Source organism: Pseudodesulfovibrio hydrargyri, from assembly GCF_001874525.1.
Taxonomy (GTDB): Bacteria; Desulfobacterota; Desulfovibrionia; order Desulfovibrionales; family Desulfovibrionaceae; genus Pseudodesulfovibrio; species Pseudodesulfovibrio hydrargyri.
Genome location: NZ_LKAQ01000004.1, coordinates 559,531 through 615,596, shown reverse-complemented (window position 1 = coordinate 615,596; position 56,066 = coordinate 559,531). Strand labels below are relative to the sequence as shown.

Below are 56,066 nucleotides of genomic sequence, written 5' to 3'. Positions count from 1 at the left end.
CCGCCGCCGGGCTGGCCGTGGCCCCCAAAAAGGCGCTGGCCTCCGAGGGACACGCCCCGGTCAAGCCCAACTCAACGGCCATCCATGCCGAGCATTGGGCCATGGTCATCGACACCACCAAGCTGCACACGGCCGAGGCCATCGACAAGCTGGCCGGGGTCTGCCACCACATCCACAACGTGCCCCACATCGAGGGCAAGCAGGAAGTGAAGTGGCTGTGGCACGACACCTACGCGCACACCTTCCCGGAGCAGGAGAACCCGCACCTGGCCGAAGAGGTCCACGAGCGTGTCTTCCCGCTGCTGTGCAACCACTGCGAGAACCCGCCGTGCGTGCGCGTCTGCCCGACCAAGGCGACCTTCCAGCGCCCGGACGGCATCGTGGCCATGGACTACCACCGCTGCATCGGCTGCCGCTACTGCATGGCCGGCTGTCCCTACGGCTCCCGGTCGTTCAACTGGGGCGAGCCCCGGCTGGGCCTGGATCTGGAGAAGCTGAACCCCGAGTTCCCCACCCGCATGCGCGGCGTCGTCGAGAAGTGCAACTTCTGCGTCGAGCGCCTGGCCGTGGGCAAGGAGCCCGCCTGCGTGGAGGCCTCCGAGGGCGCCATGCACTTCGGCGACCTGAAGGACCCGGATTCCGAAGTCCGCAAGGTGCTTCGCGAGAAGTTCACCATTCGTCGTAAACCCTCGGCAGGCACTGAGCCCAGTGTTTACTACATCATTTAGGAGGAATCGGAATGCTTGAATTAGCTCTGAAAGGCTCCAAGAGATACTACGGCTGGATTGCGTTCCTCCTGGTTCTCATCGCCATAGGCTTCGCGGCCTACGTCAACCAGCTCACGGTCGGCCTGAAGACCACCGGCATGAGCCGCGACGTATCCTGGGGATTCTACATCTCCCAGCTGACCTACCTGGTCGGCCTGGCCGCCTCGGGCGTCATGATCGTGCTGCCCAACTACTTCCACTCCTACAAGACCAACAAGCACATGGTCATCTTCGGCGAGTTCATGGCCATCGCGGCCTGCGTCATGTGCCTGCTCTTCGTCATCGTCGACATCGGGCAGCCGCAGCGCATGATGAACATGGTCTTCCATCCGACCCCGAACTCCATCCTGTTCTGGGACATGATCGTCATCAACGGCTACCTGTTCCTGAACCTGCTCTGCGGCTGGACCTGCCTGCAGGCGGATCGGCAGCACCTGCCCCATCCCAAGTGGGTCAAGCCGTTCATCTACACGTCCATCATCTGGGCCTTCTCCATCCACACCGTGACCGCGTTCCTGTACCAGGGACTGCCCGGCCGCCACTACTGGCTGACCGCCATCCTGGCCGCCCGCTTCCTGGCCTCGGCGTTCTGCGCCGGACCGGCCATCCTGGTCCTGGTGCTGTTGGTCACCGAGAAGGTCACCACCTTCAAGATGCCCAAGAACGCGCTTTCCACGCTGGTCAAGATCATCATGTACGCCATGTGCATCAACATGTTCTTCTTCCTGCTGGAAGTGTTCACGGCCTTCTACTCCAACATCCCCGGCCACATGCATCCGCTGCTCTACCTCTTTGAGCACGCGAGCACCGGCCTGGTGACCCTGATGTGGACCTTTGTCGTGTTCGCGGCGATCTCCATCACCCTGTTGGTGACCCCGCGCCTGCGCAACAACCTCAAGCTGCTGCCCTGGACCCTGGCCATGCTGATCATCGCCACTTGGCTGGACAAGGGCCTCGGTCTGCTCATCGGCGGCTTCAACCCCACGCCGTTCGACACCATCACGCCGTACTGGCCGACCGGCAAGGAACTGCTGGTCTCGATGATGATCTACTCCATCGGCGCCTTGATCGTGACCGTGCTGTTCAAGATCGCCACGGAGGTCAAGGAGGAAGTGGGCCACTCCCAGAAGCTGCCCTGCGGCTGCTCCTCCGAGGACACCTGTGTCTGTTCCTCCGAGGACGACTGCGGTTGCGTATCCGAAGAAGCCGCTGCCGAGGCTTAAACCGGCACAGCCTGGCCACGTAACGTCACCTCGCTAGGCATCAAGGCTGAGACAGGGCCGCTCCGGAAACGGGGCGGCCCCTTTTTTCGTCGCCGGATTCGTTCTGCCCCAAGCCGCACCGGGCCGCATTCCGCGAAAATTTCTCCCAGGCTTCAAAATCAGGGCCGATGTGCGTTCAAACGTAGTGCAGGAACATGCAAGGTGAGTCCGTGTTGCGCCAATGTCACGGCCATGGCATAGTGCGTTTCCTTTTTCAGCGGCAAAGTGGAGAAATCGCGGCGGCGGCAACGCCGGATACTCTATAGAAGACGAGGCGAATATGAACATCGGACAGTACACGTTTGAGGAATTCAAGCAAAAGGCCAGGGAATTTCACGGCTATCCGGCTCCCGGCCTGCTCATCGGCGGATACATGGTGGAGGCGGCCAAGGCGAGGTTGCCCGAGGGCACCCTGTTCGAGGCCCTGGTCGAGTCCGGCAAATGCCTGCCCGACGCGGTCCAGCTTCTGACCCTGTGCTCCACGGGCAACAACTGGATGAAGGTCAAGCTGCTGGGGCGCTACGCCGTGTCCCTGTACGACAAATTCACCGGCCAGGGGGTCCGCGTGGCCATCGACCAGGAGAAGCTGGCCAAATGGCCCGAGATCCGCGCCTGGTTTATGAAGGAAAAGCCCAAGGCCGAGCAGGACACCGACCAGCTCTTCAGGGAGATCGAGGAGGCCGGGGACACCATCTGCTCCATCCGGCCCGTGACCGTGTCCAAGAAATACCTCGGCCACGGCCACATGACCTCCATCGACGTCTGCCCGGTCTGCGGCGAGGCGTACCCCGGCTCGGACGGCTCCATCTGCCGCGGCTGTCAGGGCGAGGCCCCGTACGAGTCCATGGAGGGCGTGCTGTGCGCCGATGACGCTCCGGACCTCAAGATTGTGCCCGTGGAACAGGCCGTGGGCAAGCAGGCGGTCCACGACATGACCGGCATCGAGCCCGGCGAGTCCAAGGGCCCGATCACCAAGGCGGGCGACGTCTTCGACATCGGCGACGTCTGCCGGCTGCAGCGCATCGGCAAGTTCAACGTCTACGACGGCGAGGCCGTGCCCGGCGACGAGTGGGTCCACGAGAACGACGCGGTCAAGGCGTTCGCAAAGCGCATGGCCGGGCCGGGCATCACCTACGACCCGAACCCGGAAGAGGGCAAGATCAACTTCTTCGCCGAGTATCCGGGCATGCTGTCCATCGACCTGGACGCGCTCTCCCGCTTCAATCTTTCCCCGGACGTCATGCTGGCCACCCGCCACGACGGTTCGCTCATGCCCGAGGGCAAGGGCGTGGCCGGGACCCGGGCCATTCCCCTGTACATCTCCCGCGACCGGTTCAGCCGCGCCCTGACCGCGCTGGGCGAAGGCCCGGTCCTGTCCGTGCTGCCGCTTGCGCCCGCCAAGGTGGGCATCCTGGTCACCGGCACCGAGGTTTTCCAGGGGATCATCGAGGACAAGTTCATCCCGATCGTCTCGTCCAAGGTCATCAGGCTCGGCTGCACCGTGCACATGACCGACATCGTGCCCGACGACCGCGAGGCCATTACCAAGGCGGCCACGGCCATGCTCGACGGCGGCTGCGAGGTGGTCATCACCACGGCGGGCATGTCCGTGGACCCGGACGACGTCACCCGCGCCGCCCTGGTGGACGCGGGCCTGCACGGCGACCTCTACGGCGTGCCCATGCTCCCCGGCACCATGACCCTGGTGGGCAAGCTTGGCGGCGCCGCCATCATCGGCGTCCCGGCCTGCGCCCTGTTCTACAAGACCACGGCCTTCGACGTGGTCCTGCCGCGCATTCTGGCCGGACAGGAACTGCGCCGCAAGGACCTGGCCCGTCTGGGCGAGGGCGGCTTCTGCATGAATTGCAAGTCCTGTTCCTTCCCCAAATGCCCCTTTGGTAAGTAGGGAGCGCGGCGGGCGGCTCGCGATAGCGGGCCATCTTCACATTTTTCCCTGGGGCTTTCATCCTCACGTAGACGGCTACGCTGCGGTGAAAGCCCCAGGAAGAAAATGCACATCTGCCCCACTCTTCCAAGCCTTGTGCGGGCGCGGGAGGGCGGTTCGGGAAGAAGATACTTGCGCACAGCGCTGCGCGGGGGGCGGGAGCCGCTGTCGGGCGGCTTTGCCGCCCGAGTCACTCCCGGTAGGGCGCTTGGAAGTGAATGTTGGGACACCCCTGGCGCGGGTGTCCTTTTTTTATTGGAGTGGAGCCGTGTCGGCTGTCAACGAATTCGCTTGTCCGCCGGGAGGAAGCCGCAGTTTGCGGCCGCCTCCATGGCCTCGGGCGAGCGCAGGGCGTCCAGGGCGGCGCGGGCATCGCCCGTGGCGCGGGCAACGGCGCCGTAGAGGGGGCGCACGGACAGTTCGGGGGGCAGGTCCAGAATGGACAGGCCGGGGCAGCGGGCGGTCACGTCCACGGCCGTGGTCCGGTAGCCGAGGAAGAGGTCCACTTTGCCCGTCTGGAAGAGGTCCACGACCGGCGAGCCCGAGGCTTCGGACGGCAAGTCGCCGCCGACTAGGGCGCGGGCGCGGTCCCGGAGCATGTCCCGGCTGCCCGGGCGGATGGTCTCGGCCCGGTCGAAGACCGCGAGCGCGTAATCCCCGCCCGGGTCCGCGCCCGGAGTGGACGTCCCCAGTCGGCTGTCCGGGTCGAGCATGGCACGCAGGGCGTCGCCCTCGGCCAGAATCTCCTCGCGACCGAACAGGCAGAGCCGGTTTTCGAGCAGGGGCACGGCCTCGCCGTAGTCGGCAAACCGGGCCACGGCCCGCGCGTGGGCCATGCTCGCGGACAGGAACAGCTCGGGGCGCAGCCCGTCCTCGATGCGCCCGCGCAGCAGCCCGGCCGGGCCGAAGCGCACGTCCAGGGTCAGCCCGACGGACTTTGCCATGGCGGGCAGGGCCTTGCGCAGGCTTCCCGCGGCGAGCACGGTCAGGTTCACGGTTCCTCCCGGCGGACCGTGCACACGGTCCTGCCGTTGTCCAGCCGGTGGATGTCCACGCCCAGGCCGTAGAGCGACGACAGGGACTCCGGAGACAGGACCGTTTCAGTGGAGCCCACGGCCTGAAGCCGTCCACGCGCCAGCAGGGCGGTCTGGTCGGATATCTCGAAGGCGTGGTCCGGGAAATGGGTGGTCATGATCACGGTCAGCCCCCGGTCGGCCAGGGAGCGGATCAGGGCCAGGGTGCGCGCCTGGTTGCCGAAGTCCAGGTGGGAGGTGGGCTCGTCCAGGAGCAGGATGTCCGCGCCCTGTGCCAGGGATCGGGCAAAGAGGATGAGCTGCCGCTCGCCGCCGCTGGTCTCGCTGTAGGACACGTTTTCCAGGTGGCTGATGCCCATGGTCTCCATGGCTCCCCGGGCCGCGTCGAAGTCCCTCCGGTTCGGCGAGGCGAATGCGCCCAGGTGCGGGGTCCGGCCCATGACCACCACGTCCAGGGCGCGGTAGGTGAAGACCGGAGTGTGGGTCTGCGGGACCATGGCGATGGCCTGCGCGGTTCTGCGGCGGCTTAGGGCGGCGAGGTCTTGGTCGCCCGCCAGGACTCGTCCCGTGCGCGGTGGCACCAGCCCGGCCAGGCAGCGCAGCAGAGTGGATTTGCCCGTGCCGTTGGGCCCGAGAATGGACAGCACCCGGCCGGGCCGGGCGGCCAGGTCGACGTCCGCCCAGACCGCGTCGCGGCCCGGATAGGCGAAACTCAGCCCCTCGGCGCGCAGGGTCATGCCCATCCCGTCCTCCCCCTGCCGAGCAGCACGGCGAAAAACGGCGCGCCCACGGACGCGGTCAGGATGCCCAGCGGGATCTCGGTGGCCGTCAGGTTGCGGGCCAGCCCGTCGATGAGCACCAGATAGCACGCCCCGAGCGCCAGGCTGGCCGGGATGAGCCTGCGGTAGTCCGGGCCGACCAGCATGCGCGCCAGGTGCGGGACCACCAGCCCGACCCAGCCGATGATGCCGCTGACCGAGACCGCGCTGGCGGTCACCACGGTCACGGCCACGATCACGCCCAGCCGCAGGCGGCCCGCCTCCACGCCCAGGGTCCTTGCCTCCTCGTCGCCCAGGGACAGGACGTTGAGCTGCCAGCGGACCAGCAACAGGCCGAGCACGCACACGCCCATGGGCAGGCACACGGTCAGCAGCCGGTCCATGGTCATGGAGGACAGGGAGCCCATCAGCCAGTAGACGATGACCGGCAGCTTGTCGTCCGGGTCGGCCACATACTTGACCAGGGAGAGCAGGGACTGGAAGAACGCGCCGACCACCACTCCGGCCAGGATGATGATCATGGGCCCGGACGAGCGGTACAGTCGGCTCATGATCCAGGCCGAGGTCACGGCGAGCATGCCGAAGAAAAAGGCCGAGCCCTGGATGAGCCAGGGCGAGTTCCACAGCAGGATGCCGAGGGCCGCGCCGAAACCGGCGCCCGAGGCCACGCCCAGAATATACGGCGAGACCAGCGGGTTGCGGAACAGCCCCTGGAAGGCCGCGCCCGCCACGGACAGACCGCCGCCGATGAGCATGGCCGCCAGTACGCGCGGCAGGCGCACCTGCATGACCACGGTCTCGAGCACGCCCGGCCAGTCGCGCTCGACCGGCAGCCCGGCCGCGTGTCCCAGGATGCGCAGGACCTCACTTATGCCCACGGGATACCGGCCCCAGGCGAGCCCTATGCAGAATACAGCGGCCACGCCCGCCCACGGAGCAAGACTGCCGAGGGTCGGGCGCGACCGCGGGGGGTAGGGGCTATTCGAAGGCAATGCCGTAGAATTCCTGGTAATAGGACTCGACCATGGCATCCAGGTCGACGTCCTTGAACTTCTCGGGATAGAGGGTCTTGGCCATCCACAGTTCGCCCAGGGCCATGGATTCGGGCAGGGCGTGGCCCCACGGCTTGACGTATTCGGGGGTGACATACAGCCGTCCGTTTCTGATGGCCGAGACCTGCTGCCAGGCCGGGTCGTTGCGCAGGCCGTCGGCGGCGGAGCGGTGCCGCCACTGGATGAAGACCACCTCGGGGTCCCAGCGCAGCACGTCCTCCATGGTCACTTCCTTGAAGCCCGTGACCTCCTTGGCGACCACGTTGACGCCGCCCGCGCGCTCCATGATCACGCTGGTGTACTTGCCCGCGCCGTAGGTGTGCAGGTTGTTGCGGGCCATGTAGCACTTGACCCGCTCACTCTCGGGGATGTCGCCCAGATGCGACTTGAGGACCTTCTGGTTGGCCTCGACCACCTGCATGAGCCGCTCTGCCCGCGCCTGCTTGTTGCAGATCTCGCCCAGGAGCAGCACGGCGTCCTTGAGCCCCTTGTCATAGGCCGCTTGGGCGTCGGCCAGGTCCGGGTTGAGCTTGGCGGCCTCCTCACTGGCCGCGTCGAACAGGGAAACGCCGACCACCGGGATGTTCGCGTCGCTGATCTGCTGGATCATCTCCTTGGGCGCGTAGTGGGTGACGATGACCAGGTCGGGATGGACGGCCAGCAGGGCCTCCATGTTCACGGTATCGAGCCCGCCCGGAGTGGGCAGGGAATTGATGTCGGCCATGGTCTTGGCCGCGCCGGGCAGATACTTCTCCCACTTTTCGAGGATGCCGACGACCTTGTCCTGTGCCCCGAGCTGGATCATGACGTCCAGGGACTGGTGCTGCAGGACCACCACCCGGTCGACCGTGTCCGGAATGGTCACGGTCCGGCCCAACTGGTCGGTGACCGTGCGCTGGGCAAGGGCGGAGGAGCACAGCAACATCAGGAGCAGGCTGGCGAGCAGCGACAATTGCAGGAATTTTTTCATCGGGAAATACCTCTCACGGGCTTGGTGTTGTCCGGGATAGCCTGATGCGCGTGCCGTGTAAGGGCGCGCGCCCGGCTGTGGCGACTAATTACGGATCATAACAGTCCGGTTTTTTTTCTGTAAAGAAAAACCTGGAAAGTCACGCATTGGGTATAATGCGTGACTTTTGTGAAGGGAAATGGGTGGTGCCGGTGCGTAAAAAAAAGGGTGCGACCCGCCCGCAAGAGCGATGGGAAGGAAGGGCGTTCGGGGCCCTAGACGTATTTCGGGTAGTCCGTGCACAGCAGGTGCAGCGGGGCTTCGTCCTCGTCGATCTCGGGGAATCGGGCCTGGGGTTCATGGAACCGGTTGTCGGCGTTGTCGTCGTTCACGGACGAGACCTCGCCCACCAGGACCTTGCCCTTGCCCGGCTCGCCGTAGAACCTGTGGTACATGCCCTGTTCCAGGAAGATGGACTCGCCGGGCGTAAGCACCACCGTGCCGCCGGGCTGGACGATGCGCGTGAACCCGTCCACGGACACGGCCAGGGGCTCCTTGGCCAATTCCTCGGCGGGCGTGGACCCGTACAGCTCGATGACCAGGTTGCCGCCGCCCCGGTTGATGATGTCCTCGGTCTTGGACCAGTGGAAATGCATGGGGCAGATCTGGTTTTCGCGGACGATCATGATCTTTTCCGCATACTTCTTGGGATGGCCCGTGGCCAGGTTGCCGTTGCGGATGGTGAACAGGATCAGCCCGCGCCGGTCGAACTCGCCCGCTCCGTAGTCGGTCAGATCCCAGCCGAGCTGGTTGCGGACCACCTCGGATTCGCCCTTGCCCTTCCATTGTTCCGGGGACCAGAAGGCCCACGGCGGCAAGGCGAACTTGAAGGAGGCGAAAAATTCCTTGGCATCCTGGATGAGGGCGTTGATCTCGCTGCGTTTCATGAAATCTATCTAGGTGAGCCGGGTACCGGCGTCAAGAAGAAGCGGGTGCGGCTGGACTTCCACCCCGGGCGCGGGCTACACCCCCTCCATGTCCCACACCATCATTACATACGACGACGCCCGCCACCGCGACCGGGTCATGGCCCTGTGGCGCGAGATATTCGGCTACCCGTCCGCCTACAACGACCCCGCCTTCGCCATTGACCGCAAGATCGCGGTGGACGATCTGTTCTGGGTGGCCGAGGCGGACGAGGCGGTTTTCGGCACGGTCATGGCCGGATACGACGGTCACCGGGGCTGGATATATTCCATGGCCGTGGCCCCGGACCAGCGCGGAAAAGGGCTGGGCTCCCGTCTCCTGGATCACGCGATTGAAGCCCTCAAAAGGCGCGGGTGCGTCAAGGTCAACCTCCAGATCCTCGAATCCAACGAGGCGGTGCGCCGCTTCTACGAGGCCAACGGCTTTACCGTCGAGCCCCGCCTGAGCATGGGCAGGGTCCTGGACTAGTCTCCTTTCTTCAATTTTCGTGAGGGTCGAACCGGTCCTCCTCCGTCCACGGCCCGAAGTGAGCCGATCCCGGAGGAAATGTAAAAAACTTTTGGCCCGTGTTCCGTCCCGATACTCCGGGTTTCTCCACATTCCCGCCGGAAAAGGGCCGCCTTTTGCCGTATCGGAACCACTCTGCCCCACTATTTGTACAGGATGACGGACCGGGCAAAGGACATCCGGTTCCCGGCGGGTGTTTTTCCATCGGATCGGCCCCTTCCCCTGTGGAAAAAAAAGTGGCATTCGGCACCAGCCGGGTATATAGGGAAAACCTGCTCTGCTGTAATGACCGCAACACGGGACGGCCTGAGCCGACCGGGAAACGAGCGAGGAAGATGAAATGGGCCTTTTTAGCAGCAAAAACACCAAGGAAAGTTCCGAATTGAACGCCTTTCTGGGCGTTGGCACCGAATATAAGGGCAAACTCGATTTCGTCGGCACGGTCCGCATCGACGGCCGGTTCGAAGGCGAAATCTCCACCGAAGGCGTGCTCATTCTCGGGCGCAAGGCCCGCATCGAAGGGTCCGTGCGCGTGGGCCAGCTGAATTCCTGCGGCGAAATCCTCGGCGAAGTGCACGTCAGGGAAAAGGCCGTCTTCGAAAAGACCAGCGTGCTCAAGGGCAGCCTTGACACGAAGGTGCTTGTGGTGGAAAACGGCGCCGTGGTTGAAGGAACCATCATCATGACCCAGGGGGCGGCCGTCGAGGCCAAGCCCAAGGTCGTGTCCGCGAATTTCGGCGGCGGCGCTCCCAAGCCGGTCGCCAGGGAAATTGAAATCGCCAAGACCGGCTCCGACGATAGCGGGGCCTAACGGAGGTTCACCATGTTTGAAGTGGTTATCGAAGACAACGGTAGAGAATACGTCGCCTTTACCGCCGAGGACAAGCGCGAGGCCGAACTGCTCCTGCAGCGCCACGTCCGCTCCCTCACCGACGGCCTGGCCTACATCCGCGAGGCCAAATCCGAAGCGAAAAAGAAGTAACCGGCCCGACCCGGTTGCCCCGAGACCAGCCCCCGCCGCGCCGCGCCGGGGGCTGGTCTTGGTTGTGCCGCCGGCCTCCGGCGACCGGGGGAAGGGGAGAAGGGAACCCTTTGAGAAAAGGGTTCCCTTCTCCCCTTCCCCCGTACCCCCATCCCCTCATCCTTCCTAAACTTTTTGTGCCGCTTCGCGGAGCGGGATGGTCGTATGCGTACGTGACGCCGTTTCGCCGGGAGGTCTTGGCCCTCAAGGTTTACTGTCTTGGGGATATGTGAGATGGTCCGCACGAAGTTCGCACGGGGGTTTTATCCATGGAAAAGATCATATTGGTGCATGTGACGGGCGGCGACCGGCCCGGGCTGACCGCCGAACTGTCCGGCGTCCTGGCAGGCTACGACGTGGACGTGCTCGACATCGGGCAGGTGGTCATCCACAACTTCCTGACGCTCGGCATCCTCATCCGGCTGCCCGCCAACTCCCAGCCCGTGCTCAAGGACCTGCTCTTCAAGGCCCACGAACTCGGCGTGACCATGCGCCTGCACCCCCTGGACGAGGATCAGTACAGCTCCTGGGTGGGCGAGGCGCACAAGCCGCGCTACATAATCACCTTGCTGGCCCGCTCGGTCTCCTCCTCCCAGATAGCGGCCATCACCAAGGTCGTGTCCGAGGCCGGGCTGAACATCGATACCATCTACCGGTTGTCCGGGCGCGTGCCGCTGGACTGCAACGACTACGAATGCTCGCGCGGCTGCGTCGAATTCACCGTGCGCGGCACCCCCAGGGACGTGGCTGGGCTGCGCGCCCAGTTTCTGGAAATCTCCTCCAGGATGATGGTCGACATCGGCTTCCAGGAAGACAACATCTTCCGCCGCAACCGCCGCCTGGTGGCGTTCGACATGGACTCCACCCTGATCCAGGCCGAGGTCATCGACGAACTGGCCAAGGAGGCGGGCGTGGGCGAACAGGTGGCCGCCATCACCGAATCCGCCATGCGCGGCGAACTCGATTTCAAGCAGTCCCTGCGCAAACGCCTTTCCCTGCTCGAAGGACTCGACGAGTCCGTGCTCAAGAAGGTCGCCGACCGGCTGCCCATGTCCGAGGGCGCGGAAAAACTCATCTCCAACCTCAAGAACGTGGGCTACAAGATCGCCATCCTGTCCGGTGGGTTCACCTATTTCGGAGAAATCCTGCGCAAACGCTACGGCATCGACTACGTCTATGCCAACGAGCTTGAAATAGTGGACGGCAAACTCACCGGCAAGGCCGTGGGCGATATCGTGGACGCCCAGAAAAAGGCCGAACTGCTCCAGTCCATCGCCGACCAGGAACGCATCTCCCTGCAACAGGTCATCGCCGTGGGCGACGGGGCCAACGACCTGCCCATGCTCAACCTCGCGGGGCTGGGCATCGCCTTCCACGCCAAACCCAAAGTCAAACAAGGCGCCCGGCAGGCCATCTCCACGCTGGGCCTCGACGCCATCCTCTTCCTCCTCGGCATGCGCTCCCGCGACGTGGTGTAGCGCGCGGCGGAAGGAAGAACCGGGGGGAAGGGGAGAGAGGGAACCCTTTGAGAAAAGGGTTCCCTCTCTCCCCTTCCCCCCGAGCCCCCCATCCCCTCTCTCCTTTCTAAACTTTTTGTGCCGCTGCGCGGGTGTGCGAGCGCGGTGTGACGTGCGTTTATCGTAGTTATTGGCGCGGCTTTTCGCGTGTGCGCCTCCGCGAAGCGGCGACAAAAAGTTTTGGAGGGTCCAGGGCAGCGCCCCGGCCGCCGGAGGCATCTTCACACAAGAGGGCGTTGTCTAAACCGGGGTGGGCTGGTAAGGAACGGGGCAGATTCATTTTCTTATCTTTTTTTGAGGAGGGCCCATGTTCGAGAGCGGCAAGCCGTACACCCTGGATTCCGTGGTGCGGATGGTCCTGGGGGCCGGATTTTTCATCGGCATGGTCTGGCTGCTGGGCTATCTGTCGGGCGTGCTGGTGCCGTTCGTGGCGGCCCTGCTGGTGACCTATCTGCTCAATCCCCTGACCTGTTTCATCGAGAAGCGGGTGGGCAATCGCGGCGTGGCCGTGTTGCTGACCATGTTGTTGCTGCTCGTGGCCGTGGCCGGGGTCGTCCTGCTGGTGGTGCCCATGGTGGTCGGCGAGTTCGCGCACATGGGCGAAGTCCTGTCGCGGCTGATCACGAACACCGAGTTCGCGGACAAGGTGGCGGCCCATCTGCCGCCGGACATCTGGCAGTGGCTGCGCGACACCGTGCAGTCGCCCGAGGTCAGGGATCTGTTCACGGCCCAGGGAGCGCTCAATGCGGCCAAGGGGGTGCTCGGCAACCTGGTCCCGGGCATCCGGGGCGTGGCCGTGGGCGCGATCAACGCGGCGGCCGGGCTGTTCGGGGTATTCGTCATCGTCCTGTACGTCATCTTTCTGCTGGCCGATTTCGGGCGCATCAAGGCCGGGTGGCAGGACTACCTGCCCGCGCAGTACCGCGAGGGCGTGACCGGGTTCCTGGATGAGTTCGAGAAGACCATGGGGCTGTATTTCCGGGGGCAGATCATCGTCTGCCTGATAGTGGGTGTGCTCATGGCCATCGGTTTCATGCTCATCGGGCTGCCGCTCGGCCTGGTCCTGGGGCTGCTCATCGGGATATTGAACATCGCGCCGTACCTGGGCGTGGCCGGAGTGGTTCCGGTCCTGCTCCTGGCCGGGCTCGACTCGCTGGAGGCGGGCGAGTCCTTGTGGGTGGGGATCGGCCTGGCCGTGGCGGTCATGGCCGTGGTCCAGGTCATCCAGGACGCGGTCCTGGTCCCGAAAATCCAGGGCGAGAGCCTGGGGTTGTCCCCGTGGCTCATCCTCCTGTCCCTGTCGGTCTGGGGCAAGCTGCTCGGCTTCCTCGGCCTGCTCATCGCCCTGCCCATGACCTGCCTGTGCCTGTCCTACTACCGCCGCCTGCTGGCCAAGAAGGCGGCCGCACTCCCGCCTGACCCGGTAGCGGAAACGGACTGATCGCAACGATAGAATGCAAAACGCCCCGACTCCACCAAGGACCGGGGGCGTTTTGCATGTGTGCGGCCGAAATTCAATCGCGCAGCGAAACAGACCGCGCCGAAGGCGCCAAATGGGATGCAAGGGTGCGAACCCTATCGCTGCTGTCGCTATCTCTAAGGCTCGATGATTCGCCTAAGAGCTAGGGCTGCCCGCCGACAAATCCGCAGGACAGCGGATTTGGACCGCGCCTGATAAGGCGCGACCCCGAAGGGGTGAGCCCAGGTCGGGGCGAATCAAGGCGAAATCACCCGACTACCGCCGCGAAGCGGCCTCCTTACTACGCTCTCTTCAAAGCGGCGGTCACTATCCCCGCGCCGATCAAGGTCGTCCCGCCTATCCGGTTGACGATTTTCATGGAGGCCGGGTTGGCCACGATGCGGCGGGCCTTGGCCGCGAGCAGGGCGTAGAACAGGGCCGACGCCATGCTCAGGATCTGGACGGTGATCTCGAGGATGAGCAGTTGCGGCAGCTGGGGGCGGTCCTGGGTGATGAACTGGGGCAGGAAGGCGCACAGGAAGACGATGGCCTTGGGGTTGGTGGCCGTGACCAGACAGGCGTTGAGCAGGTGGGTCCGGCCGCTGGCCGGGCGCGCCGGGCTCGGTCCGGGGTTCGTTTCGGGAGCGGCCCGCCACGCCTTGACGCCGAGGTAGACGAGATAGGCCGCGCCGACCCATTTGAAGGCGGTGAACAGCTCGGCGGAGGCGGCCAGGAGGACGCCCAGCCCGGCCAGGGAGGCAATGGCGGCCACGGCGTTGCCCAGGCCCACACCCAGCGCCAGGGGCACGGCGGCGCGCCGTCCCTGGGCCAGCGAGCTGCCCACGACCATCATTACGGTGGGCCCGGGAATGAGCAGCACCACCACGGTGGCGGTCAGAAAGACCAGATAGGTATCGAGATCCATGCGCGCTCCGGTTGAGAAAGGGAAAATCGAACCGCGATTGGACAGGCAAGCCGCCGGATTGTCAAGCCGGGCGCGTCCTCATCCCATGTCTTCTCCCCATGGCCCGAACAGAGGCTTGGGAGAGTGGGCCGGCTGTGCATTTTTCGAGGGGCCGTTATCGCAAGCCGGCGTCTTATGCCTGCTCGAACGGTAGTACGAAGGAGAATTCGTTCCCTTCTTCGGTGGGAGCGTAGGAGACGCGGCCGTTGTGCAGCTCGACCACCTGGCGGACGAAGTAGAGGCCCCGGCCGGTGCCCGCCTTGTGGGCGACGTTGTCGGCGCGGAAGCCGGGCTTGAATACGTCCATGGGCTCGTCCAGGTCCAGGGGGACGCCCGAGGAGGTCACCCACACGCGGATGCCGGGCCTGCCCGGCCCGAAGAAGTCGGCCATGACCTTCCAGCCGTAGGTCACGCACTTCTCCTCTCCGCCCTCCCCGTCGGGCGCGGGCTCGGTGTACTTGAGGGCGTTGGACAGGAGGTTGTCCAGGACCTGGGATATGAGGCCCCGGTCCAGGACCAGGCGGATGACCTGGTTCTCGGTGCATTCGCCGATCAGGATGAGCTGGATGCCGTTTTCCTCGAACCGGTGGCGGAACCGCTCCACGACCGGGGCGACCACCGCGGTGGGCAGGTTCACGTCCCGCTTTTCGAGCACGTAGCGGCCCTCCTCGAAGTGCCGCCGCCTGAGCAGGGTCTCCAGGAACATGGAGGTGGACTCGTAGTGGGAGTATATCTCCTGGTACTGGGCCTCGATGCCCCCGGCGATCTCGGCCAGCCGGTTGCCCTCTCCCACGAGTTCCGGGGTCGCGTCCTCGTTGACCTTGGCCAGGATGGATGAGGTGGACAGATGCAGTTGTTCGATCTTGCGCCTGAGCCGGTTGAAATAGAGCTTGTAGTACATGTTGGGGACGATGACGTTGTGCCCGATGTCCTGGACCATGGACTTGATGAAGGCGATGTGCTCCCGGTTGCGGGCGCGGATGATCCGGTGGTGGAGCTGGTAGCCCACGCGGTTGACGTATTTTTCGAGGAAGAGCCGGGCATGGCCCGGCAGGCCGGAGCAGGGGTGCATGACGAAGCTGCCCAGGACGTTGTGGGGCGGTTCGAAGGAGAGCATGTCGTTGTAGTCCGGGTTGCCCCGGATGGGGATGTGCATGTACTCGCCCCGGATGGTCAGCCGTTCGTTCATGAACTCGCTCCACGGCAGGGTGGTGTCCTTGTCGCATTTGCCCGTGGAGCAGGCGGCCAGGGAGAAGGTCTCCTCGTCCTCGAGGATGTACATGACCGATTCCAGGCCGAACAGGGCCTGCGGGATGGCCATGCAGACCGTGTAGAACATCTCGCGCCCGCGCAGCTCCTGGGAGAGCTCGAAGAAGATGTTCAGGGCCAGGAGCTGCCGTCGGGAGAAGTCGTACCCGTCGTAGTCCAGGAACTTGGCCTCGATGCGCTCGACGATGAAGGCCATGCGCTCGTCGTCGGTCAGGTCGAGCAGGCTGTCGTTCGAGAGATCGTGGTCCTTGTCGAGGTCGTTCATGTGCGCACGTCCGGGCCGTTTGTAGGATGGCGATTTGGCATATACATACGCCGTCGGACCGATTCTGACAAGGAAATGCCCGAATCGGCTTGGTGGTTGCGGGACGGCAGGAAAGGCGAAAGGGCCGCTTGCGCGGCCCTTTCAGAGGTTAGAGGTCTGCTTTTGAGGAGGGGTTTTGAGGTTAGAAACTGCTTTTCAAGGGAGGTATGGTATATGCTAAAAGGCCCGGTCCTTGCGCCGTTTCACCCGGACGGGATGGGGGGATGACGTCCGGACGGGCACGGGGACCCTGGCCGTAAAGCCGAAATCTTCCCCGTCTTCCCGGACGCCGTGGTCGGCGTCCGGGTCGGTGAGGAGGGGCCGCCGCAACAACACGGCGACCAGGATGATGAGAGTGACGGTAACTGCATCAATCATGACTTGCTTTAAGCACAGGGTGTGCCAAAGAACAGAAATCAATTATTACAGTAAGTTAATAGTTCGTTGCATGTTCAACATTTGTGCAATGTGACGTCTATTGCACATATTTTTGTGCACAGTTGCACAAGTCGAGGGGGGGGGTCAGTTCATGGCCAGGGCGTAGACCGCGCCCACCAGGGCGATGGTCAGGCTGCGCGAGACTTGGTTGTAGAGAATGAGCTTGAAGGCCATGCGCGGCCGGAAGATGCCCGCGTAGTAGGGGAACTGGTGGCGAAAGGCGCGCACCGGGGAGGAGAGCACGTTGCCGAGCATGAGCGCCAGGATGACCTGCACCTGGGTCAGGCTGGTGTCGGCGATGAGCGCGCTGGCCACGGCCAGCCCGGCGGTGAACTCGGCGGCCATGTGGAAGGCCACGATGGACAGGGCCTCGGGCGGCAGGAAGGTGAACAGCGGCACACCGCCCGCCATGGCCGACTGGATCCAGGCGAACAGGCCGAGCTGCTTGAGCACGAAGAACAGGGTGTAGACGGGGCAGGTCACGTAGAGGATCTTGGGCAGCCTCTTTATGAACCGTTTCCAGGCCAGTCTGAGGGCTCGGCCCAGGTTGGCCGCGAGCCTGCGCCGGACGATGAGGATGACCGGGCCGGGCCGCCGCTTGAGCCGTCGCCAGGTGATCCGCACCCTGGGCCTGTCCCCTTCCATCTCGGCCAAACGGCAGGGCAGGCATCCGGGCGGCAGGGGCGGGAGCAGGAATTTGCCCGCGAAGACGATGCCCATGGTCCGCAGGACGGAGGCCAGGGCGGTCAGTCCCACGTAGGTGTAGGCCGCCGAGCCGATGAACGGGCTGGCGATGAAGAAGATGGTCGGCAGGTGCAGGAAATAGGTGGGCAGGGAATTGAACAGGTTGGACAGGACCAGCTCCCGGTCCGACAGCTCGCCCTTTTCGTGGGCCTCGGCCAGCATGGTGTTGGCCGTCAGCCCGGAGAAGAAGGCCATGGTGAAGCTGGCCGCCGAGATGTCCTTGAGCCGGGCGCGCCGGGCCAGGGGATCGGCCAGCTTGGCCGCGTATCGGGTCCAGCGCAGGGACTCGATGAGGATGCCGACCATCAGGGCCACGGAGATGAAGAAGGTCAGCCTGATGAGCGGCCAGAACAGGCCGTTCCAGAGGACCGGCCAGGAGAGGTCGAGATGCATCTACTTCTTCTTGGGTTTGACCTTGATCCTGCGGACCTGGGCCAGCTCGGCTTCGGGCATGTAGAAGGTGTTCTTGTCGCCCGGGAAGGTGGTCTTGCGCACCTCGGCGCAGTAGAGCTCCACGGCCTGGCGCGAGGCCTCGCCCAGTTCGGCGAAGCGGCGCACGAACTTGGGCGTGAAGCGGTCGAACAGGCCGAGGGCGTCGTGGTAGACCAGGACCTGGCCGTCGGTCACGTTGCCCGCGCCGATGCCGATGGTCGGGATATTCACGGCCTCGGTGATGAGCTGGGCGGTCTCCACCGGGATGGCCTCCAGGACCACGGAAAACGCGCCCGCCTCCTCCACGGCCTGGGCATCCTCGATGAGCTGGCGGGTGGCCTCGGCGGATTTGCCCTGGGCCTTGAACCCGCCGAACTTGGCCACGTGCTGCGGGGTCAGCCCCAGGTGGGCCATGACCGGCACGCCGGCCTCGGCCAGGGCGGTGATCTGCGGGACCACGGGCCGGCCGCCCTCGAGCTTGACCGCCCTGGCCCCGCCCTCGCTCATGAGCCGGTGGGCTGTATCCAGGGCGCGGTCCACGGTGGCGAAGGACATGAACGGCATGTCGCTCACGAGCAGGGCGCGCTTGACGCCCTGAGCCGTGGCCCTGGTGTGGTGGACCATCTCGTCCACGGTCACGGACAGGGTGTCCGGACGGCCGAGCACGACCATGGCTAACGAGTCGCCCACCAGGACGAGGTCCACGCCCGCCCGGTCCGCGATGAGCCCGGACGAGTAGTCGTAGGCGGTCAGGCAGCAGATCTTGCCGCCTCCCTTCATGGCCTGGATGTCGGGCGCGGTGACGGGCTTGGCCTGGGACTCCGGGGTGGTCTTGTTGGTAGTGGTCATGGCCCGGAGAGTAGGGCCGTGGGCGGGCCCAAGTCAAGGATTCTTGCTCCGGGGCGGGATAGCGGCGCGAACGAGGTGAAAAAAAGGGCCGTCCGGCATGCGGACGGCCCTCTTGTGCGTTTCGGCGTCGACCGAAACCCGGTGCGCCCTACATGGGGGCGAGGTTCTGCAGAACCCAGATGACGCGGCCCACGGTGCGGTCGTTCATCTCTTCGGCCGGAATGGTCAGGTCGGAGTACTGGTCGTTGTCCGCCTTGAGCAGGAAGGTGTCTCCCTGGTGGAAGACCCGGCGGATGGTCAGACCCTGGTGCGGGAAGTGGACCGCGCACAGGTCGCCGTCCGGGTGCTCGCTCTGGTCGCGGTCGATGCCGACGAAGGCGCCGCGCGTGATGACCGGGTCCATGCTCGCGGAGTCGACCTTGACCACCAGCAGCTTGGGCCGGCAGAAGGACTCGGGCACGGACAGCTCTTCGATGGACTTGGGCTCCCACTGGGCGGCGTCCTTGTCCGCGCCGGCCATGGTGGAGACCGGCACGAGGCGGCCGCGCGAGTTCATGCGGCCGTAAGGGGCCGGGGTCTCGCGCAACAGGGTGTCGGCCGGGACCTTGGCCTTGTCGGCGTTGATATACACGGGCTCCACGCCTTCGGACAGCCAGTCCGGGTCCAGGCCGTGGCTGCGGTACAGTTTCAAGAACCAGTCAGCGGGGATAGAGCATCTGCGCTTGGCGTCCGAAATACTCGATTGACGGACATCGAGCACCTCGGCCAGTTGGACCTGGGTGCGGGCTCCGGTCGCCTTTTTGATGCGTTCAAGTGCTTCCTCGAACCACTTGAGCTGCGCTTCGTCACATCTCCGTTTCTTCTTGGGCATAGTCGCTCCTTAACGAGTGATGGCGGCATATCGGGGACCAGTCCTCATAATCGGAATATTGAAATCCCTGTATGTGCGCCATTATATTTTTCAAGGGGGGATACTCCCCCGAACCGAACGACGGAATCCGTCGTTTTTTCAATGCCGGGAAAATCTCCTGGCGACTTTGGGAGAATCTCCCGATAATGTCAATGATATCGTTTAAGGTTTTTTTTAGCAAAAGAAAAAGGATGTGGCCCTTATGTGACCACATCCTCATTCGAGGTACGGGCGTTTTTCTACTGAAGGTGTTTCAGGAAGGGACTCTTTGGCGTCAGTATGAACCGGGTATTCTTCTCGAAACCGCTCTTATAGGCGTCCAGGCTCCGGGTGAAATCGTAGAACTCGGGACTTTGCCCCAGAGATTCGGCGTAGACCTTCGTGGCCTGGGCGTCGCCCTCGCCTCGGATGATCTCGGCCTGCTTGCGCGCGTCGGCCAGAATGATGGCCCGCTCCTTGTCGGCATTGGCCTTGATCTTGGCCGAGGCCTCCTGGCCTTCGGAACGGTACTGCTTGGCCTGGCGTTCGCGCTCGGCCTTCATGCGTCCGTAGATGGACCGGGCGTTCTCGGCGGGCAGGTCCGTGCGCTTGATGCGCACGTCGATGACCTCGATGCCGTAGGGCAGGAGCAGTTCCTTGGAGCGCGAGGTGACCGCGTCCATGATCTCCTGGCGCTTGTGCGAGACCACCTCGATCAGGGTGTAGCGGCCCAGGGCCACCCGCAGCTGCGAGCGGACGATGTCGTCCAGCCGGGCGCGCGCGCCCTGGATGGTGCGCACCTTGGTGTAGAAGGTCAGGGGGTCGGTGATCCGCCACTTGGTGTAGGAGTCCACGTTCATGTACTTCTTGTCCGTGGTGGTGATCTCCTCGGGCTTGGCGTCGAAGTCCAGGATGCGGGCGTCGAAGAAGACCACGTTCTGGATCAGGGGCAGCTTGAAGTGCAGGCCCGGTCCGAGCTGGCCGGTCACCGGGCGGCCGAGCTGGATGACGATGGCCTGCTGGGTCTGGTCCACGGTGAAGGCCGCGGAGGTCAGGACAAAGGCGCCCAGGATGATGAGCACGCTTATGATGATGGTCGTTTTTTTCATGTCATGTCCCCCTTAGTTCGCTTCCTTGGGAGCGGCCCGGCGGAGCTGCTTGTCCAGGGGGAGGTAGGGCACGGATTGCTTCAGGGCGTCGTCGGACATGATCAGCTTCTCCGCGTCGGGATTGGAAAGGATGGACTCCATGGTCTCCAGGTAGAGGCGCTCGCGGGTGATGTCCTTGGCCTTGTCGTACTCCTTGAGCACGGCCAGGAACCGGGCGGCGTCGCCCTCGGCCCCGCGAATCTTGGTCTCCTTGTAGGCCTGGGCCGCGTTGGTGATCTGGGCCGCCTCGCCGCGCGCCTTGGGCAGGATGTCGCGCTGGTAGGCCTCGGCCTCGTTGATGTAGCGGCTCTTGTCCTCGCGGGCGCTCGCCACGTCCTTGAAGGCCTCGATGACCTCGTCCGGCGGATGCACGTTCTGCATCTGCACGGCCACCACGGACAGCCCGCTGTGGTAGTTGTCCAGGATGCGCTGCATCAGTTCGCGGGTCTGGACCTGGATCTCCTGCTTGCCGGTGGTCAGGGCGTCGTCGATCTTGCCGTTGCCGATGACTTCGCGCATGGCCGCCTCGCCCGCGTGGGCCAGGGTCTGTTCCGGGTCGTTGACGTTGAACAGATAGTTCTCGGCGTCCTTGATCATGTACTGGACGATGAACTGGACCGAGACGATGTTCTCGTCCCCGGTGAGCATCAGGGATTCCTCCTTGACCTCGCGGCTGACCCCCTGCTGGAAGCTCTGGGTGACGGGTCTGCCCACGGACCGGAAGCCGAATTCCACGCGCCGGATCTGGGTCACCTTGGGGGTGAGCGCGCTTTCCACCGGATAGGGAATGTGGTAGTTCGGACCCGCCGTGGTGATGCGGTTGAACTTGCCGAACTGCTTGACCACGCCGACCTCGTCGGGCTCGACGATGTAGAACCCGCTGGCGATCCAGAGGAGGACGAGGAGAGGAATGACGAGCTTCCAGCCGGGCAGCTTGAACTTCTTCAGTTTCTCGAGCTGGTCCTGGAAATCGTCGAAGCCCGGCGGCTTGCCGCCGGGGCGCCCCTGTTGCTGCTTTTGTAATTTGTCCCAATCCCAATTCATAATGAACAGAAGTAGGCATATTGCCGGGACAGGTCAAGAAAAGCCGGAGGAAAAACCATGAACGCGACCGCATTGGGCATAATTCGGAGGCGGCAGGCATGGCCGGGATCGATTCCTGACCGGTCTCTTCCGGCGGCTGCGGTCCCGCGTCCTGCGCCGCGAGGTGGAGGTGGTCGGCCGGTGCAACCGCTGCGGCGGCTGTTGCCGGTCCATCAATCTGCTGGGCCGGGGGCGCTGGCTGCGCCGCGCGGCCCGGTACGAAAGGATGGTGGCCGAGGCCCCGGAGTTCGCCCGCTTCCGCCCGGCCGGGCGCGGCGACCAGGGGTTTCTGCTCTTCGACTGCGCCCTGCTCGGGGACGACCATCTGTGCACCGCCCACGACACCCGGCCCGCTTTATGTAGAAATTATCCGTCCAAGTCGTTATATTACAGGGGCGGCCGTCTTCCGGACGACTGCGGCTACGCCTTCAGGGCCGCGACCTTCCGCGACGTGCTGTTCGGCCGCAAGCCGCGCAAACCCGCCGATTTCTCCGCCGTCCTGCGGCGGGAAATCCAACAGGACAAAGACACGCAGACATGAAAAAGCTCATATTCATCCTCATCGCCGCGCTCCTGACCGGGGGCGGCGTCTGGTACTTCACCGCGGGCCAGTCCAGGGACCGGATCAAGGTCCTCAAGACCGCGAAGGTCACGCGGGGCAGCGTGTCCAAGGTCCTGGAGGCCACCGGCATCGTCAAGGCCCAGGTGGGGGCCCAGGTCAAGATCGGGGCCCAGGCCACCGGCGTGCTCGAGTCCGTGCCGGTCAAGGTCGGCGATCACGTCAGGAAGGGCGACCTGATCGCCAAGATCGACGCCCGCGAGCTCAGGGCGCGCATAGCCGAGGCCAAGGCCAACCTCGACCTGGCCCAGGCCAAGCTCGAATACATGGAGAAGAACCTGCCCCGCAAGCGCACCCTGGTCCAGAAACGGCTCGAGGCCCAGGACTCCCTGGACGTGGCCACCCAGGACGCGGAGATGGCCCGCTTCAGCGTGGCCGCGGCCAAGGCCTTTCTCGACACCCTCAGGGTCCAGCTTTCCTACACCAGCATCTATTCGCCCATCGACGGCGTGGTCAGCCAGGTGGCCGCCCAGGAGGGCGAGACTATCGTCTCCGGTCTGTCCGTGTCCAACCTGATCACCGTGCTCAACCCCGAGAAGCTCGAGATGTGGATATACGTGGACGAGACCGACGTGGGACGCGTCAAGCCCGGCCTGCCCGTGCGCTACACCGTGGACGCCTACCGCGACAAGGTCTTCGAGGGTCTGGTCGACCGCATCTATCCAGAGCCGGAAATCCGCGACAACATCGTCTACTACCGTACCCTGGTGAAGGTCACCCTCGCGCAGGCCGACTTCCTGCGCCCCGAGATGACCACCCAGTGTAAGATCGTCGTCCAGACCAAGGACGACGTGCTGACCGTGCCCAACAACGCGCTCAAGTGGGTCAGGGACCGCCAGGTCTGCTTCCGCGTGACCGACCCGGAAAAGCAGCCCGAGGAGGTCACCCCCGAACTCGGCCTGACCGGCCTGGAGCGCTCCGAGGTCCTCAAGGGGTTGTCCGAGGGCGACGTGGTCGCCACCCAACTGGTCCTGCCCGGGGCCAAGGTCGGCAAGAAGGGGCTGTGATGACGCAGCCGGCCATCTCGCTCAAGGACATCACCAAGACCTTTCTCCAGGGCAAGGGCGACGAGTCCGATCCCGGGATCAAGGTCCTCAAGGGCATCACCCTGGACGTGGCCCAGGGCGAGTTCATCGCCCTGCAGGGCACGTCCGGATCGGGCAAGTCCACCCTGTTGCACATCATCGGCCTGCTCGACCGGCCCACCGCGGGCGTCTACAGCCTGCTCGGCCGCGACGCCTCCAACCTGGACGACGACCAGCAGTCCGATCTGCGCAACCGCGCGCTGGGCTTCGTGTTCCAGTCCTTCTATCTGATCTCCTACGCCACGGCCCTGGAAAACGTCATCCTGCCCGGTCTCTACTCCGGCAGGCCGCGCGCCGAACTGACCGCCCGCGCGGAGAACCTCATGGAGCGCGTCGGCCTGGCCGACCGCATGCACTTCAAGCCTTCGCGCCTGTCCGGCGGCCAGCAGCAGCGCGTGGCCATGGCCCGCGCCCTGCTCAACGACCCGCGGATCCTGCTGGCCGACGAGCCCACCGGCCAGCTCGACTCACACACCTCGGGCGAGATCATGAAACTGTTCCACGACGTGCACCGGGCCGGGCAGACCATCGTCCTGGTCACCCACGACGAGGACGTGGCCCGCGAGGCCGATCGGATCATCCGCCTGCACGACGGACGCATCGCCGAGGATGTGAAGGCCTAGGGAGAGACTGCACGGCCTGTCGGCCGCGCGAAGGGAAACGCCCCGCTCCGGCTGCCGGAGCGGGGCGTTCCTTTTAGAACCGTTCGAAGTCGTCCTCCCCGCCACCGTCGGCGGGCAGGGCGGGGTGTGGCGCCCGGGCAGCGGTCGTCACGGAGTTATGCCGGGCGAAGACCGCGTCCTCGCGCAACCTGAAGAATCCGACAGCCTGGCGCAGGGACTCGGACTGCCCGGCCAACTCCTCGCTGGTCCCGGCGATCTCCTCCGAGGCCGAGGCGTTGGTCTGGATGATCCCGTCCAGCTGCTGGATGGCGTCGTTGATCTGCGCCGCGCCCGCGTTCTGCTCGTTGCTCGCGGCCGCGATCTCCTGGACCAGTTCGGCGGTGTGGTTGATGTCGGGCAGGATCTTTTCGAGCAGGCCGCCCGCCTTTTCCGCCACCTGCACACTGTTGGCCGACAGCTCGCTGATCTCGGCCGCGGCCAGGCCGCTGCGTTCGGCCAGCTTGCGGACCTCGGCCGCGACCACGGCGAACCCCTTGCCGTGCTCCCCGGCACGGGCCGCCTCGATGGCCGCGTTCAGGGCCAGCAGGTTGGTCTGCCGCGCGATTTCCTCGATGATCGATATCTTGTCCGCGATCTCGCGCATGGCCGACACGGTCTGGCTCACGGCCTCGCCGCCGGTGGCCGCGTCCTGGGCCGCCTGCCGGGCTATGGTCCGGGTCTGGTCGGCGTTCTCCGCGTTGCGGCTGATGGAGGCGGTCATCTGCTCCATGCTCGAGGAGACCTCCTCCACGCTGGCGGCCTGGGTGGTGGCCCCGTCCGACACGGCCTGGGACGAGGACGCCAGTTCCTCGCTGCCCGCGGCGATCTCTTCCGTGGCCCCCCGGATGGACGAGATCGTCCGCATGAGGTTGTCGACCATCCCCTGGAGCGCCCTGGCCAGTTCGCCGATCTCATCCTCCTTGCCGAGGAACCGTTCGGGCACGTCCACGTCCAGGGAGCCGCCGGCTATGGCCGAGGATATCGTGACCGCATCCCGCATGGCCGTCACGATCTTCCTGACCACCCAGAAGATCACCAGGGCCACGGCCAGGATGGTGACCAGGGAGCCGACGATGGAGAAATTGCGCATGCTGCCCAGGGGGGACAGCAGCTCGCTCAGCGGGGCGGTGACCAGGATGTGCCAGCCCGCGCGCTCCACATAGCCGTAGGCCATGGCCTTCCACTCCTTCTGCACGGGGTAGTAATACTTATGGGTCCCGATCTTGTTGGTCAGAATTTGCTCGCTGAATTTGATGGTGGAGATGTTTCCCTTGAACACCCGGTCCGGGTTGGCGTGGCCGATGACCGTCCCGTTGCGGTCCGTGATGAAGGCGTAGCCGCTCGAACCGATCTTGATCGGGGCCAGTATCTCTTTGTAGATGACGTCGAACTTGATGACCTTGAGCAGTACGCCGAGCACCTTGCCGGAGGCGTCCCGGATCGGAGCGGAGATCGTCATCACCGGCAGGCCGGTGCGCTCGGATTTGACCGGCGAACCGATAAAGGTCTCGCCGCGCATGGAGGCCTGGAAATAGCCCTGGCCCGCCATGTTGCCGATCTGTTTGCCTTCCGCGGACTCCGAACCGGCGACAATGGCGCCCTTGGCGTCGGCGATGCCCAGGCTTTCCAGTTCAGGATAGCCCTTCTTGACGTTGAGGGCGAAGGCGACGACCTCTTTGTGCGCCGCCCCGTCCCCTTCCAGGGCCCGGGCGAACATGGGCTCCTTGCTCCACAGGTCCAGCTCGTCGGTTTGGGAGGTCAGCCACAGGTCCATGGCCCTGACCGCCGCGTCGCGGTCCCTGGTGGTCGAGGAGATGATTTCCGCCTCCAGGATTTCGGAGGATTCCACAAAGCTGAATCCCTGGAGCAGGGCGATGCCGAGGATGACGACGCCGAGGATGGGAAGCAGCAACTGGCCTGTGAGTCTGAGTCTGGGTATTTTCATAGTGGTCTCTCTGTTTGGCTGAGTGAACGTTGACACTTGCCACTATCGCATGGGCTCAAAAACATTCCATTATAAATAACAGTATTCGTAATAGTGGAACTTGGCGGACAAAGTGCCCAGGGCGGAACGCAATCCGGCGTGGCGCACCGCCCGGCTCCTGTGCTAGGGTGGCCCCAGGCGGCGCGGACAAACAAAAAGGGCGGCCGCCGGGGTATCGGCATGATCGAACAGACAGACGGATCGAAATATTCCCCCCTCGCGGAGCGCGGCAGCCGGCCGCTTCCCGGAGCCGGGCCGGCGGGCGCATGATACGGACCGTATCCCGGGTGGCGGGCATGGGGTTGGAGGCCGTCTGGGCCTTCAAGCTGCGTTCCATCTTCGTGGTCCTGGGCGTGGCCTTCGGCATCGCCTCCCTGACCCTGATCATCACGGCCGTGGACGGGGCCAACCGCATGGCCGTGGACATGGTCGACATGTTCGGGCCGGACGCGGCCCTGGTCTTCGGCGGCAACTTCCAGAAACGGGCCGTGGGCATGCGCACCCTGACGCTCAGCCGCGAGGACGCCGCGCGCATCCAGGATTCCCTGCCCGGCGCGTACCAGGTGCTGCCCATGCGGGCCAAGTACGGACAGACGGTCCGGGCGGGCAACCGCACTTACCACGACGTGGTCATCGTGGGCACCACCGAGGGCTATTCCAAGGCCTGGAACTGGCCGCTCAGCGAGGGACGCGACCTGTCGGCCGAGGACGAGCGCATCGGGGCCAAGGTCGCCCTGCTGGGCGAAACACCGTCCCGCGAACTGTTCGGCGGCGAGTCGCCCGTGGGCCGGGTCCTGTACATCTCGGGCATCCCGTTCCAGGTGGTGGGCAAGCTCTCCTACCGGGGCGTGACCTCGGGCGGGGGCGGCGACGTGGACAACCGGATCATCATTCCCCTGTCCACCCTGGTCCAGCGCTACAACATGGATCGCAAATACTTCCGCGCCCTGCGCGTCAAGTTCGTGGAGCCGGACTACATGCCCGCGCACACCGAGAACCTGCGCTCCCTGCTCCGGCACCTGCACCACCTCGCGCCCGAGGAGGACGACGACTTCTCCATCGTCACCGCCGATGAGATCCTCAAGTTCCTGGCGTTCTTCAAGGGCGGTCTGACCGTCTTCCTGGGCGTGACCGCGGGCATCGCCGTGCTCGTGGGCGGATTCGTGCTGGCCAACCTGTTCTCCATCTCGGTCTCGGAGCGGGCCGAGGAGATCGGCCTGAAAAAGGCCATGGGCGCGCGCAATTCGGCCATCATGCTCCAGTTCCTGGTCGAGGCCTGCGCCCTGACCATGCTCGGCGGGGTGCTCGGCCTGTTCCTCGGCCTGGGGCTGGGCCAGTTCCTGTCGCGCCTCGACATCCTGACCATCCAGTTCTCCTGGAAGGCGTTCTTCATGGCCCTGGCCGGGTCCCAGGCCGTGGGGCTGGTCTTCGGCCTCAAGCCCGCCCGCCAGGCCGCCTCCCTGGACCCCATCCAGGCCCTGCGCGGCGAGGGCTAGGCCGCCGATACAGGCCCGATTGCCGCGTTGCCGCAAACGGTTCAAACCCTCCGTACGCCGGGTACGCTTCGGCCTGGAACCGTTTTTGCGCCTTGCACTCGAAGCTGGCTCGACGGCCTTGGGGAAAAGAGGCAAGCCTCCTTCGCCCTTGCCTGAAATCCCTCAGCACGATAGAAAGCGGAAATGCGCCGCATCAACATCCCCCGAGTGCACGGTTCCACGCCCAGGGAAAAGGTCATCCGTTCCCTGGCGCTCCTCCTGGTCTTCGCCGCCGTCATCTGGGCGTTCATGAAGAACAACGAGCACGTGGTCCAGGTCCTTAACCAGAAGAGCGCCGTGTACGACGAGACCGGCACCCTGACTCAGGACCAGAAGAAGATGATCGTCTCCTTCACCCAGGCCCTGCGCGAAAAATGGGGGCTCAACTGCAAGATCCAGATCTACGGCGGCGACTTCGTGGTCCCGGAACTGGACGACAAGACCCTGTACATCGGCCTGGCTCCGGCCATCGACGCGGCCGAGCTGCGCTTCCCGCCGCTCATGCGCTCCGCGCTCGGCCCGGAATTCATCGATTCCCTCAAGACCACCTTCCTGCTCCCGGCCTTCAAGGACGGCGACTGGCCCCTGGCCGTCCAGGAGGTCCTGGTGGAAATCCTCAAGAAACTCGATTCATTGAACCAAGGAGAATAAGCGTGAGTGATCGCGTGACCATGTATACGGACGGTTCCTGCCTCGGCAACCCCGGCCCGGGCGGCTACGGCGCGGTCCTCATCTTCGGCGAATACAAGGGCGAGTCCGCCGACAACTACAAGGAACTCGCCCAGGGCTACAAGCGGACCACCAACAACCGCATGGAGCTGCTCGCCGTCATCGTCGGCCTGTCCGCCCTGACCCGGCCCTGCACCGTGGATCTCTGGACCGACTCCAAATACGTCCAGCAGGCCATCACCCAGCGCTGGCTCAAGAACTGGCAGCGCAACGGCTGGAAAACAGCGGCCAAGAAACCGGTCAAGAACCAGGACCTCTGGCGCCGCCTCATGCCGCTGATCGAGGAGCACGACGTTTCCTTCCACTGGGTCAAGGGGCACGCCGGGCACCTGCTCAACGAACGCGTCGACGACCTGGCCCGGGGCGCGGCCTCCGGGCGCGACCTGCTCGTGGACGAGGGCATGGAGTAGGGGAATGCCTCCGGCGGGCCCTCGCCGGGCGGGCGTCTCCGACGGCTTAAGAACCTTTTGGGAAAAAGGTTCTTAAGACTCTCCCAAACTTTTTGTGTGCCTTCGGCAGAGGCGTACGAGCGCGTGAAACGGTCTGTTTCGCGTGAGGGGTGGAGTGTGCGCGGTCAGGTGGTGTCCCGCATGGTTCGGGACGGTTGCCCAACGCCGCAGGCGAGATGGCGGATCACGGCTAATCGACTTGGCGGCGTTATCCTACGTCGGCTAGAAAAGTGGTTTTATCGCTTACCGCCTTCACCCAAAAACAACCCGCGATTTCGGATAGAAAAACGGCGTGCTCCTTCTCGCGAAGAAGCACGCCGTTCATCCGTTTTTCTGTCCGAAATCGCCAACCGGCACGGCGGAAGGCGTTCTTTTGCCAGCCTTCCGCGTCCGCACCTCCGAGCGTAGCGAGGCTACGGGATTCTTAAGGCCCTCGGCCTTAAGCGGGGACGCGTCGGGTCTTAGGCCGAGCTTGCTCGGTCTTAGAGCCGTCGACAGCAGCGATAGGGCAGCGCCCTGGCCACCCCGAAGGGGCCGCCGGAGGCATCCCCTAAGCCTTCCCACGGTCGCCCTACTTGGTCACGCCCAATAATCCGTTGATGGCGGCCATGACGGTCTGGCTTTTCACCTGGTCCCGGGTGCCCTGAAAATTGTACCGCTTGGCGCGGGAGCCGCCGGGCCAGGCCCAGGCGATCCAGACGGTGCCGACCGGTTTTTCGGGCGTGCCGCCCGAGGGGCCGGCGATGCCGGAGACGGCCACGGACACGTCCGCGCCGATGGTTTCGAGCACGCCCCGGGCCATGGCCAGGACGACCGGTTCGGAGACCGCGCCGTGCTGTTCCAGGGTTTCGTCGGGCACGCCGAGGAGCTTGTTCTTGACCGCGTTGGAGTAGGCGACCACAGACCCGGCGAACCATTCGGAGCTGCCGGGGGTGTCGGTCAGGGTGCTGGCGAGCAGGCCGCCGGTGCAGGATTCGGCGGTTGCCAGGAAGTGTTTTTGGACGCGCAGGCATTCGCCCACTTCGGCCACGGCCCGCGAGATGAGATAGGTATCCATGTTGTTCCTCCGTCCATAGGTTCTACAAAAACCCGTAATGGGTTGCAATGACGGCGAAGTCGTTTGTATGGTCGGACCGGAGGGAGCATGGTCGTCACGCCTTCGTCATTGTTCGCGCTCGCGGTGTTGAGACACCGGCAGCCGTGGAACTGGAGCCTGCATTGCGCGGCCCTGGTCCTGTTTTGCCTGACGCTGCTGTCGCACAGCTATCTGATGCTGGCCGCTTCGCTGATCCTGCTGGGGGTCGGTTTTTTCGAATTGAGGCTGGACGAGCCGCCGGAGAATCGGTGGTTTCGGTTCGCGCGCCGGGGCGTGGAGTGGGAGAAGGACTGGTCGGCCGCGCCGTGGAACCGGGTGAAGTGGGCGCGGCTGCTGTTCGCGCTGCTGGTGGCCGGGGGCGCGGTCTGGGCGCTGTGGGTCCGGGAGCTGGCCGCGCTGATGCTGCTGGCCGGTTTCGCGGTCCTGGCCCGGGTGGTCCGGCAGAACCGGGAGAAAGGCATCGACCCGTGAGAGGGGAGGTGGACAGGATGCCGGACGAGACCTATTATCATAAGACGGAATAAATACTCTTTGGAGGGAATATGAGCGACGACACCAACGCCTGCAGGCAATGGCTGAACGAAGTGAACTGGGACATGATCCACGAGGATGCCGTCACCCTGTACCTGGAATGGGGCAATAACAACTACCGCGACGCCATGCGTTCGCCGGTGACCACGTCCGGCGAGTATTCCGTGTATTTCGCCATCGACACCTGGGCCGAGCCCAAGGTGGTGCTGATGAAGATGGACAACTACGGTTCGACCATCCTCTGTTCCAAGAAGGTCCCCGACGACCTGGCCGGGCAACTGCTCGACGACATCAAGGGCATCAAGGGCATCCTGGAGCTGACTCCGCCCATCAAGGAATGGCTGATGAAGGAGCTGGACGCCTAGAAGGTTTTGGCGATCAGGCCGCTTCAGGCCTGCATTGCCGACGAGTTGGAACTCCGCACGAACGATCCCGCGGCGATACTCTTAGCAGGGTGTGGCCGCGGGATTCCTGCGTTGTGCGCCGGGGGTCAGGAGGCGGCGCGGCCCTCGCCGCTCTGGCGCAGCAGGTAGGGCGCGGCCAGGGCCCCGGCCAGGCCGACCAGCCCGGCCACGATGAAGGCCAGGGGAATATCCGCCCGGTCCACGACCAACCCCAGGACCAGGGGGCCGGTGACCTGGCCCAGGCTCATGGAGGCGGTGAACGCCCCGGCGGCCGCGCCCATGCCGTGGATGCGGCCCCGCTCGGTCTGGATGGCGATGCAGGCGGCGCGGGAGACCGCGCTGAGCAGGCCCATGGCCAGGGAGAGGAGGAAGAACATGACCATGGTCCGGCAGTAGGCGATGGCGAGCATGGACAGGGCGGCCAGGACCCCGCCCCAGAGCACGAACGCGACCCTGTGGCGGGGGTGTTTGTCCACCAGCAGGCCGCAGGGGTACTGGAACAGGGAGCCCGCGAACATGTAGGACGACAGGACCAGCCCGATTCCGGCGGCGCTGGCCCCGCTGACCTGGACCGCGAGCATGGGGAAGAAGGAGTTGAACCCCCAGCGGTAGAAGCCGCGCGTGGAGAAGTAGGTCATGACTCCCCACATGGGCCGGTCGCGGAAGATGGGCAGCAACCCCTTGAGCCCGGACCGGGATTTGCCGGATTTGGGCTTGGTGGCCGGGGCGTCGGGCACCAGGAAGAGGATCAGGAGCAGGGCGAGGAAGGACAATACGCTCATGGCGTAGAAGGGCGCGGCCATGCCGTGGTTGTCGCAGAGCCAGCCGCCCAGGTAGGGGCCCGCGGCCATGCCCATGAACATGGACATGAAGTACAGGTTGCCGAGCCGACCCTCCTGGCCCACCGGGGTGATGTCGCCCACGTAGGACTGGGCCACGGGCGTGACCAGCACGCTGGCGCCGCCCTGGATCAGGCGGATGAGCAGCAGCACGGCGGGCGAATCTGCGGCCACGTAGGCCAGGGATACGGCGATGAACAGGACCAGGCCCGCCATGAGGATGCGCTTTTTCCGGTGCTGGTCGGCGAAGCGCCCGACCAGGGGGGCGAGGAAGAGGCGCGACAGGGCGAACCCGGAGAAGATCGCGCCGATCTCCAGGCCCGAAGCGCCCATGCCGTGGGCGTACAGGGGCAGGATGGGGGAGATGACGCCGATGCCGAGCATGACGACCACGGTGGCGATGAACAGGCTGGAGAATACGCTGGTTTTCATTGGGTGTCTTGTCGCCCCGGCGTCTCGCGATGGCCTGTCACGGCGGTCAAACCGTCAGGCCTCCCGCGGATGGGGCGGGGCCAGGGATGCGCAATGGGTCGGACGGGCGGCCCGGGCGGGCGGCACGGCGTCAGTTCTCTTCGATGACCACCCCTTCGCAGACGAACGAGATGCCCTGTCCCGAGGCGGTGCCGATCATGACCGCCTGGATCACGGGCACGGCGGTGTTTTTCTCGGCCTGCCACTTGACCGTGAAATTGGCCCCGGAACCGCCGGACAGATCACGCTCGGACACGTAGACCTCGCGGGTGCCCATGGGCTCGATGACCACGGGCTCGGCGAAGTGGTCCTTCACCAGGGTGCCGTTGTCGTCGTAGTATCTGACCGAGGTCACGACGATGGAGTTGTCGTAGTCCACGTTGCGGATGGAGAGCAGGCCGGACAGGTTGTACGGCTTGCCCTTTGGGCCCTGGTAGATGTGGGAGTAGATGGGCACGTACACGGTCTGTCCCTTCGACACGTGGAGCTTGCGCCCGGCCAGGGCGGGCAGGCTGAGGACGGCCACGGCCAGAAGGGCCGCGATCAGGCGAAGGGACGTGGTGCGCATGGGGTGGACTCCTTGGATATCCGATTTGAGACAGAATAGGCCGTTTCCGGCCCGGAAGGCAAGAGCTACAGGAAGGCGCGGATGACCAGCCCCGCGCCGAGCAGCCCGATGAGGGCGAAGACGATCTTGCGGAAGGTGGCCTCGGGCAGCCTGCGCCGGACCTTGCCGCCGATGTATATGCCCAGGAACACGGGAATCAGGCCGGCGAGGGAGATGACGACCAGTTCCGTGGAGACCAGCCCGAGCCGGTTCAGGCCCACGAGCATGATGATCGAGGACAGGGTGAAGGAGGTGTTGATGGCCTGGACGAGCTCGTCCTTGGAGATGGGCAGGGCCATGAGGTAGGGCAGGATGGGCATGATCTGCGAGCCGGTCAGGCCGTTGACCGCGCCGGTGACCACGCCCACGGCGCAGTCCAGGAGCGGGCGCTGGGTCAGGTTCAGGGTGCGGCCCCACAGGCTCCCCCCGCCATAGAGGATCATGGCCGCGCCCAGGACCAGCCGGGGCATGGCCGAGGAGCCGCCGCCCAGCAGCCACAGGCCCAGGGCCAGGCCGGGCAGGGCGGCCAGGAACATGAACTTGAAGCGGCGCAGGATGGGCAGAAAGCCGCCCGCGTCGATCATGACCAGGGCGTTGGACAGCAGCGACGGGATGATCACCAGGGGGATGGCCACGCGCATGTCCAGGTAGGCGGCCATGATGCCCAGGCAGGTGGTGGCGAACCCGAGACCGGCCGTGCCCTTGAGAAAGGCGGCGAAGAAGAAGGTCAGGAAGATCAGCGCGAGGTTGAGCGGGCCCATGGCGACTGGCATACCCCCGCTCGCGGGCCGAGGCAACCACTTCCCTCTTTTCAGCGGGCCGACTCTGCGTTATGGCTGTGGTCGATTCGAAAACAGCATCCGGAGAACCCGATGAAGATACCCGTTGGATACACCTTCGCCGCGGCCGCGGCGTCGTTCAAGAAGCCAGGCAAACTCGACCTGGGGGCCATCGTCAGCCGCACCCCGGCCGTGGCCGCCGGGGTGTTCACCACCAACAAGTTCCAGGCCGCGCCCGTGCTCCAGTGCAAGGAGATGCTGGCCGACGGCCGGAAGATGTCCGGTTTCCTGGCCAACTCGGGCCAGGCCAACGCCTGCACGGGCGATGAGGGCCGGGCCAACTGCCGAGAGACCCTGAATCTGGCTGCCAAGGCGCTGGGCGTCCCGGCCGACGAACTGCTGCCCGCCTCCACCGGGGTCATCGGCGCGCAGTTCAATATGCAGAAATGGGCCGACGTCATGCCCGCGCTTAACGAGAGCCTGTCCACGGCCGGTCCGGAAGACACGGCCCGCGCGATCATGACCACGGACACGGTGCACAAGCTGGCCGAGAGCTCCTTTACGCTCAAGGGCGGCGAGGTCCGCCTGCTCGGCATGTGCAAGGGCGCGGGCATGATCTCGCCGAAGATGGCCACCATGCTCTGCTTCGTGGCCTGCGACGCGGACATCTCGGCCGAGGCGTGGCAGACCATGCTGGCCGACTGCGTGAACCTGACCATCAACCGGGTCACGGTGGACGGCGACATGTCCACCAACGACTGCGTCCTGGCCCTGGCCAACGGCGAGTCGGGCGTGGCCATCGAGTCCGAGGACGACTACGTGCTGCTGCGCAAGCACCTGCTCGCCGTGCTCGAGGAGCTGGCCTACAAGATCGTCATGGACGCCGAGGGCGGCACCAAGGTGGCCTTCATCGAAGTCTCGGGCGCGAAGAACGACCTGGACGCCGAGAAGGTGGCCCGGGCCGTGGGCAACTCGCCCCTGGTCAAGACCGCGCTGTTCGGTTCGGACCCCAACTGGGGCCGGATCATCTGCGCGGCGGGTTATTCGGGCGCGGATTTCAAGGCCGAGGACCTGGTCCTCAAGATCGGCGGCGTGCTGGTCTTCCGCGACGGCACCCCGGAGCCGGGCGACATGGACGACCTGCTGAAACCGATCATGAAGGAGCGGGACATCGTCATCCACATCGACGTGGGCGACGGCCCGGGCTCCTCCATGCTCCTGGCATCCGATCTGACCCGCGAATACGTGTCCATCAACGCTGACTACCGCAGTTAAATTTAATATTAAGTAATACACCGAACTCCCGTCCCTCCCGCCCCGCGAAGCGGCTATAAGAAGTTGAGGAAAAGGAGGGGATGGGGGTCCGGGGGAAGGGGAGGAAAGAACCCTTTTCAAAGGGTTTTTCCTCCCCTTCCCCCGGCCGCCGGAGGCACATCCATGGCAGATATGAAAGCGCGCGGCAAAATGACCCGCATAGTGGATTTTTTGAACGAGTGCGGCATGTTGCGCAAGACACCGAGGACCGGGTACCAGTTTCTGGGCACGGGCTCGGAGAACGTGGCCGAGCATTCGTTCCGCACGGCGGTCATCGGCCATGTCCTGGCCCTGATGGCCGGGGCGGACGTGGCCCGGACCACGTACATGTGCCTGTTCCACGATTTGCACGAGGCGCGCACCGGGGACTTCAACTACGTGGCCCACATCTACAACAAGTCCAAGCGCACCAGGGTGCTGGAGCACGCCACCGAAGGCACGGGACTGGGCGAGGATATCCTCGGGTACTGGAAGGAGCTGGAGGAGACCGAAACCCTGGAGGCCAAATTGGCCCAGGATGCGGATCAGCTTGACTTCATCCTGAACCTGAAGGAGGAGCTGGACCTTGGCAACAAGTACGCCGGGCAGTGGCTCGGGGACGCGGTCAAGCGGGTGCGCACGCAGTGGGGCCGGGAACTGGCCGAAACCGTCATGGAGACGGACCACAAGGACTGGTGGTTTCTCGGCCCGGACCGGGACTGGTGGGCGCGCAAGAACGGCAAGTCCGGGGCGGAATGAGCCCGGTGCGCGGCCGTTTTGATTTCATAAGTAAATTTATTTAACGGTCTTGCCGTTTATGTTTATATTGGGTAAAGATTCCAAATTGGATGATGCGCCGCCTGCCGTTTGTTGACGGCGGGGGGCGTTCGTCGGGACGGCGCGGGGCGCTGTCCAAGGGTTGGGAGCCATTCACATGACGGAGAAAACACGCGGAACAGCCATACCTCTGTTCCCATGCGGAATCTGTCGCGCGATCGTGGACGAAATCGGGAGCATGGCTCTCTTCCTCCTCGATTCCCTGCGGCTCATCTTCGCGGGTTTCGGGCAATTCCCCAAAATCGTCCGCCAGATATATTTCATCGGAGTGCAGTCCGTGTCGGTGATCGCCCTGATAGGGCTGTTCACGGGCATGGTCATGGGCATGCAGCTCTATTACGCCCTGTCGGTGTTCGGCGCGGACGGTTTTCTGGGCACGGGCGTGGCCCTGTCCATGGTCCGCGAACTGGCCCCGGTGCTGACCGCGATCATGCTCACGGGCCGGGCCGGATCGGCCATGACCGCCGAGATCGGGGTCATGCGCATCTCCGAGCAGATCGACGCCCTGACCATCATGGACGTCAACCCCATGCGCTACCTGGTGGCCCCGAAGATGGCCGCCTGCCTGATCAGTTTCCCCCTGCTGACCGCGTTCTTCAACCTCATCGCCCTGTGGGGCGGGTGGCTGACGGGCGTGAAGCTGCTCGGGGCCAACGCGGGCGTGTACTGGTCGCGGGTGTCCGGTTCGCTGGACTGGGACGACATCCAGGGCGGGTTCGTCAAGTCCATCGTCTTCGGCGTGCTGGTCTGCACCATCTGCTGTTTCGAGGGCTACTTCACGCACCTGCGGTCCGGCCACGCCGGTCCCGAGGGCGTCAGCCAGTCCACCACCAGCGCGGTGGTCAAGTCCTGCGTCGTCATCCTGGCTGCGGATTACATTCTGACGTCGCTGTTGTGGTAGGGGAGAAGGCGTGAGCGAGGCACCGAGCATACGACTGGAGAACCTGACCGTGGGGTACGGCGAAACGCCCGTGGTCAAGGATCTGAACATAGAATTTCCCGGCGGCAAGCTGTCCATGATCGTGGGCGGCTCGGGCTGCGGCAAGTCCACGGTGCTCAAGCACATCCTGGGGCTGCACCCGGTCATGGGCGGGCGCATTCTGATGGACGGCCACGACCTGGGCGCGCTGACGGCCCGGCAGGCGCACTGCATGCGCCAGCGCACGGGCGTGCTCTTCCAGGACGGCGCGCTCCTCGGGTCGCTTCGGCTCAAGGACAACGTGGCCCTGCCCCTGCGCGAGCACACCCGGCTCAAGGAGGCGGAGATCATGCGCATCGTCCAGGACCGGCTCGAACTGGTCGGCCTGGGCCACGCCCTGGATCTGTTCCCCAACGAACTGTCCGGCGGCATGCGCAAGCGGGCCGGTCTGGCCCGCGCCCTGGTCATGGACCCGCAGGTGTTGTTCTGCGACGAGCCCACCTCCGGCCTGGACCCGGTGCTTTCGGCCGAACTGGACCAACTCCTGCTGGAGATGATGTGCCATTTCGACATGACCATGGTCGTGGTCACCCACGATTTGGCGAGCATGCGCGGGCTGGCCGATTTCGTGGTCATCCTGGGCGAGCACCGCTGCCTGTACCAGGGCACCATCGAGGAACTGGAAAAGACCACGGACCCGTACCTGCGCCGGTTCCTGGACCGCAAGGCCGAGGAGCGCGATGCTCCGAGGCTGACCATGCCGCCCATCGACCCGGCCATGATGCGCATAGACTGCGGCGAGGCCCTGGGCGCGAAAATCACCATCCGTAAGGACAATAGATGTTCAGAATAAAGAAAGAGACCGCAGTGGGGATCTTCGTGATCATGGGGCTGCTGGCCGTTGTCTACATGAGCGTCAAGCTGGGCAACGTGCAGCTGTTCTCGGACAAGTATTACGAGATCAAGGCGAATTTCACCGACATTTCCGGGCTGAAGGTCAACGCTCCGGTGCAGATGTTCGGCGTGGAGATCGGCTTTGTCAGCCAGATCGGCCTGGACCAGAAAAAGGGCGTGGCCGCGGTTTCCATGATGCTTTTGAAGGAAGTGGAACTCACGGACGACGCCATCGCCGCGATCAAGACCAACGGCCTGATCGGCGACAAGTACGTGAAGATCGTGCCGGGCGGGCTCGGCGACCCGGTCAAGCCGGGCGATACCCTGTTCAACACTCAGCCCGCCATCGATCTCGAGGATCTGATCAGCAAGTTCGCCTTCGGTTCCGTCTAGGGGCCGCGGGCTTATGAGGGATAGAAATATTATGGTTTGCAAGAAAATAGCAGCGGCCCTCGTTTTGGGCTGCCTTTTGGCCTTCGGCGCTCAAGCCGCCCAGGCCGCGCAGTCTCCCACCGAACGCGTGCGCGAGGGCGTGGACAAGATCATCCAGATGCTGTCCGACCCGGCCATGCAGGACCCGGCCCAGCACGACGAGGCCATCACCCGTCTGCGCGAGGTGGCCGAGCAGTACATCGACTTCGGCCTGGTCACCAAGTTCGCCGTGGGGCGGCCCTGGCTGGAGATGTCCCCGGAGCTGCACGCACAGCTGCGGGAGGCCTTCGTCAAGCTCCTGGAACGCTCCTATCTGAAGCGCATTCCGGCCTATGGCGGGCAGAACGTGAACTACACGCGGGAAGAGATTTCCGGCAACAACGCCAAGGTCCAAACGGAAATCATTGACAAAGACAAGAAAATAGTTGTTGAATTTCGCTTGAAAATCGTTCAAGGGAAATGGATGATTTATGATGTCGTCGCCGAAGGCGTGAGCCTGGTGATGAATTACCGCAGCCAGTTCGCCGAGGTCCTGAACAAGGGGACCGGCGAGGATTTGCTGAAAACGATCCAGGATCGCATCGAACAGATCGACCAGGGCAAAGAGGAAGAACCGGCGTCGTGATGAAGGGAGAACAAGAAGGACTTCGCCTGCTGGCCATGGTGCTTGCCGCCGCGCTCCTGCTCGGAGCAGCGGGGGTCTGTTTCGCTGCCGACGCCCCGGCCGAACCCGTGATCGTGGCCCAGTTCGGCGGTGAGCCCGCCAGTGTACCCGCCACTTCGCCCAGCGCTGCGGACGATTTCGACGAGTTCGACGCCGCATACAGCGACCAGCCTCTGGTCAGCGACCCCCTGTCCGGCTGGAACCGGGCCTGGTTCCAGATCAACGACGTCCTGTACCGGGGGTTGTTCCGGCCCATGGCCCAGGGATACGCCTGGGCGATCCCGCCCCGTCCCCGCACCTGGGTTTCGAATTTCTTCACCAACCTGCTCTTCCCGGTCCGGTTCCTCAACGACCTGCTGACCGGCAAGTGGGACGCCGCCTACATGGAGACCTCCAAGTTCGTGGCCAACACCTCGTTCGGCGTGCTCGGCCTGGGCGACGTTACCGGCGGCATGCCCAAGAATTGGGAGCCCGAGCGGCCCACGGCCGACGGCTTCGACCAGACCCTTGGCAAGGCCGGGTTCGGTCCCGGCATCTACCTGGTCTGGCCGTTCATCGGCCCCAGCTCCATCCGGGGCACCGTGGGCTGGGTGGCGGACGCGTACTGCGATCCGGTGACCTACGGCCGGTTCACCTTCCTCGAGTTCATCGCCATCCGCGCCTACAAGAATCTGAACGAGCTCTCCCTGCAGCTTGAAGGCAACGAGTACGAGACTCTGACCGACGGAGCGGTGGACAAGTACGCCGCGGTCCGCGACGCGTACATCCGCTACCGGGCAAAGAAGGTCGCCGAATAGGCACACCCCTTCCCGTTTCCATGCAGATCGCCGTTATTTCGGACACCCATATGGGTACGCCGCCCTCCTGGCTTGACGCCGTGTACGACCGCTGGCTCGGCCCGTCCGACGCGTTGATCCACTGCGGTGACATCACCTCCACGGCCGCCTGGTCCTACTTCCTGCGCCACGACAATTTTCTGTGCGTGCGCGGCAACTGCGACTGGGACCCGGAGCTGGCCGAGCGGCTGGAGCCCATGCTCACCGCGCGGGTGGGCGGGCTGACCGTGGGCGTGACCCACGGCTGGGGTCCGCGCTCCCAGGTGCCGAGCGCCGTGGCCCGGGCCTTCGGGCCGGACTACGACCTGGTCTGCTACGGCCACACCCACGCCCGCGACTGGTCCGTGGTCGACGGGGTCCGGCTGGTCAACCCCGGCTCCCTGGGCGAGAACGGCTCCCTGGCCCTGGTCCACGTGGACGATCACGGCGGGTTGCGCTGCGAGTTCGTGGACGCCGTCTAACCCCTTTTCCCCCTGCCTTCATCCCCTTGCGGAGCGCTCCGCGCCGTCCGTTCACGAGCCGGAGAACTCCGCGCGGCGGTTGCACTTTCCCCCCAGGAATGGCATGACTCAACCGTGGATAAAATGAGGAAAATACCGCCCGTTGCCGCATTGCTTGCGCTGCTCGCCGTCTTGACGCTCGGCCTTGTTCCGGCCAGGGCCCAGGGGGAGCGGGAGTTGGTCTTCGGCATGTCCGCGGCCTTCACCGGGGCCAACGGCGAACTGGGCATCGAGTATTACCGCGGTCTGACTGCCTACCTCGACTATTACAACGCCCATGTGGGCGAGGGCGGATGGGCCATCCGGGTCGAGCCGGCCAACGACGGGTACAACCCGGGCCCCTGCTTCCAGAACACGGTCAACTTCATCGTCCGCGACAACGTCTTCGCCCTGGCCGGCTACGTGGGTACGCCCACGGCCACCCACGTCCTGCCCCTGCTGCAGAAGTTCAGCGACCGGCACATCTACATGCTTTTTCCCTTCACCGGGGCGCAGCCCCTGCGCGACGAGCCGTTCGGCAGGTACGTCTTCAACCTGCGGGCCTCCTATTTCGACGAGACCAGGGTCCTGGTCAACCGCCTGCTGGACGTGGGCCGGAGCCGCATCGGGGTCTTCTACCAATCCGACGCCTACGGCCGCACCGGCTGGGACGGCGTGCGCCGCGCCCTGGCCGCCCACGGACTGCGCATAGCATCCGAGGCCGCCTACCGCCGGGGGGCCGCCTTTGAGCGGGATTTTTCCTTTGAGGTCCAGCATCTCCTGGCCGCGGGCGTGGACGCCATCGTCGTGGTCGGAACCTACGCCGCCCAGGCGGCCTTTGTCCGCGACGCCCGCAATGCGGGATGCGGCCTGCCCATCGCCGGGTTGTCCTTCACGGACAGCGACAAGATGCTCGACCTACTCAAGGGTGAGAGCGAGCGCTCGGGCAGGGACTACACGGCCGACCTGATCCAGTCCCAGGTGGTCCCGAGCTACGAGGAGACCGGCCTGCCCGGCGTGCGCCTGTACCGCGAGATCATGGGCAACTACGAGGGGGGCGCCATGCCATCGGGCGGGGAGGAATATTCCCCGCGCCGCTACAGCTTCGTCAGTTTCGAGGGCTTTCTGAACGGCATGCTCCTGGGCGAGATGGTCCGGCGCATGGGCGACGATCCCCGGCGTGAGCGCATCCCCGAGGTCATGGAGTCCATCCGTGACTTCGACCTGGGCATCGGGGTGGATGCGCATTTCGGCCCCGACCGCCATCAGGGGCTCGACGCCGTCTACCCGACTACGGTCAGGGAAGGCCGGTTCCGGGCCGTGGACAGCTGGGAGAGGTGGCGGAAATGAAGGCCTCCAAACTGTTCATCAAGCCGCTGCTGCTCATGGTCGTGATCTTCGGCATGGTCGCGGTGGTCACCTCGGTGACCTTCTCCAACCGGTTGCGGCACGAGATGACCCGCGAATACGAGTCCAAGGCCCTGGCCCTGGCCCGGTCCGTGGCCGAGTCCGACATCTCCACCATCCTGAGCAAGGACGCGGGCGCGCTCCAGGCCCGCATCGACCAGTACCTGGGGATCAGCGCGGTCTCCTACGTGCTGGTGGCCGACGAGAACGGCAACGTCCTGGCCCACACCTTCGTGCCGTTCGTCCCGGACCGGATCCTGCGCATGGTGGCCGAGACTCCCCGGGTGGAGACCCGCGAGGAGCACATCCTGCGTGACGTGATCCTGGACGGCAAACGGTATCTGCACGTCTCGAGCCCCATCCTGTCCGGCCTGGCCGGGGACGTGCACATCGGCATGGACTACGCGGTCATCGACCGGAACATCCACGAGGCCGTGGTCGAACAGCAGGTGGTCATGCTCATCCTGTTCGGTGCCAGCCTCCTGCTCGTCTTCCTGTTCGTGGTCAACATCTCCAAGCCCCTGCGCCAGCTGACCGAGTACGCGGGCCGCGTGGCGGTCAAGGACTTCGGCAAGGTGCCCGAGATCAACTCCAACGACGAGGTCGGCCAGCTGGCCAAGGCCATGGAGGCCATGACCGGACAGATATCCGAGCTGGTCGGCAGCCTGGAGGACCGGGTCAAGCAGAAGACCCGCGAGCTGCAGGAGGCCCGCGACGCCCTCAAGCAGAAGGTCGAGGAGCGCACCAGCGAGCTGATGCGCACCAACACTCAGCTCAAGATCGAAATAGCCGAGCGCAAGGTCATCGGCGACGCCCTGCGCAAGGCCGAGAAGAAGTACAGGACCATTTTCGAGAACGCGGTGGAGGGCATCTACCAGTCCTCCTACTCGGGCCGGTTCCAGGACACCAACCCCGCGCTGGCGCGCATCCTCGGCTACAAGTCGCCCGAGGACCTGATGAGCTCCATCTACGACATCGGCACCCAGATGTACGTGGACCCGGACCGGCGCAAGGAGTTCCTGCGCCTCATCGATGAACGCAACGAGGTCAAGAATTTCGTGTCCAAGGTGCGCAAGCGCGACGGCCGGATCATCTGGGTCGCGGAGAACGCGCGCAAGATCGTGGACGCCCAGGGCAACATCGTCTGCTTCGAAGGGTCCATCGAGGACATCACCATGCGCAAGAAGGCCGAGGACCAGCTCAAGCGCCAGGCCTTCCACGATCCGCTCACCGGCCTGCCCAACCGCGCCCTGTTCCTGGACCACCTGCGCATGGCCATGGAGCGCTCCAGGCGGCGCAAGCACATGTTCGCGGTCCTGTACATGGACCTGGACCGCTTCAAGGTGGTCAACGATTCACTCGGCCACGACGCGGGCGACGAGCTGCTGCGCGGGGTGGCGCGGGTGCTCGAGCAGTGCGGCCGGTCCGTGGACACCATCGCCCGGTTCGGGGGCGACGAATTCGCCATTTTACAGGAAGAGATATCCGCGCCCAAGGACGCCATCGCCATCGCCCGGCGCATCCTCGAAGGCGTGCGCCAGCCGTTCACCATAGGCGGCAACGAGGTCTTCACCTCGGCCTCCCTGGGCATCGTGCTCAAGACCGACGGTTACGACCGGCCCGAGGCGCTGCTGCGCGACGCGGACACGGCCATGTACCGGGCCAAGGAACTGGGCAAGTCGCGCTTCAAGGTCTTCAACCGCAAGATGCATGACCAGGCCCTGCAGCTCATGGAGCTGGAGACCGACCTGCGCCGGGCCGTGGACCTGCGCGAGTTCGAGGTGGTCTATCAGCCCATCGTCGAGCTGGACACCCGGCAGGTCTGCGGGTTCGAGGCCCTGGTCCGCTGGCGTCACCCGGAGCACGGCATCATCGGGCCCAGCGATTTCATCTCCCTGGCCGAGGACACCGGCCTGATCTACGCCATCGACAACCTCGTCCTGGAAGAGGCCTGCGCCCAGGTCCGGCGCTGGCAGACCCTGGCCGGGGTGACAAAGGGCAGCGAACTGACCGTGAACATCAACATCTCGGGCAAGCATTTCGGCCAGTCCATGCTGGCCGGGCAGATATCCCGCGCCCTGGAGGACTCGGGACTGTCCGCCGACTCCCTGAACATAGAGATCACCGAGTCCGCGCTCATGGACAACCCGTCCGTGGCCGAGGATATCCTGCAACAGCTCAAGGACCTCGGCATCCGCATCTGCATCGACGACTTCGGCACGGGCTACTCGTCGCTGTCCTACCTCCAGCGCTTCCCCATCGACGTGGTCAAGGTGGACCGCTCTTTCATCATCGCCGTGGACGAGGACCCGGACAGCCAGGCCATCGTGCGCACGGTATTTTCCCTGGGTGAGTCCATGGGGCTCAAGATCGTGGCCGAGGGCGTGGAGACCTCGGGCCAACTCGGCTTCCTGGAACGGGAGGGGTGCCGGTTCGTGCAGGGGTATTTCTTCTACAAGCCGCTGACCGTGTCCGAGGTGGACCACCTCCTGGAGGGACAGCGGCGCGGTTGACGCACGCACAAACGGGGAGACGCCATATGGCCATACGCCGGTTCATAAGCTGCGGAGTGGAACCCATCGAACAGGTGCTCATGCCGTTCCAGGAGTTCTTCCGGTCCAAATCCACCAGCGGCATCCTGCTCATCGCCGGGGCCCTGGCCGCGCTCGTCTGGGCCAACTCCCCGTGGGCCGATTCCTACGACGCCCTGTGGGGCACCGAGTTCACCGTGGGCTTCGGCGGGGCCGCCCTGTCCAAGCCGGTCATCCTGTGGGTCAACGACGGGCTCATGGCCCTGTTCTTCTTCGTGGTCGGCCTGGAGATCAAACGCGAATTCCTGGTCGGCGAGCTGTCCACCCGCAGCCACGCCGTGCTGCCCCTCGCCGCGGCCATCGGCGGCATGGTCGTGCCGGCGTCCCTCTTCGCCCTGGTCAACCAGGGCGAGCCGTCCATGGCTGGCTGGGGCATCCCCATGGCCACGGACATCGCCTTCGCCCTGGGCATCCTGGCCCTGCTCGGCGACCGCGTGCCCTACCAGATCAAGATATTCCTGACCGCCGTGGCCATTGTCGACGACATCGGCTCCATTTTGGTCATCGCCCTGTTCTACACGGCGGACATCTCGCTGATCATGCTCGGCCTGGGCGCGCTCTGTCTGGTCCTGGCCTTCGTCGCCAACCGCATGGGCGTGCGCACCCCGGTCTTCTACGCCCTGGTCGGCTGCCTGCTGTGGTTCTTCGTGCTCAAGTCCGGGGTCCACTCCACGGTTGCCGGCGTGCTCATGGCCTTCGCCATCCCGGCCCGCACCCGGTGCGAGGCCGGGGCCTACTCAGTCAACGCCGCCCGGCTGATCGACGACTACCGCGAGGCGGCCGGGCCGGACGAATCGGTCCTGACCAACCAGGACATGCACTCGGCCCTTCTGTCCATGCAGCGCATCACCACCCGCGCCCAGACCCCGCTGCAACGCCTCGAACACGGACTGCATCCCCTGGTGGACTACGTGGTCATGCCGGTCTTCGCCCTGGCCAACGCGGGCGTGAGCTTAAGCGGCGGCATCCCGGCCCCGGCCGTACCGGCGGCCCTGGGTACGGCGCTCGGCCTGGTCCTGGGCAAGCCTCTGGGCATCGTGCTCATGGTCCTGTTCATCATCCACTTTTCCGAAGGCTACCCGCGCGGCGTGACACTCAGGCACTTCATCGGGGCCGGACTGCTCGGCGGCATCGGCTTCACCATGTCCCTGTTCATCGCCACCCTGGCCTTCGGCCACGCCCCGGGGTTGCTCGCCGGGGCCAAGACCGCCGTGCTCGGCGCGTCCCTGATCGCGGGCATCGCGGGATACCTGGTCCTGCGCGCGGCCCCGGCCCCGGAGCCCCCGGCCGGGTAGAACGCTTCCTATCGGGACTGATCCGGTGTATCGTCAGACGATGCACGCGGCCGACCATTTCAACCAACCCCAGACACCGGACGAGAACGAGCGGACCACAACGAGACAATGATGAGTGAACAAGGATTGATCGAAGGCGTCTTTTCCATAGAACGCAAGGCCAAGATCGGCACGGGCACCACGACGCGCCGCGTCGAGCAGACGGCCATGTACTATGCCAGGGAAGTGGACGGCGAAAAAATCGAACTTCAGGGACTGAACAGCAAGAACGTGCCCTTCGGGCCGGTGGAGCTGATCACCAAGGACGAACTGCTGTCCGACTACCTGCCCATGCCCCAGCTTTTCAAGGAGGTGATCGGCAACCTGCGTTCGGTTCAGAAGTCCGTGGCCCGCGGCGACAAGTTCCGCAAGCGCGGCGAGAATTTCACGGCCGAGTACGAATACGCCAACGCCCTGAACCTGGACGAGCAGAACGTGCGCGCCAACTTCGGCATCGGCCTGTGCCTTCTGGCCCGGGACGAGGAGGAAAAGGCCAAGAAGGTTTTCGACCGCATCCTCGGCCTGGATACCGCCTTTTCCGACGACCACAAGCACCTGTTCAACGAGTACGGCATCGCCCTGCGCAAGAAGAAGCTCTTCGGCCAGGCCGTGGACTACTACCGCCGCGCCCTGGACCTGTCGAACAACGACGAGAACCTGTGGTACAACCTGGCCCGCGCCCAGTTCGAGCGCCAGGACTGGGCCGCCTGCGCCGAGGCCCTGGCCAAGTGCCTGGAGCTGGCCCCCAAGCACGAGGAAGGGCGCAAGATGATGAACCATCTGACCAAGAAGGGCCTGGTCTAGGCCGGGAGCGGACATGGGCGCGGTCAGGGCATTCGTCATCGCCGGAACGCACAGCGGGTGCGGCAAGACCTCCATCTCCCTGGGGCTGATGGCCTCCCTGGCCCGCCGGGGGCTGAAGGTCCAGCCGTTCAAGTGCGGGCCGGACTTCATCGACCCCGGACATCACGCCCTGGCCTGCGCCCGGGACGGCCGCCCGGTGCCCAGCCACAACCTGGACGGCTGGATGCTCGGCGAGTCCACCAACGAGGACATCTTCAACCGTTACGCGGCGGACAGCGACGTGGCCGTGATCGAAGGGGTCATGGGGCTGTTCGACGGCATCTCCGGCACGGGCGACGCCGGGTCCACGGCCCAGATGGCCAAGATCCTCGGCCTGCCCGTCATCCTGGTGGTGGACGCGCGGTCCATGGCCCGGTCCGCCGCCGCATTGGTGGCCGGGTACGCGGATTTCGACCCCGAGGTGACCCTCGCCGGGGTGATCTTCAACCGCGTGGGCAGTCCGTCCCACGCCGAACTGCTGCGCGAGGCCATGACCCTGGTGCCCGACGTGCCCGTGCTCGGCTGCCTCGGCCGCGACGAGGACATCAGCACCCCTTCGCGCCACCTCGGCCTGGTCACCCCGGATCAGGACGGCCCGGACCTGGACCGCTATCAGCGGCTGGCCGACTGGGTGGAGAGCGGGCTCGACCCGGACGCGCTGCTGCACTTCGTGCCCGAGGTGGAGGCCGTGGCCCCGTTCGAGCCCGTGCCCCAACTGCCCAAGGTGACCATCGGCCTGGCTCGCGACAACGCGTTCTGCTTCTACTACGAGGAGAATCTCCGCCTGCTGCGCGAGGCGGGCGCGCGTCTCGTCGAATTCTCCCCCCTGAACGACACCCGCCTGCCCGAGCACCTGGACGGGCTGTACCTCGGCGGGGGCTATCCCGAACTGTACGCCTTCGAACTCGGCCAGAACACGCGCATGCGCCGCGAGATCAAGGAGTTCTGCGAGTCCGGCCGCCCGGTCTACGCCGAATGCGGCGGGTTCATGCTGCTCATGAACGATATCGTCACCGGCCGGGGCCGCTACGCCATGGCCGGGGTCTACCCGGTGCGCGCCGAGATGGGCGAGAAGTTCCGCGCCCTGGGCTACCGCGAGGTCACGGTCCGCGAGGCCACCATGCTCGGCCCGACGGGGACCTTCGCGCGCGGACACGAGTTCCACTACTCCTCCATCCAGACCCCTCCCCCTGAAAACCTGCATCCGGTTTATGATCTGGCAGGTCGCAAGGGCCCTCTTGAAGTGCCGGAAGGCTTTGTTACCTGGAATACTTTGGGGTCGTACGTACACCTTCATTTTGGTTCCAATCCGGATATAGCGAAGGCCTTCGTTACTGCGTGCCAGAAGAACTAGCGCGATAGGCGGCTTCCGAGAGCGGGCCATCTGCACATCTCTCGAGGGACCGCCTGATCCTCACGTACTGGGGTACGCCGCAGTCAGGCGGTCCCTCGAAAAATGCACAGCTGACCCACTCTCGACAAATCCGCAGGACAGCGGATTTGGATGTTGCGGTCCTTCCGCAACGCCCCGAAGGGGTGAGCCCCAGGACGGGGCGAATCAAAGCCTATTCCAAGCACGAGGGACTGAGCCGCTGTCGGGTGCTGCGCACCCGATTCGCTCCATTTTGGGAGAAGAATGACGGCATGTGGAGCGCGGTGGGACAAATACCCATATTGTGGCGCTACCTCCCCGCGAAGCGGCGATAAAAAGTTTTGAAGGGGAGTCCAGAGGGGAAACTTTTCCAAAAGTTTCCCCTCTGGACGCCGGAGGCATCCCCTTGCGGGGCTGGGCGGGACAGGGTAAAATTATGGGGATGCGCACCTGGATTCTACATATCGACATGGACGCGTTTTTCGCGTCCGTGGAGCAGATGGACAACCCGGAGTTGAAGGGCAAGCCGGTGGCCGTGGGCGGGACGTCGGACCGCAGCGTGGTTTCGGCGGCCAGCTACGAGGTGCGCAAATACGGGGTGCGCTCGGCCATGTCCGTGGTCAAGGCGCGCAAGCTGTGCCCGGAGATCATCATGGTCCCGGGCCGCATGGGGCGGTACAAGGAGATTTCGCACCTGGCCATGGACGTGCTGCGGGAGTTTTCGCCCACGGTGGAGCAGGCCAGCGTGGACGAGGCGTACCTGGACGGGACCGGCCTGGAGCGGTTGTTCGGGCCCATCGACGAGGTCGGGCGGCGGATCAAAGAGCGTATGAAGGAGGTCACCGGGCTGACCTGTTCGGTGGGCGCGGCCCCGGTGCGTTTTCTGGCCAAGATCGCCTCGGACATGGACAAGCCGGACGGCATGTTCATCGTCCGCCACGAGGAGGTCGGCGAGTTCCTGCGGACATTGCCCGTGGGCAGGATCCCGGGGGTGGGGGCCAAGCTCCTGGACGTGCTCAAACGCCTCGGCGTGCGCACCTGCGGGGATATTTTGCTCAAGCCCGGCGAGTACTGGGAGGACCGGCTGGGCAAGTACGGCTCGGCGCTCTTTGACCGGGCGCGCGGCATCGACCCCACGCCGGTCACGCCCCATGAGGCGGCCAAGAGCTGCAGCGCGGAGAACACCTTCAGCGAGGACACCACGGACAGGGCCCTGCTCAGGAAGTGGCTCCTGGCCCAGTCCGAGCGGGTGGGCGAGGACCTGCGCCGCCACGGGTACAAGGGGCGGACCGTGACCCTGAAGATCAAGTATTCGGATTTCAGCCAGATCACCCGGTCGAAGAGCCTGGACGGGCGCACGGATAACACCGGGGTCATCTACGAGACCGCCTGCGCCCTGCTCGACCAGGTGAAGCTGCCCCGCTCGGTGCGGCTCATCGGGGTGGGGGTGTCCAATTTCGAGGCCCGGGCCCGGCAGGTGACCCTGTTCGAGGAGGGGCCGGCCGGCAAGGAGGCCACCAGCGAGCTGGACAAGGCCGTGGACGCGGTCCGGCGCAAGTTCGGCGGCAAGGCCGTGACCCGCGTGGAACTGCTGGGCTTCAAGAAAAAACCAACCAATTCGGCGGATTGATCCGGCCGGTCGGGAATCGGTCGATCCGGCTTGCCAAACCTGGGGAAGGTTACTACATAAAAGCATTGAAGGGATGCATGAAATGGCTCGCTGTCCGGCGGGTACAAACGAATAATAACTATCTGTAAAGCCTATGGAAAATAAAAAACAGCCCCGTATTCGGGGACGGTGGGTTCTTGTGTTGGCGCTGTTCGCGCTGTGCCTGACCGCAATGCCCGCCCTGGCCGAGGACGAGCCCGAGGGGCTCATGGAAGTGAACCTTTCCCCCAAGCCCGAGCCGCTGGCCGGTGACGTGGAAAAGGGCATATCCCATCTTTTCGGCGTGCTCGAGGACCCCTCCGAACAGCTCTCCGTGGCCGACATCCGGCCCATGCTCGACTTCGTGGTCAACGTGGACGCGGACCCCAAGGACATCGAACCGGCCAAGCGGTTCGGCGGCCGGGGCATCTGCCTGCGCCGCGACGTGTCCACGGACCTGACGCGCATCCTCAAGTTCTTCTACAACCCGGACATCCCCAACTACCTGCTCTGTCCGGCGGTCCTGCGCATGTCCGGCTGGCACAAGGGCAGCGAGTTCCTGTCCCGGTCAAGAGGGATGTGGGAGGAGCTGCCCGGCCTGACCGAGGACGCCCCCGTGGTGGTTCGCGGCCGGGAATACGAGATGACCACGCCCGACTCCTTTGCCGAGGCCTACTACGGCTATGACCTGAACCGGCTGATGATCCTGGTCAAGTTCCAGGGCAAAAACGTGCTCATCTCCGTGTCCCAGCAGGACGGCAAGTCCGACGTGGGGCGCAAGGGAGCCATCCTGGACGACACCCGCTGGGATTACTTCTACTCCGGCCAGGAGGGCCTCAACCGGGGCATGATCGGCTGGATGGACACCTTCACCTACGCCTCGGGTTCGGTCCAGGTGTTCGTGGAGCAGGACGCGGCCGCGCCGCGCTCCACGGTCTTCCTGTTCAAGTGGCTCAAGGCCGGTTGGGCGGGCATGAACGTGGTCCAGCGCTCGCACATCTATGACGGCACCCTGCGCTACGTGCGCAGCTTCTCCAAGGTGGTCGAGTCTCCGGATCTGACTCCCGAGTACCTGGCCGAGGGCCTCAAAAGCATTCTGGGCATGCCCGAAGGCCGCGTGGACGGGCTGATCCAGGAGTACGCCCGCAACTTCGAGGCCCGCTTCAAGGACGATCCCAAGCTCCAGGACAGCGACTACGCCAAGGTCATCCGCGACGGCGGATACGCCGAGGTCCTGGACGACAAGGCCCGCCGCTCGGTGCTGGCGCTCGAAAAGCTCAAGTCCATGCTCGGCATGGAGACCCTGGTCACCCTGGGCGACGAGACTCCGCAACCCGTGGCCCAGGCCCCGCAGGCCGGGACCGCGCCCGGCCCCGTGGCCGCCCGGACCGAGGAAGTGGCCGGGCGCGAGGCCGTGCCCGGCAGCTAGCCAGCGGTCCGGATACACGCTATGTTGACGGCGCGCCGGTGATTCGGCGCGCCGTTTTTCATTCTTGCGCAAGGAGTGGCCCTATGCTTGTTCATGTGGATGACGCGAAATTCCTGTTCTGTCCCCTGCTCATGACCCACGACGACAAGATGAAGATGTGCCAGGTGGCCCAGTGCATGATGTGGCGCTGGGTGGACCGGGAAAAGGGCACCGGCTACTGCGGCATGGCGGGCAGGCCCGCCGGGGCCGAGGGCTAGGCCGCGCCGCGTCAAACCGCCGTCAGGACAACCGCACGCCATGCCCAAACCGTTTCATTTCAAGCTCGACAAGGTGCTCGATTACCGCGAGCAGCTGGAGGAGCAGGCCAAGGGCGCCCTGGCCCGGGCCCAGGCCGCCCGCGACGCCCAGGCCGAGAAGCTGGCCGGGCTCGAGGCCCGGCTGGCCGATCATCTGGCCCATGAGGCCGAGTCGCGTACGTCGGCCAACGACATGTGGCTGTGGCGGCAATACAAGGACGCCCTGTCCCAGGACATCTCCGTCGCCAGGGTGGAGCTGAACGGGTTGGAACTCAAATTGCAAAGATCCCGCACGGAAGCCGTGGAACGATCCAAGGACAAGAAGCTCCTGGAGAAGCTCAAGCAAACGCAAGCCAAGAGGCACCATGACCAAGAAAACGCCCGCGAAGAAAAGGAAAACGACGAAATGTCAACGATCCGGTTCGAGCCTCACGATCACTAAGGTTCTCCTCAGCCTCGTTTTCCTGGCCCTGTTGAAGCTGGCCGTGTTCGGCCTGTTGAGCGTCGATTCCCTGACGCTCAAGGCGGTCGAGACCGTGCTGCCCGACGTGCTCTCCGGCGAAACCGCCGAGGCCCAGACCCGTGCCGCGCCCGCCGCGTCCACCACGCCCATCGCGGACAAGGCCAATTCCGAGGCCAACCGCGCGGCCCAGGCCGAAGCGGCCAAGGATCAGGCCGCGGCGCAGAAGCGCACCGAGGCGGACATGCCCGCCGAGTGGAAGGCCCTGAAGAAGAAAGAGGAGGAGCTGGCCATCAAGGAGCGGACCCTCAAGGAGATGGAGGCGTCCATCAAGGCCGAGGCCGTCAAGGTCCAGAAACTTCACGACGAGATCCAGTCCATGCTCGACGAGGCCAAACAGATCAAGGATCAGCGCGTCAAGCAGCTGGTCGACATGCTCTCCAACACCAAGGCCAAGAAGGCCGCCGAAATCCTGCAGTCCATGGACGACGTCCTGGCCGTCAAGGTCCTGTCCGGCATGCGCGGCAGGCAGGCGGGCGAAATCCTGTCCTTCGTGGAATCCAAGAAGGCGGCCAAGCTCTCCGAGGAACTGACCAAGCTCCAGATTCCCTTCGCCAACTAGGCGGGCGCGACAACGAACCCAACGGGCGGGCGGTCTTCGGGCCGCCCGCCTTTTTTTTAATCAAGGATGGAAGCCGCTTCGCGGCGGTATTGGATGACTTCGCCTCCGGCGGGCAGCGGCAGCTCCTGGCGAGTCTTCGAGCCTTAGAGATGGCGACAGCAGCGATAGGGTTCGCACCCTTGCATCCCTCTTGTGCGCCTTCGGCGCGTGGGGGCGCTTTCCTTTCGTTGAACTGCGTACCGCCTTCACGTATAGCAGGCCCATGACACGTATCCGAATGGTTGTGGCCTACGAGGGGACCGAGTTCTGCGGCTGGCAGGTGCAGCCCGCCGACCGCACCGTGCAGGGCGAACTGGAGCGGGCGCTCCATACCATCCTCGGGCGCGAGGTCCGCGTGCACGGTTCCGGGCGGACCGACTCCGGGGTCCACGCCCTGGGCCAGACGGTCCACTTCGATGTCCCGGACGGCCGGCCCGGGTTTCCGTGGCGACGCAGCCTGAACGCCATCCTGCCGCGCGACGTGCGCGTGCTCGACGCGGCTCCGGCTCCCGGCGACTTCCACGCCCGGTACGGGGCCGTGTCCAAGACCTACGAATACTGCCTGTGGCACGAGCGGGAATTCTGTCTGCCCCAGCGCCGCCGTTTCGTCTGGGACTGCGGGCCCGTGGACTTCGCGCGCATGGAGGCCGCCGCCAAAGCGCTCACGGGAGAGCACGACTTCGCGGCCTTTCAGAACGTGGGCACGGACGTGGGGTCCACGGTGCGGACCGTCACCGACATCTCGCGGCATGTCGGCGCGACCGCGCACGAATCGGTCTGGCGGTTCACGGCCGATGGGTTTCTCAAGCAGATGATCCGCAATCTGGTGGGCTGCCTGGTGGCCTGCGGCAGGGGGAAGCTCGGCGTGGACGAGGTCCGGGCCATCCTGGAATCGGGCGACCGCACCCTGGCCCCGGCAACGGTGCCGCCCCAGGGGCTGACCCTGGTCCGGGTGGAGTACGGGCCGGACAACTAGCGGCAGAGCACGTCACGCTTTTCCGGGTCCCAGTAGAAGGTCGAGGCCTCGAGCCGTTTCTCGACCTTTTTCCGGGTCTTGCCAAAGGTGATCATGGTCCCGGGGTGGACGAATTTCTTTACCTGGATGGTCACGCCCTGCATCTCCTCCTGGTGGCGCAGCAGCAGCCGGTGAATCTTGGCGCTCAGGGCTTCGCGCCGCTGGATGAGCGCCTCGCGGTGCTTGACGACCTCGAACAGGGCCGGCCGCTTGGCCTCCGGGGTGCGCGCCAGGAGAACCTCGGGCGGCTCGGTGCCCAGGGTGGCCTCGATCTTCTTGATGGCCTGGACCACCCGGCCGCGTTCCTCGCGCAGCTTTTCGTCCTCGGCCTCCTCGACGATGATGCCCACGGTCGTGGCCACGCCCAGCTCGGAGCCGAGCTCGTTGACCTCGATGCCCCGGCGGGCCAGGATGACCCCGCCCTGGACCGTGCCCTTGCCGGACAGGGCGATGAGCCTGCCGCCCGTGCGGATGACCGAATTCTGGATCTCGTTGGCGATGACCACGTCGTGCTTGGCCCGGATGCGCGCGCCCACGGCGTAGTTGGCGATGACCCGGCCGTCGCTGAGGATCTCGCCGCCGTCGGGCATGAGGATGCCGCCCTTGACCTCCACCAGGCCGCCCGCGTACACGGCGGCGCTCTCGATGGAACCCTCCACCAGGATGTGCGTCGGGGCCGAGACCGAGAATCCGGCCTGGATCGACCCCAGGACCTTGACCGAGCCGTGCTCGACCTTCACGTTGCCCGAGTTGAGGTCCACGTTGCCCTGGATCACCAGGCACTGGGTCACGGACAGGGTGTTCCGCTCCATGACCGCCACGCCTTGGGCCTTGGAGGAATAGGTCACCCCGTCGGTCTGCAGCAGGACGTTCTCGCCCAGCGTGATCTTGAGCTCCCTGCCCGCGTGGGGCGGGATGGTCTTGCCGTGGATGTCGATGCCGCCCTCGCCCGGGGTGGGCGGGTGCAGCCTGCCGATGATCTGTCCGGTGTTGACCATGGGGTAGACGCCCCGGTCGCGGAAGTCGAGGCGGCCCGCGGCGTCCTCGGTGCCGGTCTCCTCGCGGGTGGCTACCAGCGATTCCAGCCAGCCGTCGCGGCCCGGCACCGGGTGCGTGCCCTTGACCAGGACCTGGTTGGGCAGGGACATGTTCATGTCCGCCGCCTGCCTCAGTTTGGCGGCCAGTCCCTGCAGGTCCACGGGGATGAGTACGCCCATGTCGCGCAGCTCCTTTTCGATGCGCTCGGGGGTGATGGGCTTGCCCCGGAAATCCTTGTGGAAAAGGGTCCCCACGACCTCGACCTCGTCCGGGGTGATGCGGGCCACCGGGTCCACGGAGACCACGTCGTCGCGGATGCGGGCCAGGCCCCAGACCTGGGAATAGTAAGCCTCTTCGGACGAGTCCCAGGCCACGTTCTCGCCCAACTCGACCTTGACCGGCTTGGGCGTGAAGGTGGTGCTGGGCGGCACGGGCCGCCCGTCGATGGATTCTCCGTCGGCCGCCTTGGCCGCCGGTCGGAAGCGCAGGAAGCGGTCCCCCGGAAATACGGGAAATTCCAGGTCCCCCAGGGGCGCCAAGGTGGCCTCTCTCGGCTCCCGGGGCGGGATGCCCCGGACCAGGGTGATGCCCCGGAACTCGGCCCCGGTGGTGACCGCCTCCACGATGCGCTTGGCCGCGTCCTCGTCCACGGGCAGCCGCACCCCGCAGGCCGCCACCTGGGCCTTGAGCAGGGCAACGCTCGGTCCCTTTCCTCCGTTGGGGGGAAAGTACCGGTTGACGCCCAGTTTCATGCCGTCTTCGGACATGGAAAAGCGGAAAACCGCTTCGGGACACGTTTTCAGAGACTCTTCATCCGCCATGACGCACCGCTTTTGCATGATGAATGGAAAAGGCTGTTCGTCCGGCCGATCCGTGCCGGCGGGAGCCACCCCTTTTGTTACACATATCACACCTGTCAGCCACATGGCAATTGACTGAAAAAATGGTAATTCGGGATTAGTCAGGTATTCCGGGTGAGTGACAGCCGCCAGTAGAGTTCCTCGAGCAGCCCGGCCAGGTCGGCATAGATGCCGCCCGGTTCCGGAGGCAGGCCGAACAGGGCGCGCCGCTGCTCCCGGAGGCCCTCCTTGGAGACCGCGCCCGAATCCGAGTGGAACACGGTCATGGCCAGCCGTTCGGCCAGGAGGTAGCCGGTCAGCCCGTTGCCGAGCAGGTCCATGAGCACCCGGAAGCGGTCGCGGTGCTCCTCCCAGAAGGCGAGGGCGGCGTCGTTGGGTTCGGCCGCCAGGGACTCGCAGATGAGCGAGTACAGGGTGTTCACGCCCGCGCCCGGGATGCCGCGCCGCCAGCCGAGCAGCCACGGGTTGCGCCAGAAGAGCAGGAAGTGCTCGGCCCCGGTGCGGATGATTTCCTCCATGATCCGGCGGGCGCGGATGAGCACCGCGTCCTCCCAGACGACCGGGCGGGCGGCCACGTCCCAGGCCGGGACCGGGCCGCGCGCGGCCACGGCGGATTCGGGCTCGTCGAGCACCCGGCCGAGGATGTGCGAGAGCCAGCGGTTGGCCTGGTTGGAGGCGGGCGTTTCCAGGTGGGCGTAGCTCAGGACGACCCGCCCCTTGCCGAATTCGTTGGCCGCCACCACGGGCGTGCCTTCCAGGAAGTCCGGGCTCAGGTTCACGCCGTACAGGTTTTCCCAGTCGGCCATGGTTCCCTTGGGCAGGGTGGCCAGGTTGAGGTCCGCCACCCAGAAATCCGGTCCGGGCTTGCCGTAGCGGGCCAGCACGCTGACCGCCGGGTCCACGGGATCGAACCGGCCCGGCCACCAGACCGGGAGCAGCCCTTCGTCCATTCCGTCCGGGACGAGGTCGTTTTTCGTGTCCAGGCTGGCGTTGACGTGGCCCGAAAGAAAGTGGTGCAGCCGGTTGCGGTATCCCTTGCGTGTCCAGGGCGAAAGGGCCAGGCCGAAGGGGGTGGACAGGGCCAGCCCGGCCCCGCCGCAGAAGCCGAGATAGGCGCCGCCGCCGCGCACGTAGTCGCGGACCGCGTCCATGCCGCGCCCGCCCAGCCGGTCGGCCTTGCCCTTGGCCCGCCCGCCGGGCACGAGCAGCGCGGCCGGGACCTCGCCGAACTTGCCAGCAAGCGCGCCATCGGCTATTTCTGAGCCGCGCACCAGCCGGTGGGGCACGGACCAGGCCGTCAGGGCCCGGGCGGCCAGCAGCCCCCAGAAGTGCGATTCGTCCCAATATATATGTATGCTTGACATATGCGGCGCTCTTGACAAGTGTAGGCCGACGCTATCAAGCGAGGGCGTTGACCGCAAGAAAATACGGAATGATACTACGGTGTTTAGGCACCGTCCCAATAAGAAACCAGACCCCCCGCAAACTACCCGGACTCCGCCGAAGGCGGCACAAAAAGTTTAGGAAGGAAGAGGGGATGGGGGTCCGGGAGAAGGGGAGAGGGAACCG

General features: G+C 65.1%; 55 protein-coding genes (1 of these 55 running past the window's edge). 35 read left to right on the top strand and 20 right to left on the bottom strand.

Features of this window, described 5'->3' with window-relative positions:
• The 3 genes from dsrO to BerOc1_RS07315 all read left to right on the top strand — a co-directional run.
• Positions 1-728, top strand: partial view of a sulfate reduction electron transfer complex DsrMKJOP subunit DsrO gene (gene dsrO, locus BerOc1_RS07325; RefSeq protein WP_071545066.1) — the 3' portion only. The gene continues 43 nt to the left of window position 1, outside the view; 728 of the gene's 771 nt are visible here — the last part of the coding sequence; its start codon lies off the left edge, out of view; the stop codon is at positions 726-728.
• Between the two features lie 11 nt (positions 729-739).
• Entirely contained in the window at positions 740-1,990 is a 1,251-nt protein-coding gene (gene dsrP, locus BerOc1_RS07320; RefSeq protein WP_071545065.1) for a sulfate reduction electron transfer complex DsrMKJOP subunit DsrP, read from the top strand.
• Between the two features lie 319 nt (positions 1,991-2,309).
• Positions 2,310-3,935 (top strand): FmdE family protein, encoded by a 1,626-nt coding sequence (locus tag BerOc1_RS07315; RefSeq protein ID WP_071545064.1) that lies wholly within the window; start codon positions 2,310-2,312, stop codon positions 3,933-3,935.
• A gap of 317 nt (positions 3,936-4,252) precedes the next feature.
• Here the strand turns inward: BerOc1_RS07315 and BerOc1_RS07310 are convergent, their stop codons facing one another.
• The 5 genes from BerOc1_RS07310 to BerOc1_RS07290 form a co-directional block, all read right to left on the bottom strand.
• The gene (locus tag BerOc1_RS07310; protein ID WP_071545063.1) at positions 4,253-4,969 is read right to left on the bottom strand and encodes a substrate-binding domain-containing protein; all 717 of its coding nucleotides are present in this window, start codon (positions 4,967-4,969) and stop codon (positions 4,253-4,255) included.
• Positions 4,966-5,751 carry an ABC transporter ATP-binding protein gene (locus tag BerOc1_RS07305; protein ID WP_071545062.1) on the bottom strand — a complete coding sequence of 262 codons (786 nt, stop codon included), beginning with the start codon at positions 5,749-5,751 and terminating at the stop codon, positions 4,966-4,968. The genes BerOc1_RS07310 and BerOc1_RS07305 overlap by 4 nt, the downstream gene beginning before the upstream one ends.
• The gene (locus BerOc1_RS07300; RefSeq protein ID WP_242652912.1) at positions 5,742-6,710 is read right to left on the bottom strand and encodes a FecCD family ABC transporter permease; all 969 of its coding nucleotides are present in this window, start codon (positions 6,708-6,710) and stop codon (positions 5,742-5,744) included. The genes BerOc1_RS07305 and BerOc1_RS07300 overlap by 10 nt, the downstream gene beginning before the upstream one ends.
• A gap of 55 nt (positions 6,711-6,765) precedes the next feature.
• Positions 6,766-7,809 (bottom strand): ABC transporter substrate-binding protein, encoded by a 1,044-nt coding sequence (locus BerOc1_RS07295; protein WP_071545060.1) that lies wholly within the window; start codon positions 7,807-7,809, stop codon positions 6,766-6,768.
• 254 nt (positions 7,810-8,063) lie between these two features.
• Positions 8,064-8,735: a D-lyxose/D-mannose family sugar isomerase gene (locus BerOc1_RS07290; RefSeq protein ID WP_071545059.1), complete on the bottom strand. Its 672-nt coding sequence runs from the start codon at positions 8,733-8,735 to the stop codon at positions 8,064-8,066.
• A gap of 13 nt (positions 8,736-8,748) precedes the next feature.
• Between BerOc1_RS07290 and BerOc1_RS07285 the strand changes: the two genes are divergently transcribed.
• The 5 genes from BerOc1_RS07285 to BerOc1_RS07270 all read left to right on the top strand — a co-directional run bounded on the left by BerOc1_RS07285 (position 8,749) and on the right by BerOc1_RS07270 (position 13,261).
• Positions 8,749-9,243, top strand: a complete 495-nt coding sequence (locus BerOc1_RS07285; RefSeq protein WP_207503298.1) for a GNAT family acetyltransferase — start codon at positions 8,749-8,751, stop codon at positions 9,241-9,243.
• Positions 9,244-9,622: 379 nt separating this feature from the next.
• Positions 9,623-10,093, top strand: a complete 471-nt coding sequence (locus BerOc1_RS07280; RefSeq protein ID WP_071545057.1) for a bactofilin family protein — start codon at positions 9,623-9,625, stop codon at positions 10,091-10,093.
• 12 nt (positions 10,094-10,105) lie between these two features.
• Entirely contained in the window at positions 10,106-10,264 is a 159-nt protein-coding gene (locus tag BerOc1_RS19065; protein ID WP_165610797.1) for a hypothetical protein, read from the top strand.
• Positions 10,265-10,572: 308 nt separating this feature from the next.
• Complete coding sequence (serB, locus tag BerOc1_RS07275; RefSeq protein ID WP_071545056.1) at positions 10,573-11,781, top strand: phosphoserine phosphatase SerB; 1,209 nt, start codon at positions 10,573-10,575, stop codon at positions 11,779-11,781.
• 346 nt (positions 11,782-12,127) lie between these two features.
• Complete coding sequence (locus BerOc1_RS07270; RefSeq protein WP_071545055.1) at positions 12,128-13,261, top strand: AI-2E family transporter; 1,134 nt, start codon at positions 12,128-12,130, stop codon at positions 13,259-13,261.
• A 319-nt stretch (positions 13,262-13,580) separates the two neighbouring features.
• Here BerOc1_RS07270 and BerOc1_RS07265 read toward each other — a convergent pair whose 3' ends face one another.
• From BerOc1_RS07265 to hflK, 8 genes are all read right to left on the bottom strand, one after another.
• Positions 13,581-14,204, bottom strand: coding sequence for a LysE family translocator (locus tag BerOc1_RS07265; protein WP_071545054.1), 624 nt, complete (start codon positions 14,202-14,204; stop codon positions 13,581-13,583).
• A gap of 172 nt (positions 14,205-14,376) precedes the next feature.
• A complete protein-coding gene (locus BerOc1_RS07260; RefSeq protein ID WP_071545053.1) occupies positions 14,377-15,777 on the bottom strand; it encodes a sensor histidine kinase in 1,401 nt (466 codons plus the stop codon).
• A gap of 216 nt (positions 15,778-15,993) precedes the next feature.
• Positions 15,994-16,194: a hypothetical protein gene (locus tag BerOc1_RS07255; protein ID WP_071545052.1), complete on the bottom strand. Its 201-nt coding sequence runs from the start codon at positions 16,192-16,194 to the stop codon at positions 15,994-15,996.
• Positions 16,195-16,338: 144 nt separating this feature from the next.
• Positions 16,339-17,391, bottom strand: a complete 1,053-nt coding sequence (locus tag BerOc1_RS07250) for a hypothetical protein (RefSeq protein ID WP_071545051.1) — start codon at positions 17,389-17,391, stop codon at positions 16,339-16,341.
• Complete coding sequence (gene panB / locus BerOc1_RS07245) at positions 17,392-18,279, bottom strand: 3-methyl-2-oxobutanoate hydroxymethyltransferase (RefSeq protein ID WP_071545050.1); 888 nt, start codon at positions 18,277-18,279, stop codon at positions 17,392-17,394.
• Positions 18,280-18,427: 148 nt separating this feature from the next.
• Complete coding sequence (locus BerOc1_RS07240) at positions 18,428-19,150, bottom strand: LexA family transcriptional regulator (protein WP_071545049.1); 723 nt, start codon at positions 19,148-19,150, stop codon at positions 18,428-18,430.
• Between the two features lie 278 nt (positions 19,151-19,428).
• Positions 19,429-20,277, bottom strand: a complete 849-nt coding sequence (gene hflC / locus BerOc1_RS07235; RefSeq protein WP_071545048.1) for a protease modulator HflC — start codon at positions 20,275-20,277, stop codon at positions 19,429-19,431.
• A 12-nt stretch (positions 20,278-20,289) separates the two neighbouring features.
• Positions 20,290-21,360, bottom strand: a complete 1,071-nt coding sequence (gene hflK / locus BerOc1_RS07230; RefSeq protein WP_071545047.1) for an FtsH protease activity modulator HflK — start codon at positions 21,358-21,360, stop codon at positions 20,290-20,292.
• A 169-nt stretch (positions 21,361-21,529) separates the two neighbouring features.
• On the opposite strand from hflK, the gene BerOc1_RS07225 reads away from it, so the two are divergent.
• The 3 genes from BerOc1_RS07225 to BerOc1_RS07215 are packed head-to-tail and all read left to right on the top strand — an operon-like array spanning position 21,530 to position 23,726.
• Positions 21,530-21,940: a YkgJ family cysteine cluster protein gene (locus BerOc1_RS07225; RefSeq protein ID WP_242652909.1), complete on the top strand. Its 411-nt coding sequence runs from the start codon at positions 21,530-21,532 to the stop codon at positions 21,938-21,940.
• A complete protein-coding gene (locus BerOc1_RS07220) occupies positions 21,937-23,025 on the top strand; it encodes an efflux RND transporter periplasmic adaptor subunit (RefSeq protein WP_071545045.1) in 1,089 nt (362 codons plus the stop codon). The genes BerOc1_RS07225 and BerOc1_RS07220 overlap by 4 nt, the downstream gene beginning before the upstream one ends.
• Positions 23,025-23,726, top strand: coding sequence for an ABC transporter ATP-binding protein (locus BerOc1_RS07215; RefSeq protein WP_071545044.1), 702 nt, complete (start codon positions 23,025-23,027; stop codon positions 23,724-23,726). The genes BerOc1_RS07220 and BerOc1_RS07215 overlap by 1 nt, the downstream gene beginning before the upstream one ends.
• A gap of 73 nt (positions 23,727-23,799) precedes the next feature.
• Here the strand turns inward: BerOc1_RS07215 and BerOc1_RS19270 are convergent, their stop codons facing one another.
• Complete coding sequence (locus tag BerOc1_RS19270; protein WP_071545043.1) at positions 23,800-25,710, bottom strand: methyl-accepting chemotaxis protein; 1,911 nt, start codon at positions 25,708-25,710, stop codon at positions 23,800-23,802.
• Between the two features lie 305 nt (positions 25,711-26,015).
• Here BerOc1_RS19270 and BerOc1_RS07205 point away from each other — a divergent pair, with 305 nt between their 5' ends.
• From BerOc1_RS07205 to rnhA, 3 genes are all read left to right on the top strand, one after another.
• On the top strand, positions 26,016-27,245 hold the full coding sequence (locus tag BerOc1_RS07205; protein ID WP_071545042.1) for an ABC transporter permease: 1,230 nt from the start codon (positions 26,016-26,018) through the stop codon (positions 27,243-27,245).
• Positions 27,246-27,428: 183 nt separating this feature from the next.
• On the top strand, positions 27,429-27,935 hold the full coding sequence (locus BerOc1_RS07200) for a hypothetical protein (protein ID WP_071545041.1): 507 nt from the start codon (positions 27,429-27,431) through the stop codon (positions 27,933-27,935).
• A gap of 20 nt (positions 27,936-27,955) precedes the next feature.
• Positions 27,956-28,423, top strand: coding sequence for a ribonuclease HI (rnhA, locus tag BerOc1_RS07195; protein ID WP_207503319.1), 468 nt, complete (start codon positions 27,956-27,958; stop codon positions 28,421-28,423).
• Positions 28,424-29,033: 610 nt separating this feature from the next.
• Here the strand turns inward: rnhA and BerOc1_RS07190 are convergent.
• Positions 29,034-29,519 (bottom strand): CinA family protein, encoded by a 486-nt coding sequence (locus BerOc1_RS07190; protein WP_071545040.1) that lies wholly within the window; start codon positions 29,517-29,519, stop codon positions 29,034-29,036.
• Positions 29,520-29,606: 87 nt separating this feature from the next.
• Between BerOc1_RS07190 and BerOc1_RS07185 the strand changes: the two genes are divergently transcribed.
• On the top strand, positions 29,607-30,029 hold the full coding sequence (locus BerOc1_RS07185; RefSeq protein ID WP_071545039.1) for a hypothetical protein: 423 nt from the start codon (positions 29,607-29,609) through the stop codon (positions 30,027-30,029).
• Positions 30,030-30,100: 71 nt separating this feature from the next.
• Entirely contained in the window at positions 30,101-30,454 is a 354-nt protein-coding gene (locus tag BerOc1_RS07180; RefSeq protein ID WP_071545038.1) for a DVU0772 family protein, read from the top strand.
• Between the two features lie 125 nt (positions 30,455-30,579).
• Here the strand turns inward: BerOc1_RS07180 and BerOc1_RS07175 are convergent, their stop codons facing one another.
• From BerOc1_RS07175 to BerOc1_RS07165, 3 genes are all read right to left on the bottom strand, one after another.
• Complete coding sequence (locus BerOc1_RS07175) at positions 30,580-31,764, bottom strand: MFS transporter (protein ID WP_071545037.1); 1,185 nt, start codon at positions 31,762-31,764, stop codon at positions 30,580-30,582.
• A gap of 130 nt (positions 31,765-31,894) precedes the next feature.
• Positions 31,895-32,371, bottom strand: a complete 477-nt coding sequence (locus BerOc1_RS07170; protein ID WP_071545036.1) for a DUF3124 domain-containing protein — start codon at positions 32,369-32,371, stop codon at positions 31,895-31,897.
• Between the two features lie 65 nt (positions 32,372-32,436).
• Complete coding sequence (locus BerOc1_RS07165) at positions 32,437-33,183, bottom strand: sulfite exporter TauE/SafE family protein (RefSeq protein WP_071545035.1); 747 nt, start codon at positions 33,181-33,183, stop codon at positions 32,437-32,439.
• A 99-nt stretch (positions 33,184-33,282) separates the two neighbouring features.
• On the opposite strand from BerOc1_RS07165, the gene argJ reads away from it, so the two are divergent.
• The 19 genes from argJ to truA all read left to right on the top strand — a co-directional run bounded on the left by argJ (position 33,283) and on the right by truA (position 52,560).
• Positions 33,283-34,464 (top strand): bifunctional glutamate N-acetyltransferase/amino-acid acetyltransferase ArgJ, encoded by a 1,182-nt coding sequence (argJ, locus tag BerOc1_RS07160; RefSeq protein ID WP_071545034.1) that lies wholly within the window; start codon positions 33,283-33,285, stop codon positions 34,462-34,464.
• Positions 34,465-34,626: 162 nt separating this feature from the next.
• A complete protein-coding gene (locus BerOc1_RS07155; RefSeq protein WP_071545033.1) occupies positions 34,627-35,241 on the top strand; it encodes an HD domain-containing protein in 615 nt (204 codons plus the stop codon).
• 175 nt (positions 35,242-35,416) lie between these two features.
• The gene (locus BerOc1_RS07150; RefSeq protein WP_071545032.1) at positions 35,417-36,220 is read left to right on the top strand and encodes an MlaE family ABC transporter permease; all 804 of its coding nucleotides are present in this window, start codon (positions 35,417-35,419) and stop codon (positions 36,218-36,220) included.
• A 10-nt stretch (positions 36,221-36,230) separates the two neighbouring features.
• Entirely contained in the window at positions 36,231-37,091 is an 861-nt protein-coding gene (locus tag BerOc1_RS07145) for an ABC transporter ATP-binding protein (RefSeq protein ID WP_071545031.1), read from the top strand.
• Positions 37,079-37,525, top strand: a complete 447-nt coding sequence (gene mlaD / locus BerOc1_RS07140; RefSeq protein ID WP_071545030.1) for an outer membrane lipid asymmetry maintenance protein MlaD — start codon at positions 37,079-37,081, stop codon at positions 37,523-37,525. The genes BerOc1_RS07145 and mlaD overlap by 13 nt, the downstream gene beginning before the upstream one ends.
• Before the next feature lie 31 nt (positions 37,526-37,556).
• Positions 37,557-38,189, top strand: coding sequence for a Tgt2/MlaC family protein (locus tag BerOc1_RS07135; RefSeq protein WP_071545029.1), 633 nt, complete (start codon positions 37,557-37,559; stop codon positions 38,187-38,189).
• Positions 38,189-39,025, top strand: a complete 837-nt coding sequence (locus tag BerOc1_RS07130; protein ID WP_071545028.1) for an MlaA family lipoprotein — start codon at positions 38,189-38,191, stop codon at positions 39,023-39,025. The genes BerOc1_RS07135 and BerOc1_RS07130 overlap by 1 nt, the downstream gene beginning before the upstream one ends.
• Positions 39,026-39,045: 20 nt before the next feature.
• The gene (locus BerOc1_RS07125; RefSeq protein ID WP_071545027.1) at positions 39,046-39,525 is read left to right on the top strand and encodes a metallophosphoesterase family protein; all 480 of its coding nucleotides are present in this window, start codon (positions 39,046-39,048) and stop codon (positions 39,523-39,525) included.
• A gap of 123 nt (positions 39,526-39,648) precedes the next feature.
• A complete protein-coding gene (locus BerOc1_RS07120; RefSeq protein ID WP_071545026.1) occupies positions 39,649-40,893 on the top strand; it encodes an ABC transporter substrate-binding protein in 1,245 nt (414 codons plus the stop codon).
• Positions 40,890-43,463, top strand: coding sequence for an EAL domain-containing protein (locus BerOc1_RS07115; protein WP_071545025.1), 2,574 nt, complete (start codon positions 40,890-40,892; stop codon positions 43,461-43,463). The genes BerOc1_RS07120 and BerOc1_RS07115 overlap by 4 nt, the downstream gene beginning before the upstream one ends.
• Before the next feature lie 26 nt (positions 43,464-43,489).
• Positions 43,490-44,836, top strand: a complete 1,347-nt coding sequence (gene nhaA, locus BerOc1_RS07110) for a Na+/H+ antiporter NhaA (RefSeq protein WP_071545024.1) — start codon at positions 43,490-43,492, stop codon at positions 44,834-44,836.
• A gap of 111 nt (positions 44,837-44,947) precedes the next feature.
• Entirely contained in the window at positions 44,948-45,679 is a 732-nt protein-coding gene (locus tag BerOc1_RS07105; protein ID WP_242652905.1) for a tetratricopeptide repeat protein, read from the top strand.
• A gap of 13 nt (positions 45,680-45,692) precedes the next feature.
• Positions 45,693-47,072, top strand: coding sequence for a cobyrinic acid a,c-diamide synthase CobB (locus tag BerOc1_RS07100; RefSeq protein WP_071545022.1), 1,380 nt, complete (start codon positions 45,693-45,695; stop codon positions 47,070-47,072).
• Positions 47,073-47,526: 454 nt separating this feature from the next.
• On the top strand, positions 47,527-48,720 hold the full coding sequence (gene dinB, locus BerOc1_RS07095; RefSeq protein ID WP_443197719.1) for a DNA polymerase IV: 1,194 nt from the start codon (positions 47,527-47,529) through the stop codon (positions 48,718-48,720).
• 178 nt (positions 48,721-48,898) lie between these two features.
• A complete protein-coding gene (locus tag BerOc1_RS07090; RefSeq protein WP_242652903.1) occupies positions 48,899-50,167 on the top strand; it encodes a hypothetical protein in 1,269 nt (422 codons plus the stop codon).
• 83 nt (positions 50,168-50,250) lie between these two features.
• Positions 50,251-50,424, top strand: coding sequence for a hypothetical protein (locus BerOc1_RS19055; protein WP_165610796.1), 174 nt, complete (start codon positions 50,251-50,253; stop codon positions 50,422-50,424).
• Positions 50,425-50,464: 40 nt separating this feature from the next.
• Positions 50,465-50,905 (top strand): flagellar export protein FliJ, encoded by a 441-nt coding sequence (gene fliJ, locus BerOc1_RS07085; RefSeq protein WP_071545020.1) that lies wholly within the window; start codon positions 50,465-50,467, stop codon positions 50,903-50,905.
• Between the two features lie 43 nt (positions 50,906-50,948).
• Entirely contained in the window at positions 50,949-51,545 is a 597-nt protein-coding gene (locus tag BerOc1_RS07080) for a MotE family protein (RefSeq protein WP_071547043.1), read from the top strand.
• 262 nt (positions 51,546-51,807) lie between these two features.
• Positions 51,808-52,560, top strand: coding sequence for a tRNA pseudouridine(38-40) synthase TruA (truA, locus tag BerOc1_RS07075; protein ID WP_071545019.1), 753 nt, complete (start codon positions 51,808-51,810; stop codon positions 52,558-52,560).
• Here the strand turns inward: truA and BerOc1_RS07070 are convergent.
• Together BerOc1_RS07070 and BerOc1_RS07065 are read right to left on the bottom strand one after the other, a co-directional pair.
• Complete coding sequence (locus BerOc1_RS07070; protein ID WP_071547042.1) at positions 52,557-54,458, bottom strand: flagellar assembly protein A; 1,902 nt, start codon at positions 54,456-54,458, stop codon at positions 52,557-52,559. The two genes, truA and BerOc1_RS07070, sit on opposite strands and share 4 nt — an antisense overlap.
• A 140-nt stretch (positions 54,459-54,598) precedes the next feature.
• Positions 54,599-55,861: a BPL-N domain-containing protein gene (locus BerOc1_RS07065; protein WP_071545018.1), complete on the bottom strand. Its 1,263-nt coding sequence runs from the start codon at positions 55,859-55,861 to the stop codon at positions 54,599-54,601.
• Between the last annotated feature and the right edge of the window lie 205 nt (positions 55,862-56,066).

Coding starts and splice junctions, on each gene's coding strand:
- dsrP (WP_071545065.1), top strand. CDS start 740: ATGCTTGAATTAGCTCTGAAAGGCTCCAAGAGATACTACGGCTGGATT.
- BerOc1_RS07315 (WP_071545064.1), top strand. CDS start 2,310: ATGAACATCGGACAGTACACGTTTGAGGAATTCAAGCAAAAGGCCAGG.
- BerOc1_RS07305 (WP_071545062.1), bottom strand. CDS start 5,751: ATGGGCATGACCCTGCGCGCCGAGGGGCTGAGTTTCGCCTATCCGGGC.
- BerOc1_RS07295 (WP_071545060.1), bottom strand. CDS start 7,809: ATGAAAAAATTCCTGCAATTGTCGCTGCTCGCCAGCCTGCTCCTGATG.
- BerOc1_RS07290 (WP_071545059.1), bottom strand. CDS start 8,735: ATGAAACGCAGCGAGATCAACGCCCTCATCCAGGATGCCAAGGAATTT.
- BerOc1_RS07280 (WP_071545057.1), top strand. CDS start 9,623: ATGGGCCTTTTTAGCAGCAAAAACACCAAGGAAAGTTCCGAATTGAAC.
- BerOc1_RS19065 (WP_165610797.1), top strand. CDS start 10,106: ATGTTTGAAGTGGTTATCGAAGACAACGGTAGAGAATACGTCGCCTTT.
- serB (WP_071545056.1), top strand. CDS start 10,573: ATGGAAAAGATCATATTGGTGCATGTGACGGGCGGCGACCGGCCCGGG.
- BerOc1_RS07270 (WP_071545055.1), top strand. CDS start 12,128: ATGTTCGAGAGCGGCAAGCCGTACACCCTGGATTCCGTGGTGCGGATG.
- BerOc1_RS07265 (WP_071545054.1), bottom strand. CDS start 14,204: ATGGATCTCGATACCTATCTGGTCTTTCTGACCGCCACCGTGGTGGTG.
- BerOc1_RS07260 (WP_071545053.1), bottom strand. CDS start 15,777: ATGAACGACCTCGACAAGGACCACGATCTCTCGAACGACAGCCTGCTC.
- BerOc1_RS07255 (WP_071545052.1), bottom strand. CDS start 16,194: ATGATTGATGCAGTTACCGTCACTCTCATCATCCTGGTCGCCGTGTTG.
- BerOc1_RS07250 (WP_071545051.1), bottom strand. CDS start 17,391: ATGCATCTCGACCTCTCCTGGCCGGTCCTCTGGAACGGCCTGTTCTGG.
- panB (WP_071545050.1), bottom strand. CDS start 18,279: ATGACCACTACCAACAAGACCACCCCGGAGTCCCAGGCCAAGCCCGTC.
- BerOc1_RS07240 (WP_071545049.1), bottom strand. CDS start 19,150: ATGCCCAAGAAGAAACGGAGATGTGACGAAGCGCAGCTCAAGTGGTTC.
- hflC (WP_071545048.1), bottom strand. CDS start 20,277: ATGAAAAAAACGACCATCATCATAAGCGTGCTCATCATCCTGGGCGCC.
- hflK (WP_071545047.1), bottom strand. CDS start 21,360: ATGAATTGGGATTGGGACAAATTACAAAAGCAGCAACAGGGGCGCCCC.
- BerOc1_RS07220 (WP_071545045.1), top strand. CDS start 21,937: ATGAAAAAGCTCATATTCATCCTCATCGCCGCGCTCCTGACCGGGGGC.
- BerOc1_RS07215 (WP_071545044.1), top strand. CDS start 23,025: ATGACGCAGCCGGCCATCTCGCTCAAGGACATCACCAAGACCTTTCTC.
- BerOc1_RS19270 (WP_071545043.1), bottom strand. CDS start 25,710: ATGAAAATACCCAGACTCAGACTCACAGGCCAGTTGCTGCTTCCCATC.
- BerOc1_RS07205 (WP_071545042.1), top strand. CDS start 26,016: ATGATACGGACCGTATCCCGGGTGGCGGGCATGGGGTTGGAGGCCGTC.
- BerOc1_RS07200 (WP_071545041.1), top strand. CDS start 27,429: ATGCGCCGCATCAACATCCCCCGAGTGCACGGTTCCACGCCCAGGGAA.
- rnhA (WP_207503319.1), top strand. CDS start 27,956: ATGTATACGGACGGTTCCTGCCTCGGCAACCCCGGCCCGGGCGGCTAC.
- BerOc1_RS07190 (WP_071545040.1), bottom strand. CDS start 29,519: ATGGATACCTATCTCATCTCGCGGGCCGTGGCCGAAGTGGGCGAATGC.
- BerOc1_RS07185 (WP_071545039.1), top strand. CDS start 29,607: ATGGTCGTCACGCCTTCGTCATTGTTCGCGCTCGCGGTGTTGAGACAC.
- BerOc1_RS07180 (WP_071545038.1), top strand. CDS start 30,101: ATGAGCGACGACACCAACGCCTGCAGGCAATGGCTGAACGAAGTGAAC.
- BerOc1_RS07175 (WP_071545037.1), bottom strand. CDS start 31,764: ATGAAAACCAGCGTATTCTCCAGCCTGTTCATCGCCACCGTGGTCGTC.
- BerOc1_RS07170 (WP_071545036.1), bottom strand. CDS start 32,371: ATGCGCACCACGTCCCTTCGCCTGATCGCGGCCCTTCTGGCCGTGGCC.
- BerOc1_RS07165 (WP_071545035.1), bottom strand. CDS start 33,183: ATGCCAGTCGCCATGGGCCCGCTCAACCTCGCGCTGATCTTCCTGACC.
- argJ (WP_071545034.1), top strand. CDS start 33,283: ATGAAGATACCCGTTGGATACACCTTCGCCGCGGCCGCGGCGTCGTTC.
- BerOc1_RS07155 (WP_071545033.1), top strand. CDS start 34,627: ATGGCAGATATGAAAGCGCGCGGCAAAATGACCCGCATAGTGGATTTT.
- BerOc1_RS07150 (WP_071545032.1), top strand. CDS start 35,417: ATGACGGAGAAAACACGCGGAACAGCCATACCTCTGTTCCCATGCGGA.
- mlaD (WP_071545030.1), top strand. CDS start 37,079: ATGTTCAGAATAAAGAAAGAGACCGCAGTGGGGATCTTCGTGATCATG.
- BerOc1_RS07135 (WP_071545029.1), top strand. CDS start 37,557: ATGGTTTGCAAGAAAATAGCAGCGGCCCTCGTTTTGGGCTGCCTTTTG.
- BerOc1_RS07130 (WP_071545028.1), top strand. CDS start 38,189: ATGAAGGGAGAACAAGAAGGACTTCGCCTGCTGGCCATGGTGCTTGCC.
- BerOc1_RS07125 (WP_071545027.1), top strand. CDS start 39,046: ATGCAGATCGCCGTTATTTCGGACACCCATATGGGTACGCCGCCCTCC.
- BerOc1_RS07120 (WP_071545026.1), top strand. CDS start 39,649: ATGAGGAAAATACCGCCCGTTGCCGCATTGCTTGCGCTGCTCGCCGTC.
- BerOc1_RS07115 (WP_071545025.1), top strand. CDS start 40,890: ATGAAGGCCTCCAAACTGTTCATCAAGCCGCTGCTGCTCATGGTCGTG.
- nhaA (WP_071545024.1), top strand. CDS start 43,490: ATGGCCATACGCCGGTTCATAAGCTGCGGAGTGGAACCCATCGAACAG.
- BerOc1_RS07105 (WP_242652905.1), top strand. CDS start 44,948: ATGAGTGAACAAGGATTGATCGAAGGCGTCTTTTCCATAGAACGCAAG.
- BerOc1_RS07100 (WP_071545022.1), top strand. CDS start 45,693: ATGGGCGCGGTCAGGGCATTCGTCATCGCCGGAACGCACAGCGGGTGC.
- dinB (WP_443197719.1), top strand. CDS start 47,527: ATGGGGATGCGCACCTGGATTCTACATATCGACATGGACGCGTTTTTC.
- BerOc1_RS19055 (WP_165610796.1), top strand. CDS start 50,251: ATGCTTGTTCATGTGGATGACGCGAAATTCCTGTTCTGTCCCCTGCTC.
- fliJ (WP_071545020.1), top strand. CDS start 50,465: ATGCCCAAACCGTTTCATTTCAAGCTCGACAAGGTGCTCGATTACCGC.
- truA (WP_071545019.1), top strand. CDS start 51,808: ATGACACGTATCCGAATGGTTGTGGCCTACGAGGGGACCGAGTTCTGC.
- BerOc1_RS07070 (WP_071547042.1), bottom strand. CDS start 54,458: ATGGCGGATGAAGAGTCTCTGAAAACGTGTCCCGAAGCGGTTTTCCGC.
- BerOc1_RS07065 (WP_071545018.1), bottom strand. CDS start 55,861: ATGTCAAGCATACATATATATTGGGACGAATCGCACTTCTGGGGGCTG.